The organism is Butyricimonas sp. BSD2780061689_150309_C8 (genome assembly GCF_015560935.1).
Taxonomy (GTDB): Bacteria; Bacteroidota; Bacteroidia; order Bacteroidales; family Marinifilaceae; genus Butyricimonas; species Butyricimonas paravirosa.
This window is the reverse complement of record NZ_JADMSV010000006.1, coordinates 57,672-115,342: the sequence shown is the minus strand read 5'-3', so window position 1 is coordinate 115,342 and position 57,671 is coordinate 57,672. Positions and strand designations below refer to the sequence as shown.

Below are 57,671 nucleotides of genomic sequence, written 5' to 3'. Positions count from 1 at the left end.
GGATATAAAGGCCTGCCTCGTGGTTGTCGTTTGCCGAATAGTACAAGTCGTAATCCCAGTAAAAAAGGGCTTGTCGGTTGTCCCGAAAATAGGAAAATATCCGTTTCTCGCATTGATTCAAGGCATTGAATCCGGCAAATATCAGTTGACGATCCGTGTGATGTTGGGAGAGTTGTTCGCAGAATAGACGTTGCCCCATACCTTCGTAGCACAAGTTTTCATCGAGTAGTTTTGCCTTAAAACGAGTGTAGGTCGGGTAGAGTTTATCCCATACGTTTAGAAATTCCTGTTGTTCCCGACTGTATTTTTCCGAGTTGAAACTCCGCCAGAAACTTTGAATAAACTCCACCTGTTCCGGGGTAAGGTAGGGGAAGGCGGATTCAATTTCCCTCAATGCCGTGATGTTGGAAAAGAGGTCTTTGGCGTCCACGAGATATTTGTCTATGTCATCGAAATCCCCAAGTAACATATTGCCCCAAAAATAGAAATCGTCAAAACGTTCGGTCGTTCCGGCATATTCTTGATAGGTCTTGTAAAGTTTGATGATAAGAGTCAGTTCTTCGGCTTTTTTCAGTCCGGTCTGGCGTTCAATGAATTCGCTTAACGTCAGTATTTCCGGCATCCACACGGGACGATCAATCAGTTGGGCCAGTTCTTGAGCTAAGAATAGTCCGGCTCGTTTGTTCGGGAACAGAATGGTTAGGTTGTCAAAATTGTGGCCATATTTCTGAATCAGATCTTTTGCCAGGAGATGAAGAAACGAATTCATATTTTATTACTATTTTTGTTTCGGAACAAATTTACAATTTAATCATTAGATTCAATATAGATTTATGCTGAAAGAACTGTTATTAAAAAATAGAAGTTACCGTCGTTTTGTTCAGAACGTTCGGATCACACGGGAGGAATTGGCGGAATTGGTCGGACTGACTCGGTATTGTGCTTCGGGAAGAAACGCACAGGCGTTGAAATACAAGGTGGTGGCGGATGCCGATTTGTGTGGTAAGGTGTTTCCTAATTTAGCATGGGCTGGCTATCTAAAAGATTGGGACGGTCCGGAAGAGGGAGAACGCCCGGCAGCTTATTTGATCCAATTGTTGGATACTTCTATCGTGGAGAACTGTTTGTGTGATGACGGGATTCAAGCACAGACTATATTGTTGGGAGCCGTGGAGAAAGGGTATGGCGGTTGTATTATCAAGGCTTTCAAGAACGAGTCGTTGCGAGAGGTGTTGCAATTGCCGGAGCATTTGAAGGTCATGTATGTTATCGCACTGGGTAAACCGAAAGAAACGGTGGTGTTGGAAGAGATGAAAGACGGTGATTACAAGTACTGGCGGGAAACGGATGGATCTCACCACGTGCCGAAACGGTCTTTGGATGAATTGGTGATTCTGTGATCATTGAAAGTTTGATTCTAAATTTTGGATTGTAGAGATGAAATTACTTTGTGCGGAGTATAATGAGGCGGGTGAGGTTGCCTATAATGTCATTGGCGATAATGCCCTCCTGCGAAACAATGATGATTTCTATATTCCGGCCTTTGCCACGGAGTTGAGTTGTGTACCGCAAATCGTGTTACGGGTTGGGAAGATCGGAAAACACGTGGCCGAGCGTTTTGCCGGACGGTATTACGAGGAGGTGGGGGTTGGAATCCGTTTCTATGCGGATAATCTGGAAAGAGAATTACAAGGTAAAGGACTTTCTTCCTCCATGGCTTTCTCTTTTGATGGTGCGGTGGCGATATCTGAATGGCAGAAGATGGAAAACGAGTTGAGTGAGGTGGAGTTTCGTTTTATGTTGAATGGGTTGGAAGTTAATCGGATGAAAATACGGGAATTGCTGTTATCTCCGGAAAAAATAATTTCTAAGGTATCGGAATTTTGCATGTTGAAGATTGGAGATTTAATTTATTGTGGAAATTCATTCCGTCAAAGAGGTTTAAAAATTGGGGATAGATTGAGTATGTGTTTGGGGGATCGGACATTATTAGATTTTTATCTAAAATAGAGATTTGCGTTTGTTTTGTTTGGTGTATATGTTTATGTCAGAAAGTCGAGGGAATACGTGCGAGTTTGAAAGATTATTTAAGGAGAATTACTCTCAGCTGTACCGATGTGCTTACTATTATCTTAATGATAGAGGGGCGAGTGAAGATGTTGTAAGTGACGCTTTTGAGTACGTTTGGAAAAGTTATGAACAATCGAAAAGCGTTGATTGGGTTGCGGTTCTTTTTCAACAGGTGCGACATAGGAGCATTAATCAGTTGAGACATCTCAAGATTGTGGAAAAGTATGTGCTGGAAATTATGGAAACAGATTCAGAAATTGAAAATTTTTCTGAACATGAGGATGAACGATTGGAACGAGTGCAGAAGGTTATTAATACTCTATCGCCTCAGACACGTAAGGTATTAGAAGGGTGTTATTTTCAAGGGAAAAAATATATAGAGGTGGGAGATGAGTTGGGAATTAGCGTGAACACGGTGAAAAAACATATAATGAAGGTATTGAGTTTGTTGAGAGAAGAATTTGCGTAAAAAAGGTAAAGGCTTATATTTTATAAAAATAGTGAAATGGACGATAAGAAACAAAATATAGATTCGAAGGAACATTTGCTTGATGCTTTAGATGCCTCTGAAAATACGGATGAAGATTTGAAAGAATTGTTATCGGATCCCGACAATATTCAAGATATTCGTTTATTACAGGATTGTCGTAAGTGTTTTATTCGAGAGGATTCTTCGTTAGGAGGAGAACCGGAGGTTGCTTGGGAAAAATTTTTACGTAAGCAAAAAAAGAATAGTAAAAGGGTGTCATATCGGTTATGGATGGCAGTTGCTGTTGCTGCAGCTTGTTTGGTATTGGTGTGGGGGGGATTGAGGTTTTATGTTTTTAGTGAGCCGAAGGGAGGACTGGAATTTGTTGCTTATTCCCCGGACTCGACTTCTGTTGAAGTTATGTTGTCTACGAGTAGTGGGCGACAAATAATACTTTCTGATTCCCGGATGGATAGCTTGCTGGAAAATTCAGGCAAGGTGTTGCGCCAAGAGAAAATGCTGACTTATGTGAATGAAGAACAGATGGCGGATCCTGAGATGCATACTTTGACAACGTGTGGGGGAAGTTTTTATCAATTTTGTTTGTCGGATGGTACTTGTGTGTGGTTAAATGCGGGGAGCCGTTTGATATACCCGAATTTTTTCAAAGGAGATCAACGGGAGGTTGAGTTGTATGGGGAAGGTTTTTTTCGGGTAGCTTGCGATACATTGCGACCTTTTAGAGTAAAATCGGGGGATATCGTGACCGAGGTATTGGGTACGGAATTCAATTTGAGAAATTATTTGCGAGAGGATACTCATGTTACGTTGCTTCAAGGAAGTGTCAAAGTGAAGAATGAGAGCTCGTTTGAGGAAGTGGTCATTCGGCCGGGAGAGGATGCTTTCTTATTGGAGAATGGTTCTTTTGAAGTGAAAAAAGTAGATACGGATAACTATTCTTTGTGGACGCAAGGGTATTTTTATTTCGATAATGAGTCGATGTTAAGTGTTATGCGGGAATTAGGTCGGTGGTATAATGTAAAGGTTGTTTTCAGGAATGATTCGATGATGGATGTGAAGTTGCATTTTTGGGCGCAACGGGATCAACCGATAGAAAAAGCATTGGAATTATTGAATTCGGTTAGCCATGCGAAAGTTTCCTACGAAGAACATATAATATTTGTAGATTGAGTATATAAATTATTGTGTCGAATTTGTGATTAGCAATTGTGTATGCAATTGCTAATTTTTTTTACATTTTTTTGAGGGAGGGGGTACCTAATTTATATTTTTAAACGGAATATATGAAAAATGTCGACATGAATAATTTTTTATTGAAATTCAAAAACAGATTTATGAAAAGAATCAGCCTATTTTTTCGTGAACGACACGGGTGTTTGCAGATGTCTCTTCGGGGTACATTGCTTGTATGTCTTTTGTTCACGATGTCTTTTGTTCATGCTCAGGTACAAAAGAATATCACAGTAGAATTTAAAAATGAGCCATTGATGGAAGTGTTGAAGAAGTTGGAAAAGATGTCTTCGTATAAAATTCTGTTCGTTTATGACCATGTCCAGAATTACAAGGTAACAGCTTCTTTGAAGGAGGTATCAATACTTGATGCATTAGATAAAGTATTGGAAGGTAAACCATTTTCTAGAACAGAGATCACGGATGGGAAGTATATTTCAGTGAAGTATAATTCCAATAAAACAAATACGGGAAATGGGTTAAGAACGATCAAGGGATCTGTGCTTGATAAAAATAAAGAACCTCTTCCTGGTGTAACAGTACTTATTAAGGGGACGACTACGGGAGTGGTCACGGATACGGATGGAAACTATGCGATTAGCATTCCCGGATCGTCAATTTCTACTTTAGTATTTTCATGTATTGGAATGAAAAACGTGGAAGTGGTTGTGAAAGACAATAACGTGATAAATGTTACGATGGAAGAAGATGTAACAGAGGTGGATGAGGTTGTCGTTACCGGATATTTCAACAAAGCAAAGGAAAGTTTTACAGGTACAGCAACTTCTTTCAGTGGAGAGGAATTGAGACAGGTAAATCCGGTGAATGCCCTGACGGCTTTATCGGTGTTGGATCCTTCTTTTAAGATGTTAGAGAATATTGCAGATGGCTCGAATCCCAACGTGGTTCCCAAATTTCAAATACGAGGTAGTTCAAGTATGCCTAACGTGAAGAATGAGTATGAAGGAGATCCTAATATGCCGACTTTTATTATGGATGGTTTTGAGGTGTCGGCAGAAAAAGTATTTGACTTAGATCCGAACCGGATAGAGTCAATGACTTTGTTGAAAGATGCTGCGGCAACTGCTATTTATGGTTCGCGTGCATCGAATGGAGTGGTTGTGATTGTAACTAAAATGCCGGAACTAGGATCTATTCGCTTGAGTTATAATATGGATTTATCGTTCAATATTCCGGATTTGCGGGACTACGATTTGCTGGATGCAGAGGAAAAATTGGAATTGGAACGGGCGGCCGGTTATTATAGTTCGACGGTTGCGAACTTGTTAGAAGAACGAGAAGCGCAATACAATTATAAAAAGAGATTGATAGAGCAAGGGAATAATACTTATTGGTTGAATAAACCATTACGTGTAGCGGTAGGACATAAACATTCCTTGTTCGTGGAGGGTGGAGAAAACGCCATGCGTTATTCTTTGGATTTATCCTACGAAGATGCTTTAGGGGTAATGAAAGAATCCGGACGTGAAAGAATTAGTGTCGGTATGTTATTACAATACCAGATGAAAAAGATTGTGTTCAGGAATCAGATAATGTACGATGTCGTGAATGCGGACAATTCTCCTTATGGTAGTTTTAGTGAATATGCTAAAGCTAACCCTTATTATGCATACAAAGATGAAAATGGGCATTATTTGTATTTGTTGGAAGATGATACGCGTGGAGCTTTTGACAAAGTGCCGAACCCATTATATAATACACAGTTGAATGTGCAAGATTGGACTTCTTATAGTAATTTTACCAATAATTTCAGTATTGATTGGTATATCACGGAAGCCTTACGATTGAAAGGGAACTTTGCCATTCATCATCAAAAAAGTGAAGGTGTTGTCTTCAAGCCAGCGAAACATACGGATTTTAGCAGCATGATGGGAGATAACTATTATCGTCGTGGTTCTTATCAGGCGACGGAAGGAAAGGAGTTTGGATATGATGCCAGTGTGATCCTTAGTTTTTTCAAAAAGATTCATGACCATGTGTTGAACGTGAATGCCGCTTTGAATATGCAGGATTTGTCGAAAGAAGAGTATACTGTAAAGGTGGAAGGATTCCCCGATGAAAATTTGGATTATATCGTGTTTGGTGCATCTTATCCTAAGTCTTCAACACCTACGGGAAAAGATGAAATTTCACGATTAATAGGTTGGGTTGGGAACATGAACTATTCTTTCAAAGAACGCTATTTGCTGGATTTATCTGTACGTACGGATGCATCGTCTAAATTCGGTGCGAATACGCGTTGGGCGCCTTTCGGTTCGGTAGGTATTGGTTGGAATCTGCATAATGAGGCGTTCATTAAGGATCGTGTAAAATTCATCAATCGTTTGAAGATTACTGCATCTTTGGGTTGGGTAGGATCTCAGTCCTTCAGCCCGTTTCAAGCGATTCCCAAATATGAATATGATGTGAACAATCGTTACCGTTATGGAATCGGGGCAATCATGAAAGGTATGGCAAACCGTAGTCTGGAGTGGCAAAAGACCACGCAGCGTAATGTAGGTATTGATTTCGATATATTAAACCGTCGTCTTGCAGTTTCGGCAAACTATTATGTGAATACTTCCAAGAGTTTGCTATCCGACGTTACCTTACCGCCCTCTTTAGGTTTCACCACTTATACGGAAAATATCGGACAATTGGAAAATAAAGGTTTTGATTTGAAGGTGAGAGGAACTGTATTCCGGAATAAGGACGGGTTTATGAATTTGAGTGTTGGTATCGTTAGAAATAAAAATAAGCTGAAAAAGATTTCCAACAGTCTGCGTGCATGGAATGAAGTACAGGATGACAGTGTTATGAATGCACCCCGTGTCCGTTTCATTGAAGGACAGTCGTTGAATACGATTTGGGGAGTTCCTTCTAAAGGTATCAATCCGGCAAATGGTAAAGAAATTTTTGTTTCCCGCAATGGTACACTGACAGATACTTGGAATTCTTCTGATCAGCAACCGATAGGATGTACGGACCCTACGATTGAGGGAAACGTGTCGTTGAATGGTGGTTATAAAGGATTGTCGTTGAGTATGTATTTTACCTATAGTTTGGGAGGAGACACTTACAACCAAACGTTGGTGGATCGGGTTGAGAATGCTGATAAACGCTATAATTGTGATCGGCGAGTACTGGAAGACCGTTGGCAGAAACCGGGAGACGTAACCTTTTTTAAAGACGTAGCTAACAATGAAGTAACGCAAGCGACTAGTCGATTTGTCGAAAAATACAATTGGTTGAAATTAAGCACTTTGAATGTGTCATATGATTTTAATGGCAATTGGTTGAAAAACATCCGAGTGGAAAGTCTGCGTCTATCGTTTAACATGACGGATGTGTTCCGTTGGTCATCTGTGAAGGAAGAGCGAGGGTTGGACTATCCGTTTGCACATGCGTTTAGAACTTCTTTGAGGATAACTTTTTAATGATAAAATATGAAAAAGATATATCGTTTACTATTATTGGTAACAATTATTTCTGTTTTTACTGGGTGTGATAGTTGGTTGGATGTATCGCCTAAAACAGAAGTGAAAGAAACAGATTTGTTTTCGAAAGAATCCGGGTTCAAAACCGCCTTGTTAGGGGTTTATATCGAGATGGTTTCTTCTAATCTTTATGGAGGTAATTTGACGATGAGCTTTATGGATGTGCTGGCTCAGTATTATAGCATAACGTCAGAGGAGAGTACCTATATGCCGATGACTATATATGATTACGGACATGCAGATGTTAAGCCTACTGTTTCACAGATTTGGTCTAATATGTACTCTATTATAGCTAATCTGAATAACCTATTGTGGAATATGGATCAACACAAAGAGTTGTTCACGGCGGATAACTATAATATCATCAAGGGTGAGGCCTTGGGGTTACGGGCATATTTACATTTTGACTTGTTGCGGATGTATGCTCCTTCTTATGTACTGGGAGGAGATGCTTTGGCTATTCCCTATGTGAATGAAGTGACAAATGTACCTTTTGCTCAGAAGACCGTGAAGCAGGTTGCGGAAACTTGTATTCAGGATCTGTTGGAAGCAGAAGCATTGCTGAAAGAGACAGACCCGATAGGGCCAGCCTTTAAGAGTTATTCGGAAAATTACACTAATAGCGGGCAAGATAATGCCGAATATGATGAAGATGGCGGTTTTCTGCGTTATCGTCGGGAAAGGATGAATTATTATGCGGTAACAACTTCGTTGGCACGTATTTATTTGTTTTTGGAGAATAAGGACGAGGCTTATAAATGGGCGGAATTAGCCGTAAATTCTGGTCGGTGTTCTTCAACGAGTTACATCTTCTCATTGTATTCAGATAAGCTTGCTGACTATTCTGACTATTATTTTAATCCCGGATTGGAAAAAGAGGAACAACTGATCATTCCAGAAGAGCGGAAGAACAGTATCTACGAAACAGATAAATACGGATCCATCGATAGTCGTTGGAAAGAGTGGTTTCACGAATACCCCAACAGTAGTACAGAATATATGGCCAAATATATGAAGGCTTCAGATGGTAAACGTCCTGTGAATGTTTCACTGATTGCTGGTTGTGAGGCTTATTACATAGCAGCAGAGGCTGCAACAGAGGAATCCGATGCGTTCTCGCACTTGAATCGGGTGCGGCAGAGTTTTGGTATCAGTGCTTCTTATAATCTAAAAGAAGGGGTAGATGATTTGGATGCTGAACTTTATGCTGAATACCGAAAATCGTTCGTGGGTGAGGGGCAATTATTTTATTATATGAAGCGGAAAAACTTCGCAAGTATAGAGGGTGTAGTGGATGGAAATTTTCCTAGTTTATACACATTCCCTCTGCCTGATACGGAAATTGAATTTGGAAATATTGTGAATAGAAACAAGTAAGATATGGTAAAGTTTTTCATAATAATTGGGTTACTACTTTTCTTGGGAAGTGGGTGTACAGACCAGGTAGAAGAAAGGTTTAATAACACGGCAACGACGATTTATTTCAATTTGTCGGGAGCCCAGGCAGATAGTATTGTTTATTCTTTCGCTAAGGTCGTGGAAAATTCTCATGTGATTGAAGTGCCGGTGGAGATAGCTGGATATCCTGCTGATTATGATCGGCATTTTCGGGTAGCGGTAGATGAAACGTTGTCAACAGCAAAGGTGGGTTTGCATTATGATGCATTGGAAGAGTCGTATGTGTTGCCCAAAGGTACATTTACTACTAAAGTTCCGGTTACAGTTTATAGTACGGATAAATTACTGGATTCTGTTGCTGTAAGTATCGCCTTGCAAATAGTTGCAAATGATGAGTTCCCTAATGATTTTTCAAAACGCCAGCTAGCTTTAATTAAAGTGTCGAATATGTTGGAAAAGCCTGAGATGTGGGATTTGATATACGGAAGGAAATATTTCGGTACTTGGAGTAAGACAAAATACAAATTGATATTGCAAGTATGTGAGATAGAGGAGTTGCCTGCATATAACGGGCCTAATCGTTATCTTTTAAAAGGCTATGGAATGAAGATGCAGAATTATTTCAAGGAAAATTATCCTGTTTATGATGAAAATGGTCAGGTGATTGAATCTGATTGGACTATAATTTTTTAAATATCCGACTATGAAAAAATATTTATTGTTGACGATAGCTGTGTTGACTGTATTGTTGTGTACGTCCTGCATGGAAGAGCTCGGAACTTATAATTACGTGGAGACGAACGAGATAAAAATTGATTCCATTAAAGGGCAAAGCATAACTCAATATGACACATTGCGTATTGTACCGACGATTACTCAATCCAAGAATGTTAGTGAGGAAAATCTTGAATACCTGTGGTATTGGTACAAGGCGGGAGCTGGTGAAAATGCAAAAATAGATACGTTGGGGTTTGATCGAAATTTAAAGTATTATGTCGCTGCAGGTCCCGGTCTGTATAATGCACGCTTGAAAATAACAGACAAGGAAACTGGTTTGTTTGCTAGGAAAGAATTCGATATTACGGTAGATGCTGAAAATAGTGGACTTTTGATTTTGAGTGACTTGGATGGAAATGCAAATTTGTCACTTTTGAATTCTTCTAAAATATTTTCTCAAAATATCTACTATGCTGCTAACGGAGAATATGCCGGAACTCATCCTATCGGGATTGCGGATATTGATAATGCTGCTACTGATCTACATATGATTGTCATTTTGTGTGCAGACGGTAAGGGAGGGGTTGTGACAGAGCCGACTAGTTTCGTGAAAATTAGTGACTATTCTAGTCTGTTTTACGTGATGCCTAGCCCTATAGCTCCTGAAGCATACTGTGCCGTGGCAACTTTATATAATACGGGTATGGGAATCACTTATGATTTTATTATTAATAATGGTAAACTTCATTATAGAGATTTCCAGTATGCATCGTATGAACCGTTGTTCAATCCTGAAGTATCGGGTGACTATAGTTTGGCTCCTTATGCAATTTTGAATAATAATACCCTTTTGTTCTATGATAATAAAAATTATCATTTTAATATCTTGAAATGTTCATATGGACAATTAAAAGAAACGAAACTGGATCCGGTTCCATTACCAGAAGGAACAGATACTGATGCACTTGCTTTTGATCCCCGGAATGTTGGTTTGGAATTGGTCTATGCGGCAAAAGGTTGGAAAAAAATGGATAACGATGCGGGGTATGCCTATGGGATTTTTAGAAAGCCAGGTACTACGGATTTGGCAAATATGTATTGTCTCCGGTTTAATATTGGCTATAGCATGAGTATGGGAGGAGACTATTTTACTCCATATTTCCAGCATACAGTTTCTGGTGCGACCGATTTGGATAAAGCCACGGCATTTGCCATGTCTCGGGAAGATCCTTATTTGTATTATGCTTATAAAAATAAGATATACAGTTATGACTTGGAGTTTGATAAAGGTAAGGTTATTTACGATACAGATACGGTTGTCGGTCCTGGTGCGAAGGTTGATTATTTATACTTCCGACCTGATAATGAGAGTTTCAATATGTGGGCGGCAACTTCAGTTGAGGGAAGCTCTGAAAGAACTGGAAGTATCCATGTGTTAGGATTGGGACGTAATGGAGATGTTATAAAGGTAGATACTGTTTATCGTAACGTTTGTGGTAAAGTGGTTGGGATGACTTTCAAAAACCGTTAATCCTAATGATGAGTCTGGAAAACTCTTATAGAAAAAAATCGGGTTCCTAAAAACCCGATTTTTTTGTATTATTTGCAATACAAGAAACGTTTGATCTTGTGAGTGGGTGTCTTTTCAAAAGGTTCATGTTGTACGAGTACAAGTTGTAGTTTTGAGAAGTTGTTCACCCGGGCATTCACGTAATCCCGTAGTTCTTGTTTTTGTTCTTCAATGTAGTCGTTGATTTTTTCCTTGTAGTTCCCGGCTTGGTCTTTCAATTTCTGGTACTGTTTTTCAAGTTCTTCCATGTTAAAATGAACCATGGCAACCAGTTTACCGCTATTTTCCACTACGAGGGATTCGTTCACGAAACGGAAATTATTAATGATAGATTCGATTTCTTCCGGGTAGATGTTTTCTCCGGATGCACCGAGAATCATGGTTTTGATCCTTCCGCGGATAGCTAATCTATTCTTCTTGTCGAAAGAACCCAAGTCTCCGGTTTTAAACCAACCATCTTCTGTGAAGGTTTCTGCGGTGAGTTCCGGACGTTTGTAGTATCCTTTCATCACGTTAGGACCTTTGATCCAGATTTCACCTTGTCCGCTCTTGTCGGGATCATTGATTTTAATTTGTACACCTTCCATGACGGGACCTACTCCTTGAAGGAAGGTCTGTGACGGGTTGGAACCCGCAGCCATGGGAGCTGTTTCGGTAAGTCCGTAACCGATAGCATAGGGGAATTTAGCTTCCCGAAGGAATTGCTCCACGGTACCATCTAGTTTAGAACCACCGATTCCGAAGAATTTTAGTTCCCCACCAAAGGTTTCCATTAGTTTCTTTCCTGCCAATCGGTTGAATAATTTACGAGCCGGAGCGAATTGGTAGAGCTTGCTCATCAATTTCGAACTGGTGAATTTAGGCAACACTTGCGACTTGTAAATTTTCTCTATAATCAAGGGTACGGATAAAACTACCGTAGGACGGATTTTCTGCATTGCCGGAACAAGTAATTTGGGGGTCGGTACTCGATCCAGATAATATACTTGTGCTCCGAACATCAAAGGTAACAAAAGTCCCAGTGTGTTTTCGTAAGTATGTGCCATGGGCAGAATACTTAGGAAACGGTAGGTTTCATCTACAGGTTGAATGGTACGACACTGACGTGCATCCCATACCAAGTTTTTGTGTGTTAAGACTACTCCTTTCGAGAATCCTGTTGTACCGGAGGTGTAAATGATTGATGCAATGTCCTCTTCTTCAATTGAAACTTCGGGAAGAGGGGTTGTATTATTCAAATTAATATCCGGGACCAATTTATCCAAGTCTTCCGGTTGGTAGCATCCTTCCGGCATGGTGGCAAAGTTATTGATCAGGATTTTATGCTCAAGGAATGGTGTTTTTACTCCTTCCAAACATTTTGCCAGTAGGCGGGAAACGAAGATCACTTTTACCTCTGCATGTTCCAGTATATTCTGGAGTTCTGTAGAACAGAATCCCGGTAAGATCGGTACGGCAATGGCTCCAATGTTTGCGATTGCAAATTGGGTGATTCCCCAGTTCGGCATATTCGCGCTTAAAATGGCAACCTTGTCTCCTTTCTTTACACCTAGATGAAGTAAGTGGTTAGCAATAGATACGACCTCGTTATATAAATCTTGGTAAGTTTTTTTTCCGCTTGCGACAAAATTTAAAGATAAATTTTTTGAAAACTTGGAACAACTATTTTTCAAGAGTTCCGGTAGTGTCAATTTCTTTAAAGTCATGTTTTAATAATATGAATTTTCCATACAAAGATAATACAGAAAACAATACGATGTGGTTAAAATATTTAAAAATAGAGTAAATGGCTTGAAAGTGAGGGGAAAATTGAAACAATCTCTAGCGTTTTACGTACCGGCAAGGCCTGATTTATTTGAAGGTCCCGGCTTTTTATTCTTTTCGGGAAAATGAGAAAAGGGGGTGTCCAAGAAGTCATTTTTCAAACTCCCTCCCCCCTTCGGGGTACTCCCTCTATAAACAGAGGGAGAGTTGAAATACCCCCTGTTTTCGGGAAGAGTCACCAGCTCCTCCTCTGTTTATAGAGGAGGTGGCACGAAGTGACGGAGGAGTTTTAGAAATAAAATGACTTTTTGGACAACCCCTTTTATTTAATTATTTCGTAGGAATTGCAGCTAATGTAGCTTTCAAGAATTCCCAGAATTTACTTACAGATTCGATGTTCACTTTCTCGTCCGGAGAGTGAGGAGAACTGATGGTCGGTCCGAAAGAAATCATGTCCCAATGTGGGTAGGCAGATCCTAGGATACCACATTCCAATCCGGCATGGATAGCCATGATCGCCGGTTTCTTACCGTATAATTTCATGTAAACTTCTTCCATTTCTTTGCGGATAGCTGAATCCGGATTGGGTTTCCATCCCGGGTATTCTCCGGTAAAGTTGATCTTGCTTGCTTCTGCCAGTTCAAAAACAGATGCTACTACTTGAGCTAACGATGTTTTTGCAGTTTCAACAGAAGAACGCATTAACATGTAGATTTCGATCTTTCCTTCTCCACCTTTCACGATAGCCAAGTTGTTGGATGTTTCAACCGTGTCTGGCATGGAATCGATCATTCTCATGGCACCATTCGGGCAAGCCTTGATGGCGTTAATCAGGTTATATTGTACTTTTACCGGCATTACATTCTGTGGAAGAGCGGTTTCTTCAGCAAAGAACGTGAGATTCGGTTCTTTAGCGCTTAATTCAGCTTTAAATATTCCCTCGTATTCTTTTACTTTAGCTAGGAATTTGTCTGCATTGGCAGCCGGAACAGTTACGATTCCGAAAGCTTCACGCGGGATCGCGTTTCTCATGTTTCCTCCGGATACGGAAGAAAGACGAAGGTCTAATTCTTTGCTGACTGCTTTCAAGAAACGGAAATATAATTTGTTGGCGTTTCCTCTACCCAAGTTGATGTCCATTCCGGAGTGACCTCCTTTTAATCCTTTCAATGATAATTGGAATGCTTTATGTCCTGCTGGAACAGCTTCAGGGGTGTAATCGAACGCGATCTCTCCATCAATACCTCCGGCGCAACCAACATACAATTCGCCTTCTGTTTCAGAGTCAAGATTTAACAAGATGTCTCCTTTTAACCAGTTGTGGCGGATTCCGTTTGCCCCGTCCATTCCGGTTTCTTCGGTAGCTGTGATTAACACTTCAACCGGGCCGTGAGGAATATCTTTTGATAATAGAATAGCCATTCCGGTGGCAACACCGATACCGTTGTCTGCTCCAAGAGTGGTTCCGTCTGCTGTTACCCATTCCCCGTCGATATATGCTTCAATAGGGTCTTTGGTGAAGTCGTGTTGTTTGTCTTCATTTTTTTGAGGAACCATGTCCAGGTGACCTTGCAGGATAACTCCCTTGCGGTTTTCCATCCCCGGGGTGGCCGGTTTGCTCAATAATATATTGTTAGCCTCGTCCATTTCAGCATGGATTCCGTTTTCTTTTGCCCAATTCATAACGAATTCTCTGGCTTTTTCTTCATGGTTTGACGGACGTGGAACTTGAGTTAGTTTATAAAAGTTTTCCCAGATGGCTTTGGGTTCTAACGTACAGATACATTTACTCATAACGTTTTTATTTTTAAATTTATGATTTAAGATTTCAGCTTGGTTATCCCGAAGATAATTGCGCTGAGATCATGTTTATTTCTATCGTTTGCAAGATATAAAAAAAACAGATAAGTTGTGATTCGATCACAACTTATCTGTTTTTTTTGTTTCAGGTTGGTAAGTTACAAGTTACAGGTTCTTGACGTGCAAGCGTTGACGCTAAACCTGTAACTTGTAACCTGCCAACCTGTAACTTGAATCAACATTTGAAATTTTATTTCAGATGTTGATTCAAATAGTTTACAAATTTGGTATACAGTTGTAACCGGGTGTAACCGCCGTATATGCTATGGTTACGGTTGGTGTAGATCTGCATATCGAATTGTTTGTTTGCTTGTACGAGAGCCTCGGATAATTCGTAGGTGTTTTGCACGTGTACGTTGTCATCCGCGGTTCCGTGGCATAACAATAAGTTTCCTTTTAAGTGTTTTACCCAGTTGATCGGGGAGTTGTCATTGTATCCGGAAGGATTATCCTGCGGGCGTCTCATGAAGCGTTCCGTGTAGATGGAATCGTAGAATCCCCAGTGAGTAACGGGCGCAACGGCGATAGCCGTGGAGAACACGTCATTTCCTTTCATGAGGCAAAGTGATGACATGAATCCGCCAAAGCTCCAACCCCAGATACCTACTTTTTGTGCATCGATGTAAGATTGTCCGGCAAGCCATTTTGCGGCGGCGATCATATCGTCACTTTCGATTTTTCCGAGTTGCATATAGGTACATTTGCGGAATTCTTCCCCTCTGGCAGCCGTTCCGCGAGGATCGATGCAAGCCACGATATAACCTTCTTGTGCGAGGTATTGTGTCCAGTCCATGCCCCAACTATTGTTTACTTGCTGAGAGTTCGGACCGCTGTACTGGATGATTAATAACGGGTAAGCTTTTGATGCGTCAAAATTCACGGGTTTCATGAGCCATGCGTTTAACATGGTCGTTCCGTCTGCTGCCGGGATTTGAATGAATTCTTTTTTGGCAACATCGTAATCTGCCAGTTTCGTTTTCAACGCGGCATTGTCTTCCAGCGTGCGAACAGCTTTACCGTTTGCTGCGTACAGGGTGTACACGTGAGGCATATCCGCGTTAGATACTATATTAATATAGTATTTGAATGATTTACTGAATTCTGCTTCATTCCATCCTTTTGTCGGGGTGAGTTTCTTTTTCTTACCTTTTAAGTCAATGGAGTAGATGTATTTTTCCAGAGGTGATTCTTCGTGAGAGGCATAGTAATAAAGTTTTTTTGCCGGATCGTACCCGTAGAAGTCAACCACGTCGTATTTACCGGAAGTGATCGGCTGAATTTCTTTACCGCTCATGGCATACAAGTAGAGGTGAGAATAACCACTTTTTTCACTACTCATGATGAAATGTTGCCCGTCTTCCATGAAGATCAAGTTGTCCAAGTTGCTTTCCGCGATATAATATTTATTTTCTTCCCGGTAAAGCACGGTTGTACTTCCCACGCGGGCATTGGCCAACAGAATTTCCAGTTGATTCTGGAAACGGTTCAGTTTCATGATAGCTAATCTTTTCGGATCTTTTGTCCATTTGATACGGGGTATGTAAATATCGGTTTCTTCACCAATATTCATTGGGGTGGTGACACGATCTTTAATGTCGTAAACGTGGACGCTCACGATGGAATTGGCTTCCCCGGCTTTCGGGTATTTATAGGAATAGTTCGAGGGATAAAGGGCATTTTGTTCGTATGCCGGATATTGTCCTCTGAACATATTCATGTGGTAAGTCTTCACGGCTGATTCGTCAAATTTGATGAACGCGAGGGCAGATCCGTCGGGGGCCCACTCGAAGGCTTTGTTGAATCCGAATTCCTCTTCATATACCCAGTCGGGGGCTCCGTTAATGATTTCGTTAAATTTCCCATCAAAGGTGATTTGAATTTCGGAACCGAAACGTAGGTCCGCGATAAAGATGTTGTTGTCTCTCACGAATGCCACTTTCGTTCCGGTAGGAGAGAAGGTTGCCAAACGTTGAGAACCACCTTCCGATAAAGGTTTTAATTCCTTATTTTTAAAATCGAACACGAAGTAGTCTGCCGTGAATGAACGACGGTAGATCGGATTTATATTCGTGCAAATCAGAATCCGGTCTTCTTCCGGGCTGAATTCGTAATCTTGGATAGTCTGAACAGCTTTGTACTTGGGATCGTTCAAGTCTAGTAAAGTGCTTACGGCTTTCCCGGTTTTGTAACTATACATGACCAGCTTTTTGCCTTTGTCTTCCAACACGGTATAGTGTTCCCCGTCATTTAGCGAACGGAGACCTGAAACACCTTGTGTCCTGAACGTGTAGGTCAAGTTAAAATCTTCCAGAGTGAATTTTTTGCCCTTGTTTTGAGCGTTTCCGGGTAGGGCAAACCCCACGATAAACATACATACAATTAACTTGTAAAACATCCTCATGACAATTATTTTTTGTTTTTTTAATTTGGACCAAAGATATAAATAATTTTAGATTTATGATTTTAGATTTAATTATTCCTATCTTTGTGCGCTCAAAATCATGATTAGATGAAATATACCCTTTTAGCGAAAGACAAAAACAGTGATGCACGATGTGGTGTGTTAACCACGGATCATGGGAATATTGAAACTCCGATCTTTATGCCTGTGGGTACGGTGGGAACCGTGAAAGCCGTGCATGCGAGAGAGTTGAAGGAAGATATTAAGGCCCAGATCATTTTGGGCAACACGTATCATTTGTATTTGCGGCCGGGTACAGAGGTGTTGGAAGAAGCAGGGGGACTACATAAATTTAATTCATGGGATCGTCCGATCCTCACGGATAGTGGCGGTTTTCAAGTTTTTTCTTTAGGTGATTGTCGGAAAATCACGGAAGAAGGGGTCGTGTTCCGTTCTCATATTGATGGTTCGAAACATCTGTTTACTCCTGAAAATGTCATGGATATTCAGCGTAAGATAGGGGCTGATATAATCATGGCATTTGATGAATGTCCCCCGGGGCAGAGTGAATACGGTTATGCGAAGAATTCTTTGGAGCTGACCCAGCGTTGGTTGGAACGATGCGTGAAACGACTTGACTCCACGGAGCCATTGTACGGTTATCACCAGTCGCTTTTTCCGATCGTGCAAGGATGTACTTTCCGGGATTTGCGGGAAAAGGCAGCGGAACACGCTGTTGCTCTTGATCGAGAGGGATATGCAATCGGGGGATTAGCTGTTGGGGAAGAGGCTGAGGTCATGTACGAGATGATTCAAGTCGTAAACCGGATTTTGCCGCAGGATAAGCCCCGTTACCTGATGGGGGTCGGGACCCCGGAGAATATTTTGGAGGCAATCTCTTTAGGTGTGGATATGTTTGATTGCGTGATGCCGACCCGAAACGGGAGAAATGGTATGCTGTTTACCACGGAGGGCGTGATCAATATAAAGAACAAGAAGTGGGAGAAGGATTGCAGTCGTATTGATCCGGCCGGGTTGAGTTTTGTAGATGATGATTACTCGAAAGCGTATTTGCGCCATTTAATCAAGGCGGATGAAATTTTAGGGCTACAAATTTGCTCGATCCATAATTTGTCGTTTTATTTGTGGTTAGTACGTGAAGCTCGTAAACATATACTGGAAGGAGATTTCGTGACGTGGAAAGAGAGTACGATAAAGAAAGTTACAAGAAGATTATAGTGCTGAGAAGCAACTAGCGTAAAATGAAAAAATTAGACTTATATATTATCCGGAAGTTCCTAGGTACCTTTTTCTTTTCGATGGTACTGATCTTGAGTATTGTCGTGGTTTTCGACCTTTCGGAGAGATTGGAGAAATTTATCGAGAACGAGGCTCCCGTGAAGGCGATCATATTTGATTATTACCTGAATTTCGTGCCTTATTTCGCGAACGTGTTTTCCTCTTTGTTTACTTTTATTTCTGTTATTTTCTTCACGTCAAAGATGGCTTATAATAGTGAGATTATTGCTATTTTAAGTACGGGTATCAGTTTCCGGAGAATGGTCCGGCCATACATGATATCGGCCGGGGTGATTGCCTGTTTATCACTTCTTTTGAGTGCTTTTATTATTCCGAATGCCAACAAGAAGCGGATCGAGTTCTCCGAGCAATATATTTGGAAAAAGTATAGCAACAAGGAAGAGAATATTCACCGGCAGATTGCACCGGGTGTTTTTATCTATATGTCGAGTTTTAACGTGTATTCCAGCCGGGGTAATGATTTTACCTACGAGGTATTTCGGGAGGATACGCTGGTTAGTAAGTTGACGGCAAAATCTATTTCATGGAATAAAGAACTTGAGAAGTGGCGGATTAACAACTGGACGCTACGGGAATTTGACGGGATCAAGGAGACTTACACGACAGGACAAACTATTGACACGCTATTAAATTTTAGTGCGGCGGAATTCTCCGAGGACCCCAAGAAAATTAAGGAGCGCTTGACATTACCGGAACTGGATGAATACATCGCTCGGCAAAAATTGCGGGGAAGTAGTAACGTGGTTGAGTTCCAGATTGAGAAGTACAAGATGTTTTCGGGCGCTTTCGCTACATTTATATTGACGTTAATCGGGGTATGTATCGCTTCCCGTAAGATTCGGGGAGGAATGGGGTTCCATTTGGGATTGGGATTGTTAATCAGTTTCTCGTACATATTATTTATGCAATTTTCCACGGTTTTTGCAACCAATGGAGGCATGAGTCCGTTATTAGCGGTATGGATACCGAATATGTTATTTGCTGTGGTGGCGTTATTTGTATACCGGGCGGCACCGAAATAATTGAAAGTTGAAAATGTAGAATTGAGAATGAATAATTAAGAAGGTATGAAAAATGAGTGCATATCTTCAATCAATAGAATAGGCCGATGAGGGCTATAAGCAAGAATCATAAATTTAAAATCAAAAATTTATACGTAAGTATATGAATAGGGAGACTAAAAGACCTAGAATTACAAGGCCGATCGAGAATCGTGATGAGAATCGTCGGAGCAGAACACCGCGTTTCGAAAACCGTGAAGGTGGAGAAAGCGAAACAAGAAGACCTAACCGTTTCAACACGGACAGACCGAGACGGGAACAAGGACACGGGTATATCCGTGATTTGAACAAAGAACGGGAGAGAGAGCGTAACGAGGGTACGGGAGATCGAGATAACGGGAATCGTTATTACCGGGATTCAGATCGAAACCGTGAAAGAGGGGATCGGGAGAATAATCGTTACGAGAATCGGGATAATAGAAGATCATACGAGAGAGGTAACAGGGATAACAATCGTTTTTCCGATCGTGGAGAGCGTCGTGAAAGGCGGCCTCAAGATCGGGATGAAAATGCAGAAAGAAGAGATAATCGTTATCAAAACAGGGATCGTAATGATCGACGTGAGGAAGGACGTCGGGAAAGAGGTTCCCGTGAGGAAGGAGGACGTGGAGAAGGGTATCGTGGCGATCGTCGGGATCGCAGAGAGGGGGATGATCGTCGGGATCGTTATTCTGATCGTCCGGCGAGAAAAGTGTTTACCCGTCGGGCAGATGGGGATGGCGCTCCCAAAAGTGTGTATAGTAAGAAAAAACAAATTGAATATCGCAAGAAGAACGAGGGGCAGGAGACAGAATTACGCTTGAACCGTTATATCGCTAAAGGCGGGGTGTGTTCACGTCGTGATGCTGATGTGTTGATTGCAGCCGGTCGGGTGAAAGTAAACGGGGAAGTCGTGCAACAAGTCGGGGTAAAAGTAAAACGTACGGATCGAGTGGAGGTTGATGATCAAGTGATTACTCCCGAGCGTAAAGTGTACTTGGTGTTGAATAAGCCGAAAGATTACGTGACGACAGTGGAAGATCCTTTGGAACGTAGAACCGTGATGACCTTGATCGAGGGAGCTTGTAAAGAGCGCGTGTACCCGATTGGACGACTTGACCGTCAGACCACGGGAGTGTTGCTTTTCACGAATGATGGCGATTTAGCCAAGAAATTGACACACCCGAAGTATAACCAGAAAAAGATATACCACGTGTTCTTGGACAAGGTGGTTCAAACGGGCGACTTGGAGGCTATTCGTAAGGGAATCGACTTGGAGGATGGCTTTATCCAGGCGGATGACGTGAGAGTGGCGGAAGATGATCGTACACAGGTGGGGATTGAAATTCATTCCGGTAGAAATCGTATCGTCCGGAGGATTTTCGAGCATTTGGGGTACCAGATTCTTCGTTTGGACCGTGTCTTTTTTGCTGGGATCACGAAGAAAAATCTGCCCAGGGGTCACTGGCGTTTCCTAACTGAAGATGAGGTTAATATTTTAAAGGCCTACTAAAAAATTTTTTTTTTAATATTATTACTATTACCTTTGCGGGTGTCCACCTTTTAGGAGGTTTATCCCGTGAAGGTTTTATTTTTATATTAAAAAATTATGGTTGCACTTATCACAAATGGTCTGAATAGAATGAGGACATTGCGTTCATTCTCATACACTCCTCGATGGATTGTATTTTTGATCGACGTGGCTCTTGCTATTATGGCAGTTAGCGTTGCCTATCTGATTTGGGTCAATTTCCAGATTGACCGGATGAGATTGGATTTTGTCTTGACCGGGGCCCTTGTTATTGTGGGTATCCGGGTGATCAGTTTCTTGTTGGGACATACTTATTCCGGAATAGTACGTTTCACGGGAACGGAGGATGCTTTGCGCATCTACTACGTGTTGACGGCAGGGGAGATTGCCCTTCTTTTGGGTAGTGGCGTGTTTTTCCTGTTGTATGATTATCTTTTTATACCGGTTTCCGTTTTACTCACGGAGTACGTTCTTCTGACCAGTTTGATGGTTATGAGCCGGGTGATCGTGAAGAAAGTCTTCGCACAGTATATTGGTGCAGAGCGTACTAAAAAGAATGTAATTATATGTGGTAGCGATGAATACGGTATCATGGCGAAACATGCCATGGATAACGTGGAGGATGCCACGTATAATATTCTTGCTTTTGTTGATGTGAATGATCGGAAAGCGGGAAAGATTATCGAGGGGGTCAAGATCTATAAGATGTCGTCTTTACCCGGTTTGTTGAAACGTAACCGGGTGGACAAGGTGGTTATCGCCAAAAAGATGATTTCTCCGGATAAAAAACGGGAAATTGTCGAGATCTGCTTGGCCGCTGATGTGAACGTACTCGAAGTACCTCGTTTTGAAAGTTGGATTAACGGGGAGTTAAGTATGCGGCATATCCGGAATATCAAGATCGAAGATTTGTTGGAGAGGGACGTGATTCACATGGAGGAGACCAATCTTCGGAAACAATTATTGAATAAAGTGGTTTTGGTGACCGGGGCGGCTGGTTCTATCGGGAGTGAAATCGTGCGGCAGTTGACGCATTTTAATCCTTCTTTGATCGTTTTGTTTGATCAGGCCGAATCTCCGCTTTATGATATTGAGCTGGAACTGAAGGAAGAGTGTGGTTTCACGGATTATAAAATTGAGATCGGGGATGTACGTGATGCGAGCCGGGTGGAAGGAATCTTTAAAACATATCATCCCAATATCGTGTATCATGCGGCTGCTTATAAGCACGTTCCCATGATGGAAAAACACCCGATTGAAGGTGTGAAAACTAATATTTTCGGAACGAAAAATGTTGCCGATTGTGCTGTGAAGTATGATTGCCAGCGTTTCGTGATGATCTCTACCGATAAAGCGGTGAACCCGACGAATGTTATGGGTGCAAGTAAGCGTATAGCGGAAATTTACACGCAATCATTGAATCGCATCGCGAATACTCGTTTTATTACTACTCGTTTTGGGAACGTTTTGGGATCGAATGGTTCGGTGATCCCTCGTTTCAAGAAACAGATAGAGGCGGGTGGTCCGATAACAGTTACTCACCCGGAAATAACTCGTTTTTTCATGACTATTCCCGAGGCATGTCAGCTCGTTTTGCAAGCGGGGGCGTTGGGAAATGGCGGTGAAATATTTGTTTTTGATATGGGTAAGAGCGTTAAGATTGTCGATCTGGCTCGTAAGATGATTAAACTTTCCGGTTATGAAGTTGGGAAAGATATTCATATCGTTTTTACCGGTTTGAGACCGGGAGAGAAATTGTACGAGGAGGTGCTTAACGTGAAGGAGACGACTTTGCCGACCGTGCATGAGCGAATAAAGATTGCCAAAGTACGTGAATATAATTATAGTGAAGTTACGGATGCGATAAAGGCTCTTGATATAGCTTTGCAGACAAAAGATAATTTTGCCGTGGTGAAACAAATGAAATGTATCGTACCTGAGTTTAAATCGAAAAATTCAACCTATGAATCTATTGATTTCCAGATGGAAGAGGAAGGTGTAGAACATCATATGGAAGAGGTTTTAAATAAAATTCAGGTAGCCGAAAATTTAGAAGTCAGAGAGTAATGGAGAAGACGAATTGGTATGCAGTTTTCACTGCTGCTCGGGCGGAAAAACGAGTGAAGGAGCGTTTGGAACAAGCAGGAATCGAGAATTATTTACCTGTGCGGGGGGACGAGTTTGTGAGGGATGGACTGGTGAAAAGGTTAGAAGTCCCTGTGATTACGGGGTGTATTTTTGTCCGTGTTTCTGAAATGAATTTACCTTCCGTGTTATCAATTGGGGGCGTGATGGCGTTGTTAAAAGAGAAACAGGGCCCGGTTGTGATTTCGGACGAACAGTTGGATAGTTTGCGGATTTTGAATGAATGGGCGGAGATGATTGAAGTTGTGAATGGGAAAATTCCGGTAGGATCTGGTGTACGTGTGATTCAAGGTGAATTAACCGGGGTACAGGGAGAGTTGGTCGAGGTAGCTGGTGGCCATCGGATTATGGTTCATGTTCCTTGTTTGATAGGTGTTTGTGCAAATGTTTCATTAGATTGCGTAAAGGCGTTGTAATTATTCGGATTTATTATTTTTCTCGGAAAAGTGTAATTATTTGGCTTGTAAAATATACGAAAAGTGTGTTTTTGATGTAGCACTCTGTTACGTGGGATGCTGAAAAGCACGTTTCCAATTTCTTGGGATTGTGTCGAAATCAAGTATAATAAGTATTTGAAGAGAAGTTATATCGTCAGAAACTTTTTATAGGGGCGAAATGTATACCTCTGCGTAGAACTAGGTTTATAATGAGAACCTGTCGAGAAGCTGGGGAAATCCTAAGGAAATAATCCCCCTTTTTCAGAGATTACTCGAAGTTTATTCGAAGCTCATTCATTCCGTAATATTTGAGCTACGAGGGATCTTCGAGTAATCTCTGAATGAGAGGGATTATTTGGGTAGGATTACTTCTTCATTTGGGTTGAATTTGTGTTACATGATATTTTCTCAGCTGTAATTTTATTTGTTATGCTTGTTCCTAGAGTAATAATACCTTAATTCTATGGTTTAACTATTTCTTGGGTCTTACTGGTCGCTTTCTCTTATGTTATGTTCCCGTCATGTGGCGGTGGGATAACGATTTTGGATGTGGGAAGATTTAGAAAATCTGCATGAGCCTCATGGTCACTTGTGATGACGATGATTGAATTATCGTATAAATAGTTTCGTGATTAATTGTTTGCTTTAAACTACTTATTGTTGTAACTTCGCAAACAAAATATTTGTTTTTATCTATTAATCTATATGGTTGTTTAATAGTAGTTTATTCCGTGAAAAATGTAAATAAAAGAATATTTAATTGAATTCTGATGAATAGAGAACAAAAATTAAAAGGGATAGATCCCTTGATAATGTTTGAACAGGTTTGGACAAATAAGAAAAAGTTATTGTTAATTATTTGTATAGGGGTTGTTGTTGGATTAATTGTGTCTTGGAGTATTCCAACTGCGTATACTACAACGATAAAGATAGTTCCAGATCAGTCTACTATTGATAATAGTAATTTTATTTCGGATATTGTTAAAAGTAAACCGTTCCTATTAAACTTTTGGAGTTTAGAAGTTTCTAAGCTAGATAAAAGTAAAATTTTATTGCGAAATTATATATTGAATGAATATAAGTTCCCTTGGTGGCGAGATATTATAGAGCTACCTGCTACGATACAAAAATGGAGGTATGGAAAGCCTATTTTTCTTGATACTGTAAATTTATTTCAACTAGCACCAGAACAAGCTACATTTGTAGGGAGAATGAATAAGGACATAAAAGTCCAAATGGATAAACGCAATGGTGTGATGAATTTGATTGTGAGGATGCAAGATCCTATGGTTTCTGCGTTAGTAGCAAATGAAATCCTGAAAAAAATGCAAACATTGGTGGCAGAGAAAAAAACATATAAAGCTAATGTTGATGTGAAATTTTATGAGAATCTATTGAATAACGCTCGGCTTAATTATGAAAAAAAGCAGGAAGATTTAAGTAAATATATAGCTTCTCATAGAGAAAGTGTTTCTAGTGTTTCAACGATGGAGCAATTTCGATTGAAACAAGACGTAGAATTGGTTTATAAGCCATACGCATCGATGATTGAGGAATTGGATAAAGCAAAAATGAAAGTTCAAGAAGAAACGCCTACGTTTGCTATAATAGAACCAGCTTCTGTTCCTTCATATCCAAGCGAACCTAGAACATTATTAATTATTTTAGGAAGTGTTTTTTTATTCGGATTTTTTGGAATAATAGGACTTTTGGTTAGGGGAATGTTTAAATGAGAAACTTGATTTCTTTTAATGGACTTTATAATATATTTTTTGTGCTAGGTTTTTTCTCATTAACCTATGCGATGAATTTATATATCGTTTTTGCTTGTGCTATATTATTTTGTCTTTTTCTAGGATCAGATGTGAGGCATCGAAAAGGGTTTTATGTGTATTTAGTAAGTGTTGGTGTCCTAACTACTTTTTATTTGCTTATTCATGATGGAGGGGCAGCTTATAGGATATTTAAAACATTAACATTGATCTGGTTAACGCTTTATATACCTTTGGTAAATGACTTACGGATAACGAAATTACTTCATTGTTTCCTTCTTTTTAATGCAGCATTAATTTATATTGATGTGGTATTATATAATACCTTGGGATTGTCATTGACAACAGGCGTTGAAACGCATGGTTTCATGCGTTTTTCTGGAGTAATAGAAGATTCTAATTTTTTTTCTTATCTGTTATTTGTTTATATTTATTATTTGAAAGTAAAAACTGGGCATTTCAATTATTTTTTGATAGGGGCAGTTTTACTTTCTTTTTCTCTTTCTTTAATAATAACGATGTTTGGTGTCATTATACTTTTTCATGTAAAAAAATTGTGGGTATTGCCAAATAGGAATGTGAAGGTTTTAGGTGGAATGGTTTTAGTTGGAGTGTTTGTTATATATTATGGGATGTTATTTGTCTTGACAACTTTACGTGATGTTGATACTTCTAATGATTATATAGCAGAAAAACTTGTTTCTTTGTCCTTACGATTTGAAAGTCAATTGGAGGCTTTCGATGCTTTAGAATTGAATGATGATTATTGTTGGGGATTGGGAGCAGGAAAGACTCGTGAAATAACGACAGAAGGAATGAATTTGCATAATTCTTATCTCCAAATCTTATTAGAGATGGGGATCGTTTGTTTGTTAATCGTTTTCGCTTGTGCATTTTATTGTTATTATTTTCTAGATAAAAATTTTGTACTACTATTTGTTGCAATATTTTTATTGGGAAATGTTTTAGAAATATTCTATTTCCCATTATTATCTTTTATTTTATTTTTGTCCTATGTTTATAGGCAAGAGAAAGTAGCAAGCAAGTTAGATGTAAGTGATAATATTGTAAGTTGTTGAAATGAATGTTAGTTTGATACTTTGCACAAGAAATCGTCGAGATATACTTATTCATAATCTGGAACTTTTTATAGACCAGTTTAATATAGGAGATGAAATTATAATTGTTGATAGTAGTGATAGACCTAGAGCAATAGGACGAGAGGATTTTGGAGAGGTGAAACCTAATATTCGTTATTTTCATACTTTACCAGGGTTGCCTTTACAACGAAATTATGGAATTGCTAAAGCTACATGTGATTTGGTAATGTTTTTAGATGATGATATATATCTTTTTCCTGCCTCTTTAGAAAAAATGAGACTTTTTTTTATGAAACGTCCTGAAATTGATGCAATTACAGGGGCTTTGTCTGAAAGAGTACTGCCTTCCACTTTTACAAGAAGATTGCAATATGTTTTTGGAAAGTTGTTTTTTACCTCCTATTTTGGAAAAATGTCTTTGACTTTGGGTGGGTTACCTATTTTAGCTTTAGATTCATATAAGGAACATCCTGCATCTTTTTTGAGAGGAGGTTTTTCTGTGTATAGAAGATATGTTTTTGCAGATATCTGTTATGATGAATATTTTAAGGATTATGCTTATCTTGAAGATACAGACTTCTCTCATCAATTTAATAAAAAATTTAAAGCGTGCTTTTTTGATGGTTTTAAGGGGTTTCATGCTCATGTATCAACGATACAAAAAGATCAAAGTAATTATCGTAGACAATATGTAGTTAATTACGTTCATATATATCGAAAACATAGATTGGGATCATCTTTGAAAATGAATTGGGTTTTATTAGGATTACTTTTATTGAACCTTATCAAGAGTTGTTTGGAGAAAAATTTCTCTTTTTTTAAAGGGACATTGGCAGGAATTGAGCAGGTTTATAAAAATAAATAACACAATGGATAAAATATCTGTAATTATTCCAGTTTATAATATAGCTTCGTATTTGCAGCGTTGTCTAAATTCTGTTATATCACAGACTTATAAAAATTTGGAAATTATTGTTGTAAATGATGGAAGTCTTGATAATTCATTAGAGATATTAGAAGAATATGCGATAAGAGATGAAAGAGTTGTTGTTCTTAATAAGGAGAATGGTGGCGTAACCTCTTGTCGTAGAGAAGGACTTGCGAATGCCCAGGGAAAATATATATTTTTTTTAGATGGAGATGATTGGTTGGAGAGTGAGAGTTTAGAACGGTTATATTTGCTTGGAAAACAGCAAGATGCAGATATTATTGTGGGAAACGCTTATTATAGTACTGATAACGAGGACATAGAAATGTTTTCAACTAATTTTGATGTTCTTTCTTCAAAGGAGTTTATTCATAGTTTGGCAATAGGAAAGCAACCATGGTGCTTGTGGATGAAGTTAATAAAAAAATCAATATGTCATAAGATGGTCATTCCTGATGGTTTGAGTATGGCAGAGGATATGTTGGGTGTGCTACAATTATCATTTTATGCTCGAGTAATAGCGAAAAGTAGTTATTATGGATATCACTACTATCAACGTCAGGGTGCTGCAACAAAAACTCCAACGAAAAAGCATGCGATGGATGCGTTATTGGCCGCAAAGTATGTATCAGATTTTTTTAAAGCAAGGAATGTTTATAGTGATTATTTTGATGATATTGCAATTATTAATTTGAGATGTTTATTGACTTGTTGCAACCAAGGGGGAGTAGATAGAGAAGAAAGCTTGGTAAAACAAATATATAGTGATTTTTACCGGACAAAATATTTGAAATTTCTTATTTGGCAGCATAGGTTGATTTTAGCAGGTTTTAAGAGGGGGATAAATTTTTATAGGATATTATTTTTTATTCGTCGCTTGCATATTGGTTTTTGAGAAAAATCAAAAATGTGATTTGCTTTATGTTTGATTTAATACGATGAGAAATATTTATGAATGATTTATTAGTAACGGCCACGATTGTAACATATAAGGAAAGAGAAGACGTATTAAAGAAAGCTATTGATAGTTTTTTAAATACAACTTTGAATGTTAAACTCTATATTGTAGATAACTCTCCAACAGATGATTTAAGAGTATTATGTGAAAATATTCCTCGACTTGAATACATTTTTAATAATGCTAATATAGGTTTTGGAGCCGCTCATAATATTATTATGAGGGAAGAGATAAGATTAGGTAGATATCATTTAGTATTGAATCCAGATATTAGTTTTGAGGCTGGCACCATAGAACGGTTGGTGCAATTTATGGATCAGAATAAAGATGTAGGTATTTGTATGCCTAAAGTTCTTTATCCGGATGGTAGTTTGCAATATTTGTGTAAATTGTTACCGACACCAATTAATTGGATTGCACGTAGCCTTATTCCTATTGATAGGGTGAAAAAAAAGTTAGATTATGATTTTGAAATGCGTTTTACTGATTATAATTCTATAATGGAAGTCCCTTATCTTTCTGGATGTTTCCTTTTTATTCCTCGGCATGTAATAACTGAAATTGGGGTATTTGATGAAGGAATCTTTATGTATGGTGAGGATACTGATTTGTGTCGTCGTATAGGGCGAAAGTATAAAACTATGTTTTATCCCAAGGCGTTTGTATATCATCATTTCAGAAAAGGATCCCATAAGAATTTGCGTTTATTTAAAATCCATGTAAAAGCTGCTATTTATTATTTTAATAAGTGGGGATGGTTTTATGATACAGAGCGAAGAAAGATAAATAATCGTATAAAGAGTTTGTACATAACAAAGTAGTGATATGAGAATTTTTTATATCGTAGGGAAAATGGATCAAGATTTTGGTGGAGGTGTGATTAATCATCGAAATTTAGAGTTATTAAGAGCTACTTGTTGTGATGTTGAAGTTTTTCAGTTTGAACAGTATAAAGTACCTTTTTGGCAGCGTTTAAAAGAACGAGTTCATGGAGTTAATGGGGGGGTGTCGAGGCTGAATATAGAAGAAATTATTATTCATTTGAGGGAACATCCAGTGGATTTGGTATTTATAGCACATTCGTTGTATGGATGTATTGTGAAACGGGTGAAAGATGAGTTCCCGCAATTACCTATTGTAACTTTTTTGCACAATGTTGAGGTAAGGTATGCTTGGGAGATGTTTAAAAATAATGTAAAGAGTATGGGAAATTTATTAAACATCTTTTTTGTTTATAGAGCAGAAAAACTAGCAGTAAAGTATAGTGATTATTTAATAGCATTGAATAATAGAGATGCTAAACAAATATTAGATATATATAAAAAGGATGTAACAGCTTTATTACCAACTTCATTTAGTGATTCGGGAGAGGCGAAGAAGGAAGAGGGTTTAGATGAGCTTAAGTATCTTTTTGTAGGGAGTGATTTTTTTGCAAATATTCAAGGGATCACGTGGTTTGTACAAGAAGTAATGCCGTATGTAGATGGGAAATTGTTCATTGTAGGGAAAGGTATGGAAAAGGCTGTATCTCATTTGATTTCGGATCGAGTACAAGTGATTGGCTATGTTCAAAGTTTGAAAGAATGGTATGCTAAAGTGGATATAGTAGTTTGCCCTTTATTTTTAGGTAGTGGAATGAAGACAAAAACAGCAGAGGCTATGATGTATGGGAAAGCTATTGTTGGAACACCTGAGGCTTTTGAGGGGTATGATATTGACACCCGTCAAGTTGGAGGATGTAGTGTATCGGCTCAAGATATGATTACAATTCTTAATGATTTAGGACATAATAAAGAACGCTTATTAGAATGTCAGAGATATGCTCGTGAAATGTTTCTAAAAAATTATTCAATGACTGCTTCTATGGTGGAAATGAGGCTATTTTTAGAAAAAGTAATATGTTGTCATTCAAATAATGGTCGATAATATAATTCATATTTCAGTTGGTTGTTGCGTTGGCCAATTATTTTTGCTGGAATTCCTCCGGCTATTACACGTGGGGGAATATCTTTTGTAACGACAGAACCACATGCAATGACGGCTCCTTGTCCGATTGTTACTCCAGGAAGAATTGTTACACGTGAAGCGATCCATACATGATCTTCTATTGTGACCTCACCACATTTAAGTCCATGTAGATCATCGTGTACATCGTGTTCCATTGTCCAAATGTTTACTTCTCTAGCAATATCGACGTTGTTACCAATCGTTAAGTTACCGCCCCGACCATCCATGAATACATTTTTATTAATAACACAATGTTCTCCGATAGAGATGTGTGATCCTGCTATACATTCAAAACCTCTAAATATTGAAGTTTTTTTCCCGATCTTTTTTAATAATAATCTTAAAATTGCATGTCTAATGGCAAAAGATGGGATTTGCATTATTAATGGTAATATATTGTATGTAAGTTGGTATAGAATATATTTTAAATATTTAATCATGATGGTTTTATGATTTCTTTTAAATTGTGTAATATCCGAAGTGTTTTTAGACTGGTTTTGGCAAGTCGAGGGTACTTATAAAGATGACGGATTATATTGTCTTCTTTACTTAAATTTAGATGTCGGGTATTTTTTATTAGTTCTGTTATGTAAGTATCTTTAGTATCTAATTTTTTATTTGTTAAATATAATGTTTTTATTACTGCATAGCGATGATAAAATAGGGCTTCCTTTATTTCTTTTGAGTTGAGTATGGAGTCTAAGGTTGCAACTAAATATTTTTCAAATTGTTTTTCATATTGTAATGTTGGAATGAACGTGTTCATGCAAGACCCTGGACGGTCGAAATAATTATAAACAATAGATGTGGTTACTGCTATTTGTTTTGCTTTATTACCTAATCTGACATTCATTATATAATCTTCTCCTCGAACGATATCTCGAGGAAGATCAAAAATACTATTGTCGAATAATTTCCTCTTATACAAGCTTCCCCAAGGACCTCGAAGTTTCCAATTTTTTAGACATTCACAAATGAAATCTGTTGATTGAAGTTGTATCAGATCCTGTTGAATGGAACATTGTGAAGAACTTGCATCTATATTATGAATTTTCCGATGGTCTCCCTTTAACATATCACAATTACCGACCATGTGTAGCATTTGAGAGAGAGCATCTAAAGGCATCGTATCATCTGAGTCTACGAAACAAATCCATTCTCCCTGTGCATTTTCTGTACCAGTTTTACGGGCAAAGGTTACTCCATTATTCGAGGTGTGAAATACTCGAATTCTTGAGTCTTCTGAAGCGTATTTGTCACAAATGTTACCTGATCCATCTAAACTTCCATCGTCAACGAGAAGAATTTCAATATCGGAGAATGTTTGATTTATTAAACTATTAATACAAGTCGCTAGGTAAAGTTCTACATTATAAACTGGTACAATAATCGATATATGTGGGGTCTTTATCATTTCTTTAATTTGAGTTTCATTATGATCGTGTATATTTTTTGTTTGATAAATATTCTTTCATGTTTTTGGCATCCAATATAATATGTTACTATTAATACTGAAAATGCCGATGTGAAACACACCATAATGAAAGAATACCAATTATTGGGCATACAAATATATATAATGAATGGAATAATAGGAGATAGGATAAGCACTTTTGTGATAGGAAATAGAACATTTTTAATGTAATCGTGAATTTTCATGTTAATCATGGGAAGAACAATTTTCATTCTTGCAAATTGTGTACAAATCTCAATGCCAATGTGAACAATAAAAACAGCTTCTGGGGGAACATTGCAAAATTTTAGTAATAAATACGATATTGGTACGATTGTTAGAAGCATGCTACCTTCAACTAACTGGAATGTTTTTAATTTACCTGTGGCATGAACGGATATGATGAGTGGGTTGGCTAAAGCCGTGAGCATACTTGAACACAAAATTAATCTTAGAAAAATGACTGTGTATTCTGGAACAATATTCAACCATAATTTTAATATGGTTTGTGCTTCGAAGATTATTGGCATTGAAAGCAATAGAAGTAGGAGAAATGAAAATTTAGAACTAATAATTAATAGTTTATGCATGTACTCAAAATCTGACTGTGCATACGATTTTGTTAATTGAGGGTTTAGGGCTACTTGAAAATTATTACAAAAATTTTGAATAACTGTTTGTACTTGTACAGCAATTCCCCTTGCAGCGTTGATTGCGGGGCCAAAAAATAAATTTAATAAAATATTTAATCCCTGAGTGTAACCGATTACGGCCAAATTACCGTTTATTGTCCAGCCTACGAAAATAAAAATATCTTTAAATAAGGATTGATCCCAGGTAAATTTGAATTTGCATGCTTTAAAGCGAGTGGATGTATACCAACGGTATACGAAAACATCAAAAATTTGTATCGCAAGTATAAGTAATGCGTAAATTTTAAGTTTGTCAAAAGGAAGAATCACTAATAAATAGACAATACCTAATTTGAGCATTACATCCATGATCGAGATATATGCATATACATTCATTTTTTCATGAGCTATAATTGTAGCGTTGTAAGGAACGCTAATTATAGATAGCATTGTGCTTAAAATAGAACATTGGAATACCCATATGGCAGAATTCAATCTGTTTTCAGGAATTTTGAGTTCATGAAGTAAAAACCATGAGCCAACAGTTTCTCCTAAGATCGCAATAAGTAAGGCAATAAATATGTGAATCGTCATAACACAACTAAAAGTCTTTCTTAGACTTTCTGGGGTTCCTATCGCTAATTCATAAGTAATATATCGTGATGAAGCTGCACTTAATGAGCCGTTTATGAAACTGAGCATTGCAACCACGCCTCCTACGACATTGTAAATGCCAAAATCTTCCACTCCTAATGTATTCAAGACAACACGCGATGTATATAAACTTACGAGCATTGTAAAAATCATTCGAAAGTAAAGTATTAGCGTGTTTCTTGTAATACGTTGACTATGTTCTTGTATCATTGATAGTTTTTCGATATAGATTAACTCGACAAAAATACATATAAGTTTATACATATAGAAAAAGGAGGTAATCTTTATTTAATTGCGTTCCAATTTTGTTAAGAGTTTGTTAAAAACAAAAAAACATCATTTTGTGACGCAACCATTGATGTACTTTTGCATCTTGATTAAAAACAACACACACAACACTATTATTAATTATATGAGAACGAATAAAACATCTGAGGTCTATACGACGTAAAAGGGGGAGCAAGATAAGAGGGAGAGAGCGTATCCTGTTTATAAACACGCTAATATGAGATAGATAATGATGCTCATGTATGTGGGCAAGTTGGAGGTTTATGCCGTTTTAAATGGATCAAGGAATGAAAAGAATATTGATTATTGGAGGAGATAGTTTTATTGCCGGGCAATTTATAAAGAAATATGTATCAACGGATTCTATCACGTGTTACAGTCGCAGGCCGACCGGGTACGAGAAAGAGATTGTTGTGAAAGCATTTCGAGATATGCCTGTTGAAGCATTTTCAGGGTTTGATGCGGTAATAAATTTTGCAGCTATCGTACATCGTCCGGAAGTGAAAGACCAAGAGCTTTATGATGATGTGAATTATCGGATGGCTTGTTTATTAGCTCAAAAAGCAAAACAGGCAGGGGTACGTCAGTTCGTGCAGATGAGTACGATTGCCGTGTTCGGTAGTGCCAGTCGAATTTCTGAGACAACACCGGAAAGACCACAGACTTATTACGGGAGTTCTAAGCTTAAAGCAGATAAAGAGTTAGTGGCAATGAGTGACCGGGAATTTAAGGCCGCAATTATTCGTCCGCCAATGGCATACGGGGGTGGAATGGCTCCGGGTAATATGTTGCGTTTGATTCGTTTGGTAAATAAACATATTCCGCTGCCTTTCGGTTCAGCCCGGAATAGTCGTGATTTTATTAATGTAAAAAATTTGGTTGAGTTTATTCATTTAGCCGTGGAGAAAGAGGTTGAGGGTGTATTCTATCCGACGGATAAAGTTCCTTATTCTACGCGTAACGTGGTCGAGGAAATTTCTCGTCAATTGGGAGTACACACGATAAATCTACCTTCTCCGTCCATATTCTTGAAACTGATAGAGAAGGTTCGTCCTGATCTTTATCAGAAACTCTGGGGAGATGTGGTTATTGATCGTCAGTTAGCATTAAGCGCTATCGGTTACGAGCCTCGTTACACGTTGGAGGATGGAATTCGAGAAATGGTTGAATCGTTTAAGCAACAAAAATGATAAATTGGATCTATGGATTTGTTCTCCTGCTCCTTTTCGTGCTGGAGAACATTTATTTTAAGATTGCCAAGAGATATAATATTTTGGATGTTCCTAATGCAAGGAGTTCTCATCATGCAATTACCCTACGAGGAGGTGGGGTGATTTTTTATTTAGGGGTACTTGTACATGGATTGGTCTTTGATTTTTTTGCACCTTGGTTTTTATGCGGGTTGACGTTGGTGGCTTTGGTGAGTTTTATTGATGATATGCACCCGCTTTCTGCAAAGGTTCGTCTTTTGGTCCAGACCTTTTCTTTGTTATTGCTGCTGTTACAGCTAGGGGTTCATGAGGTTTCGTGGGGATTCGTGGTTGTGGCTTTATTTGTCGGGTTAGCCATACTCAATATATATAATTTCATGGATGGTATTAACGGTATTACCGGAGGATATAGTCTGGTTGCCATGTTGGCGTTATGGGGAATCAATGCGTTTGTTTTCCCGATAGCGCCGGCGGGGTTTATTCCCGTGGTGATACTATCATTGCTGGTATTTAATTTTTATAATTTCCGTTCTCATGCCAAATGTTTTTCGGGAGATGTAGGAGCTATATCAATGGCTTTTATTATACTCTTTTTGTTGGGTAGCTTTATAATACACACCGGACACGTATCGGCATTGGTGTTTTTAGCTGTTTACGGGGTAGATGGCGTGCTGACGATTATACATCGTATTTTGTTGAAAGAGAATATCGGTCAACCACACCGGAAACATTTATACCAGTTGTTGGCTAATGAGGGAAAGCTTGCTCATTTGCCTGTTTCTTTGATCTACATGGGAATACAGGCTGTTGTTAATTTGGGGTATTTGTTGGTGTTGATGTATACTCCAGAGTATACATTGATTTATTTTATTATTTCTATGGTGGTGCTGGTGGTTGTTTATTTACCTTTGAGACGTAAATTTTATGCGTTACGAGAGCAAGTATGAGATTTGAAGAAATATTATAGACTGAAAACTATAATAAAATTCGATTTTCGATTTTTGATTTTCAATTAATGCAGTATCTTTGTGGCCGATCCGGCATATAGGTTTATCAGGATTGATTTGTGAATCAAGAAAGATGAACCTGTGGGATGGTTGCATAAAAAACATTCAAAAAAAGTAATATGAGATTTTTAATTTTTATTGTACTTATGCTTGGCGTCACGGGAATTGCTTGTGCGCAGATGACCGATGCACAAGTTATTGAAGCCGTGAAGTCCGCACAGGCTCAAGGAAAAAGTCAAGATGAGATTATTTTGATGTTATCGCAAAAAGGCGTCACGAAAGAGCAGGTGTTGAGAATCAAGGAGAATTACGAGAGAGAGAATTCAGGAAAGCAGGGAGGTTTGGCTCAAGAAAATAGAGAGCGTATAGAGACTATCTCGTTAGAGAATCGGGATGTGGTGTTGGTTACAGAAGGGGATAAGAATAGTATTTTCGGGCGAAATTTGTTTAGTAATAAAAATTTAACTTTTGAACCGAGTTTGAATATTCCTACACCGGAGAATTATGTGTTGGGGCCAGGAGACGAGGTTATCATTGATATATGGGGAAATTCGGAAGCGACTGTTCGGCAGGTGATATCCCCGGAGGGGAGTATAAACGTATCGAATATAGGACCGATTTATTTGAATGGGAAACGGATTCAAGAGGCATCTTCTTATTTAAAAACGATGTTTAGTCGTATCTATTCAGATTTAGCGTCGGAAAATCCATCAACATTTTTGAAAGTATCGTTGGGACAAATTCGAAGTATTCAGGTGAACGTGATGGGGGAGATTGTCATGCCTGGGACTTATATGTTGCCCTCTTTGGCAACGGTGTTTCACGCATTGTATGCGGCAGGAGGTGTAAATAACGTGGGAACTTTGCGTGATGTCGTGTTGTATAGGAATGGAAAAGCCTTTAAGCACGTGGATGTTTATGATTATATCATGAATGGTAATAATAGTTTTGATATTACTTTGCAGGATGGTGATTTGATTAACGTGGGTACTTACGAGAAAATTGTCACTGTAGCTGGTAAAGTGAAACGTCCGATGCGTTACGAGATGAAGGGAGAGGAGAGCCTGAGTAAATTATTGGAGTATGCTGGGGGGTTTACTAGTGATGCTTACAAGAAGAATGTAAATGTGAGCCGTAAGGGAGACTCCGAGTTTCAAATATATACTGTAAATAACGAGGATTTTGTTGACTTTACGTTAGCTGATGGTGATTCTGTTATGATTGATCCTATCATAAGTCGGTACGAAAATCGAGTATCCGTGACTGGGGCGGTATATCGGCCGGGAAATTACGCGATAAATAATTCGATAAAGACCGTGAAGGATTTGGTAAACGTGGTGGAAGGACCGCGGGAAGATGCCTTTTTAAATAGAACTATTTTATATCGTGAGAAAGAGGATTTAAGTCAAGAAATGCTTGCTGTTGATTTGGGAAAATTGCTAAGAGGTGAGATTGACGATATTCCATTGAAAAAGAATGATCGTTTGTATGTACCTTCTGCAACTCAATTGCGGGGAGATTATGTGATTGATATTCGGGGAGAAGTAAAGGATCCTCGAAAATATCCTTTCGTGGATAATATGACGTTGGAAGATGCCGTGTTGCAAGCGGGTGGTTTGTTGGAGTCGGCCTCCATGGTACGTGTGGATGTTTCCCGAAGAATAAAGTCTCCTAATAGTACGGAGGAAGCTCCGGCTGAGGCTGAATTATTTACATTTGGTTTGAAGAATGGTTTGGTTGTGGAAGGAGATCCTGAATTTACACTTGAACCTTTTGATGAGATATATGTTCGTCGTTCCCCGGGATACCGTGAACAGCAGAACGTGACGGTGAATGGCGAGGTACTTTACCCTGGTGTATACGCAAAGCGTTCATCCAATGATCGTCTTTCTGATATTGTAAAACGGGCTGGCGGGGTTACTTCTAAAGCCTACGTGAATGGGGCTCGTTTGTTGCGTCGGATGAATGCTGATGAATTGGCAAGAGTTAGTTCTGCTTTGCAGTTAGCTAAACATTCCAGTCGTGATTCTTTAGTGATAGATAGTATGTCTTTGGAAAAGGTTTATTACGTGGGAATCGATTTGAAAAAGGCATTGGAAAATCCGGGAGGAGAGGCAGACTTGGTACTTCGTGAAGGTGATGTGTTGCACGTTTCTAATTACGTGAATACAGTTAAGATTAGTGGTGCGGTGATGCATCCTAATGCTGTAACTTATCACAAGAAAATGAAATATAAGGATTACGTGGAAAATGCCGGAGGGTATAGTGTGGATGCGAAAAAACGGAGAGCATATGTGCTTTATCCAAACGGGACGCTTGCTGTATGCAAGGGAAATCGTACAAAGATAGAGCCGGGATGCGAGATTATTGTTCCGTTGAAATCCATGAACAAAAATCGGATGGGCTTACCGGAAATTTTGAGTTTGGCGTCATCAACGACTTCGATAGCGGCAATGGTTACTGCAATTCTTAACAACACGAAATAGTATGGAACAGGAAGTAAAGCAGGCAAATCAGATGCCACAGGAGGAAGAAATTGATTTGGTAGAGGTGGTCCGGAAGTTGTGGAAAAACCGGAAACTGATACTGAAGATTACAGTCGTGTTTATGGTACTAGGGGTATTAGTGGCCCTGTTTAGTCCGAAAGAATATACTGCCGGATGTACGATGGTGCCTCAATCCGGGGATAAGAAAGTTGGTGGAAATTTGAGTGGACTGGCATCCATGGTCGGAATTAATTTAGGTGGGGCTTCTGGTGGTGAAGTTTTATCTCCGACAATTTATCCTAAAATTGTGGCAAGTATTCCTTTTAAGAAGGACTTGATGGCAACTCCATTGAAGTTTGAAGAGTATGATCAACCGATCACGTTATTGGATTATTATACAAAGGATGAGTACCAGAAATTTAGTTTGGGAGGTACAATTGCGAAATATACGATTGGTTTACCGGGAGTGATCATAAATGCAATTCGGGGAGAAGATACAACGATGATTTCTGCGGGGCAGGGAAGTGCGATTCAGTCTCTTTCAAAGGATGAGAAGAAGATGTCGGAGATGTTGAATGATATGATTTCTTTGAACGTGAATGATAAAGACGGTTACGTGCAATTGTCTGCGTCCTTGGGAGAACCTTTGGCTGTAGCTCAGTTGGCTGAACGGGCTCAAGAGTTGTTACAGACGTATATTACGGATTTTAAAATCGAGAAGGTGAAGTCAAATTTGACTTTCGTGGAGCAACAATATGATGCTGCAAAAAAACGTTATGAGAAGATGCAGGATAGTTTGGCTCGTTTCAGAGATGCGAACAAAAGTTTTTCTTCTGCCGTGGCAAAGACTCAGGAGGAGGCTTTAACGAATGAATATAATCTTGCTTATAGCGTGTATTCCGAGTTGGCAAAACAGATGGAACAGGCTAAGATTGCCGTGAATGAAACCACACCGATTTTGACGATCGTGGAACCGGTTGTAGTTCCGATTGAACGTTCTAAACCTAAAAGGGGATTGATTTGCGTGTTGTTTACGTTCTTGGGAGGCTTTGCTGGAGTGGGTATGGTTTTGGCATTACCTTTCGTGGCTAATATTTTTGGAAATGATAAATTGAAACGGTTTATAAAAGAATAAGTTTGTAATCGGGGATCCGGTTTTCATATTACAGGAGGTGTGTCAAAATGTATTGGCATACCTCTTTTTGTGAGAAGTTTTTTACCTTTGCGGTACGTGGGGACCGGGACGTGTGATAAAATATTTGATAGTCTTTGAAAATGATTGATTTTGAACAGTTAGCACGAAATATGAAGGGAGACGTGATGACGGATTCTCTTCATCAAATGATTTATGCGACAGACGCATCGGCTTATCGGGAGATGCCATTGGCTGTTGTATATCCTCGGGATGCCTCGGACGTGAAGGAATGTATCAAGTTTGCCAGAAAAAATGGGATTACATTGATTCCTCGTGCCGCAGGAACTTCTTTAGCGGGACAGGTGGTAGGGAATGGGGTGGTCGTTGATGTGTCCCGGTATATGAATCACGTGCTAGAGATAAATGAAAAAGAACATTGGGTTCGGGTTGAACCGGGGGTAGTGCTGGATGAATTGAATATGCGGGTAAAGTCGTTGGGATTGTTCTTTGGGCCGGAGACTTCTACTTCTAATCGTTGTTGTTTGGGAGGAATGGTGGGAAATAATTCGTGCGGTTCTCATTCTTTAGTGTATGGGAGCACCCGGGATCATCTTTTGGAGGCAAAAGTTATTTTGAGTGACGGGGAGGAGGCTTGGTTGAAGGGAATGAATAAAGATGAGGTGAGGGATAAGATGACGGAAGACACGTTGGAGGGAAAGATATACAGGTGTTCTGTGGAGATGTTGGAAAATAATAGAGAGGAGATTATTCAACATTTTCCGGACCCGGCTTTGCAGAGAAGAAATTCTGGGTATGCCATTGATCAATTGTTGTACTCGGATTACTTTGATGTTGCTTATGAGGAAAAGTTTAATTTGTGCAAGTTATTAGCCGGATCGGAAGGAACTCTGGCATTTGTGACCGAGTTGAAATTGAATCTTGTCCCGTTACCACCCAAAGAAAAGGCGGTAATTTGTGTACATTGTAGGACATTAGAGGAGGCGTTTGAGGGAAATCTGGTCGCATTGAAACACCACCCGGTGGCTATCGAGTTAATGGATCAGAATATATTAGAACTAAGTAAAGGAAATATAGAACAAAATAAGAACCGTTTTTTCGTTCAAGGTGATCCTGCTGCAATACTGATTGTTGAGTTGGCACAGGAAAGCAGAGAAGAGGTGGATTGGGTGGCAGACCAGATCGAAACGGATATGAAGATGCACGGGTATGGGTATCATTTCCCGAGAGTGTACGGGAGTGATATTAACCGGGTGTGGAGTTTACGGAAGGCGGGACTAGGGTTGTTGTCCGGAATGCCGGGGAATGCGAAACCCGTGTCTGTGATCGAGGATACAGCCGTGGCTCCGGAACGGTTACCTGCTTACATGAAGGATTTCGGGGAGATGCTGGAACGACTGGGATTGAAGTGCGTGTATCATGCACATATCAGTACGGGTGAGTTACATTTACGTCCCGTGTTGAATTTGAAGGAGGAGAATGACCGGGTGTTATTCCGGCGTGTGGCGGAAGAGACGGCTAAGTTGGTGAAAAAGCATCGCGGCTCTTTAAGTGGAGAACATGGTGACGGACGTTTACGAGGGGAGTTTATTCCATTGTTGTTCGGGGAGAAGGTGTATGACTTGATGCAGGAGACTAAAGCTTGTTGGGACCCGAAGGGCATTTTTAATGCGAGGAAGATTGTGAACACGCCGCCCATGGATACCTCTCTTCGATATGAGATAGGGGATTCGAACGTGACGAGTCGTACTTATTTTGATTTTTCGAAGGAAAAAGGTTGGTTGTGCGCCATTGAGCAATGTAACGGTTCGGGAGATTGTCGGAAATCATATGCTTTTGGTGGTACGATGTGTCCGAGTTTTCATGCCACAAGGGAAGAGAGTCATACGACACGGGCTAGGGCGAATACGTTACGGGAGTTGATGACTCGTCCGAGAACGAAAAAGATATATGATCAGCGGGAGATTTTAGAAGTGTTAGATACCTGTGTTTCATGTAAAGCGTGTAAATCAGAATGTCCTTCTAACGTGGATATTGCTCGTTTTAAGGCAGAGTTCCTGCAACAGCATTATGATGTGTGCGGGGTGCCGATGAAGGCTTTTTTGATTGCCCGTTTGACAGAAATTCAGCGTTTGGGTACGATCTTTCCGTGGTTTTATAATGCCGTCGTTCGAAACCGGATGACAGGCGGGATGTTGAAACGAATGTTGCATTTTGCCCCGGAGCGGGCGATTCCTACTCTTTATAAGACCACGTTGAAACATTGGCTTGGTCGTTATCGGCGAAAGAATAGGGGTGAGATCGTGGGAAGAGTGTTTCTTTTTGCCGATGAGTTTACCAATTACATGGACGTGGAGATCGGGATAAAGATGATTGAATTACTGGATCGGTTAGGGTATGAGGTTATTATACCGAAACACGTGGAAAGTGGACGGACAGCGATTTCGAAAGGTATGTTGAAGGTGGCGAAAGGAGTGGCCCGGAAGAATGTACTATTGTTGAAAAGCTTGGTTACAGAAAATATTCCATTGATAGGTATTGAGCCTTCGTGTATATTATCGTTCCGGGATGAATACCCGGATTTGGTAGGAGATGATTTGAAGGAAGAGGCCGTGAGGTTAGGGAAAAATTGCTTGTTGTATGACGAGTTTTTTACCCGGGAGATTCGTGCCGGAAGAATCCGGGCAGAACAATTTACTGATCAACCGTTGAAGATTATGTTGCATGGGCATTGTCACCAAAAGTCGTTGGTTTCTGTCGAGCCTTCTAGAGAAATGTTATCTTTGCCAGTGAATTATAGCGTGGAGGTTATTCCTTCCGGATGTTGTGGGATGGCGGGAGCTTTCGGGTACGAGAAAAAACATTACGAGTTGTCCATGAAAATCGGGGAACAAGTGTTATTTCCTGCCGTGAGGGGTGCTGGAGAGGATGTTTGTATTTCAGCTCCGGGAACGAGTTGCCGACAACAAATAAAGGATGGTACGGGGAAACAGGCGTTGCATCCGATAGAAGTTTTGTACGAGGCATTGAAATGTACGAAGGAAAAATAACTTCGAATTTCGTCCTTCTTTCGTTTGATGTAAAGTATTAATGTTATATTTTTGAAGTTCAAATTTTTAATTTGACCCAAAGGTAGACGTGAGTAAAGAATTAATAAAATGGATATGAAGAATTTTGCAATTATTGGCGTGGCAGGATATATAGCTCCAAGGCATTTGCGAGCTATAAAAGACACAGGGAATCAGTTGGTAGCTGCTTATGACAAGTTTGACAGCGTGGGCATCATGGATAGTTATTTCCCGAATTGTTCTTTTTTCACGGAGATGGAGTTGTTCGATCGTCATTGTTCAAAATTGAAGAAGACAGACGAACGGGTGGATATGGTATCAATCTGTACGCCGAATTATTTGCACGACGCTCATATCCGTTATGGTTTGCGTTTGGGGGCTGATGTGATTTGCGAGAAACCGTTGGTATTGAATCCTTGGAATATAGATGCATTGGAGGACGTGGAGAAAGAGACAGGGCATAAAGGGTACACAATCCTGCAATTGCGTTTACACGAGTCAATAAAAGCTTTGAAAAAGAAGATCGAGGAAGGACCGAAAGACAAGGTGTATGACGTGGATTTGACTTATATTACTTCTCGCGGAAATTGGTATTACACGAGTTGGAAAGGAGACGAGCGGAAGAGTGGAGGTGTCGCCACGAATATCGGGGTCCATTTTTATGATATGTTGTCATGGATTTTTGGTCCGGTAAAGGAGAATATCGTGCATGTGATGAGTCACGACCGAGTTGCCGGTTTTTTGGGATTGGAAAAGGCTCGTGTACGTTATTTTTTGAGTATAAATGCTGATAATTTACCGGAAAATGCCGTACAAGGGGAGAAAAGAACTTATCGTTCTATCCGTATTGAGGGGGAGGAATTTGAATTTAGTCAAGGATTCACGGAATTGCATACCGAGAGTTATCGGAAAATTCTGGCAGGAGAAGGGTTCCGTATAGAAGAAGCCCGTAATTGTATTGGGATAGTTCATGATATTCGACACGCAACCCCAATTGGTTTAAAAGGGGATTATCATCCCTTGGCTAAATTACCATTGGTAAAACATCCTTTCGGTTGGGGAAGGTGATAAAAACTAAAAGATAAAAGTTAAAAACTGAAAGATAAAAAATTAAAAACTGAAAGATAAAAAATTAAAAACTAAGGGTAAAAACTAAAAATAAAGGGAAAATGAAGATTATTGATAATGGGTTGTTAGATGAGGTTTCTCGGCAGGCTGCGGAGAGTCCGCGTCTGAGGATGAATTATAATTTTCACGATACGTTGGAGGCTAATGCCCAACGCTTGTTGAATGCTCTGGAGCCGGGGACGGAATTACCTGTGCATAGACATTGTTTTACCGCGGAGACTTATATCGTGCTGCGTGGTGAAATTAACGTGTTTTTTTATGATGATGACAAGCGGGTAACCGAGTCCGTGACCTTGAATCCGTTGAAAGGTGAATATGGTATTCATATACCTGCCGGGCAATGGCACACGTTGGAAGTCGTGGAAAAAGGAACCGTGATTTTTGAAGTGAAAGATGGGCCGTACCGTCCGTTGGGGCCGGAAGATAGACTTGATTAATTTTAGATTTATGATTTTAGATTTTAGTCGCACGAGCGTTCGCTTTGGACGAGTTACAGATTCTTTCTCCTCTAAATTCTAAACTCTACATTTTAAATTATTGTGTATGTATAATAAGTTACTAAATAAAAAGGCAAAGTTGGCATTAGTCGGGTTGGGGTATGTCGGGTTACCGATAGCACTGGAGTTTGCCAAGAGGATTTCCGTGATCGGTTTTGATATTAACGAGGAACGGTTGGCAAAGATGAGAAAGAAAATCGACCCGTGTAATGAGTTGGGGACGGATGCGTTTGAGAATAGCGATATTTATTTTACTTCTTCCGTGGATGAGTTACGGGAAGCGTCGTTTTTTATCGTGGCGGTTCCGACCCCGATAGATAGGTTTAATCAACCGGATTTGAAACCCCTGCTGGCGGCATCCCGCACGGTAGGAATGGCTTTAAAGAAGGGAGATTACGTGGTTTATGAATCTACGGTTTATCCGGGTTGTACGGAAGAAGATTGTGTCCCGGTGTTGGAAGAGGTTTCCGGACTGAAAGTTGGAATTGATTTTAAGATCGGTTATTCTCCGGAACGTATTAATCCGGGCGACAAGGTTCATACGTTGGCTAACACGGTAAAGATTGTTTCTGGATGTGATGCAGAGACTTTGGAAACGGTGGCTAAGGTTTACGAGTTAGTAGTGAAACCGGGAGTACATCGGGCTCCGAATATTAAGGTGGCTGAGGCCGGGAAGATTATTGAAAATACACAACGGGATGTGAATATAGCTCTGATGAACGAGTTATCCATTATTTTCAGCCGTATTGGTATCAACACGTATGACGTGCTGGAGGCCGCGGGGACGAAATGGAATTTCTTGAAGTTTTATCCCGGTTTAGTGGGAGGACATTGCATCGGGGTCGATCCCTATTACTTGGTGCATAAGGCAAAAGAGTTGAAGTATCATCCGCAAATGATTAATGCCGGGCGGTTTGTAAATGATTCGATGGGAGGATATATAGCCAAGAAGATTGTGAAGAAGATGATCGGGATGGGAAAGAATATCTTGGGCGCTCGAGTGTTGGTTATGGGGGTTACGTTTAAAGAGGATGTATCGGATATTCGGAATTCGAAAGTCGTGGATATAGTGAACGAGTTGAAAGATTTTGGCGTGGATGTAGATGTCACGGACCCGAATGCAGATTCCGAAGAAGTGATGCATGAATACGGTTTTAAGTTGATCGAGAAGCCCCGGGCAAATTATGATGCTGTCATCGTGGCAGTAGCGCATAAGGAGTACATGGATCTGGACGAGGAGTATTTCCGTGGATTGACATACGAACACGCTGTATTAGGAGATATAAAAGGAATTTACAGGGGAAAAATTCACCTGATGAAATACTGGAGCCTATAAATAAAATGATAACTTCGCGTCAGAATTTAATGATATGAAAGGAATTGTATTAGCCGGTGGATCCGGGACCAGGTTATATCCAATTACGAAAGGCGTATCAAAGCAGTTATTGCCGATATATGATAAGCCAATGGTATATTATCCCATTTCAGTATTAATGCTGGCGGGAATCAAGGATATTTTAATTATTTCAACCCCGCAGGATTTACCGGGGTTCGAGCGTTTACTCGGTGATGGCTCCGATTACGGGGTTCATTTCACGTATGCAGAACAGCCAAGCCCGGATGGGTTAGCACAAGCATTTATTATCGGGGAGGAGTTTATCGGAAATGATTCGGTTTGCTTGGTGTTGGGAGATAATATTTTTTATGGACAGCATTTTACAGGAATGTTGTTAGATGCCGTGAAAGCCGCGGAAGGGGAGGATAAAGCAACTGTTTTCGGTTATTGGGTAAATGATCCGGAACGTTACGGGGTGGCCGAATTCGATCAAGACGGAAATGTGCTGAGTATTGAAGAAAAACCGAAGAATCCGAAATCGAATTATGCCGTGGTCGGGTTGTATTTTTATCCGAACGAAGTGGTTCGTGTTGCTAAAGAGATAAAACCGTCCGCTCGCGGAGAGTTGGAAATTACTTCTGTGAATCAGACCTTTTTAGAAGCGGGTGACTTAAAAGTTCAGTTGTTGGGACGTGGATTTGCTTGGTTGGATACGGGAACTCATGATTCATTGGCTGAAGCTTCTAATTTTGTAGAAGTTATCGAGAAACGTCAAGGGCTGAAGATTGCTTGTTTGGAAGAGATTGCCTATATGAAGGGATGGATAGATGCGGAGCGTTTGAGGGCTGTGGCTCAACCGATGATCAAAAACCAGTATGGACAGTATTTATTGAAATTATTGCAGTAATTTCAATAAGTTGCAGGTTGGCAGGTTACAGGTTACAAGTTATTTACAGGTTATAAATTGTTTATGGGGACGGTTAGGTGTTTTGAGGATTTTAAGATTTGGCAGGATGCCCGTTTGTTGGTAAATCAGGTTTACTTGTACACTGCAGGAGTGAAGGATTATGGGTTTAATGATCAGGTTAGAAGGGCGGCGGTTTCGGTGATGAATAATATTGCGGAGGGGTATGAGGCTGGTGGTAATGTGATGTTTAAGAAGTTTTTGCAAATATCGAGGGGAAGTTGTGGTGAAGTCAGGAGTATGCTGTATTTAGCTAAAGACTTGAAGTATATAAACGAAATAAAAGTAAACGGGTTATTGTCTGATTGTATGGTTCTATCCAAAGGTATCAGTAAATTAATTACTTATTTGGATTCCACAACCAGCAACTTGTAACCTGTAAACTTGTAACTAAAATATAGATGAAATAAAGGTAAACGGGTTATTGTCCGATTGTATGGTTTATCTAAAGATGTTGTAAGTTAATTACTTATCTGGATTCTACAACCTGCAACTTGTAACCTGCAAACTTGAAACTAAATTTTGAAGAATGAAAAATTTATTAATCACTGGCGGGGCCGGATTTATCGGTTCGCATCTGGTTCGGCTAATGGTAAACAAGTATCCGGAATATCGTATTGTCAATTTGGATAAGTTGACTTATGCGGGTAACCTTGCTAATTTGAAGGATATTGAGAACATACCGAATTACAAGTTCGTGAAAGCGGATATTTGTGACTTTGAGAAAATGCGTGAGGTTTTTGCTGAATATGAAATAGATGGGGTAATCCATTTGGCAGCAGAGAGTCACGTGGATCGATCTATCAAAGATCCGTTTTCTTTTGCCCAGACAAATGTAATGGGAACGTTAAGCTTGTTGCAAGCAGCGAAGTTGGCTTGGGAGGGTGATTTTGACGGAAAACTATTTTATCATGTTTCAACGGATGAAGTGTATGGTTCTTTGCAACCGAATGGAGGTTTCTTTTTGGAGACTACAAAATACGATCCTCATTCTCCCTATTCGGCATCGAAAGCCTCTTCGGATCATTTCGTGAGAGCTTATCATGACACTTACGGTTTGCCCGTGAAAATTTCTAATTGTTCTAACAATTACGGAACTTACCAGTTCCCGGAGAAGTTGATCCCGTTGTTTATAAACAATATTCGTCATAATAAACCACTTCCTGTGTATGGAACAGGAGAGAACGTGAGGGATTGGTTGTTCGTGGAGGATCATGCACGGGCAATTGATTTGATATTCCATAAAGGTAAAGTGGGGGACACTTACAATATAGGCGGGTTTAACGAATGGAAAAATATTGATCTGATCAAGGTCATGATAAAGGTTACTGATCGTTTATTAGGCCGTCCGGAAGGAACTTCCGAGAAGCTGATCACGTATGTAACAGACCGGGCCGGGCACGATTTGCGTTACGCTATTGATTCCACTAAATTACATGAAGAGTTGGGTTGGGAGCCTTCCTTGCAGTTCGAGGAGGGGATTGAAAAAACGGTAAAATGGTATTTGGAGAATCAGGATTGGTTGGATAACGTGACGAGTGGGGAATACATGAAGTATTACGAATCAATGTATAATCTGTAAATTGAAATATGAAATTGTACCATTAGGTACATTTTCAATTTTCAATTTTCAATTTTCAATTATAATGAAGGTTATTGGGACTGAAATAGAAGGTGTTTTTATACTTGAACCGCGGGTGTTCGGTGATGATCGGGGATATTTCTTCGAAAGTTTTTCTTTAAAACATTTTGAAGAGAAGGTAAGTAAAACGGTGTTTGTGCAGGATAATGAATCTAAATCTAAATATGGTGTTTTACGGGGTTTGCATTATCAATTACCTCCATATACACAGGCGAAACTGGTGAGAGTGGTGAAAGGTCGTGTTTTGGATGTTGCCGTGGATATTCGTAAAGGTTCACCGACTTTCGGGAAGTATGTTGCCGTGGAGCTGAGTGAAGAGAATAAATTGCAATTTTTCTTACCTAAGGGGTTTGCGCATGGATTTGCGGTTTTGAGTGAGGAGGCTATATTTCAGTACAAGTGTGACGAATATTACGCTCCGGATTATGAAGGGGCGATTTGTTACGATGACCCGGATTTAGGGATAGATTGGAGATTGCCGTTAGAGGATATTATATTGTCGGAGAAGGATAAAAAGCATCCGAGGTTGCGGGATGCGATATTGTTGTAAAAAGGAATTAAATGAAAAATTATTTATTTGGACCGAATGGATTAGCTACCAAGATTGTACACACGAGATACCTGAGTCGCTGGATCGTGATGGGGATTGACGTTGTGCTTTCAACTTTGGTAACGGTTTTTGCTTACTGGCTTATCCGGTTTGTCAGGGAAGAACCTGTTGTTTGGTCGTGGGTTGCATATTTGGCATTATTGGCGGCGGTCATTAGTGCTTTGGCATTTGCCATATTACATGCTCATCGTGTCGTGATGCGTTTCACCACGTTACGGGAAACTTGGCGTTTGGGGATAGCGATGGCTTTGAAAGTGATCATTCTTTACCCTTTGATTCATGTATTCTACCCACAGGTATCTAATGAAAGATTGATTTTAGGGGCTTTGTTGGACATGATGACGACTACCGTGGTGTTGGTTTCCGTGCGAGTGGTGTTAGTGAGCCTGTATGACTTTTTGAAAGTTCGTTTGCATGGAGAACAAAAGCGGGTGTTGATCTTCGGGATGGATGATTGTTCTGCCTCGCTCAGTACGGCAGTTTCTAACAGTTTCTTGCCATCTTACAAGGTAACGGGGTATTTGACTATCGGAAAAAGATATAAGCATTACCGGTTATCCGGTGAATCAGTATACTTTATCACGGGAGAAGAAGGATTTAATCGGTTGGTAAAGCGTTTACAGGTGGATGGAATCGTGTTCCCGAATTATCGGACCGCTCAAGAGGAACAACAACGATTGGTGCGTTATTGTCAGAAATTGGGGTTGGAAATGTTAGTACTGCCTTCCGTGGAGGAGATGAGTGACGGGCAGTTGCCGCGTCCGCAAATGAAGGAAATCCGTTTGGAGGAATTGCTTGGGCGTGACGAGATAAAGATTAACATGAAGGAGATTGCGGAAGGATTGGAAGGGAAAGTCGTTATGGTAACGGGAGCTGCCGGTTCTATCGGAAGCGAGTTATGTCGTCAATTGACACGTTTTAATATCAAGCAATTGATATTTTTGGATTCGGCTGAAACTCCAATGCATAATATCCAGTTGGAATTTACGGATAAGTTCCCGAAGACTCCTTTTGTGCCTGTGATTGGGGATGTGAGATCTCTTGATCGAATGGATTTTGTGTTCCGTAATTATCATCCTCAAGTGGTATTCCATGCGGCAGCTTACAAGCACGTGCCCTTGATGGAATCGAATCCCTGTGAAGCCGTGCGGGTAAACGTGTTTGGGACTATGAATGTTGCGGATCATGCCGTGAAGTATGGGGTGGAGCGCTTTGTTATGGTTTCCACGGATAAGGCGGTTAACCCGACGAATATCATGGGAGCCTCTAAACGTTTGGCCGAGATATATGTACAAAGTTTAAGTGTGGCCATTCGGGATGGTTTGCAAGTAGGAACTACTCGTTTTATCACGACTCGTTTTGGGAACGTGTTGGGATCTAACGGTTCGGTAATTCCGAGGTTCCGTGAACAGATTCGCAACGGGGGACCTGTTACGGTGACTCATCCGGATATTATTCGTTATTTCATGACGATCCCGGAAGCTTGTCGTTTGGTGATGGAAGCCGGAACGATGGGTATGGGAGGTGAGATTTATATTTTCGAGATGGGACGTCCCGTGAAGATTGCCGATATGGCAAGACGGATGATTGAATTATCGGGATTTGATCCGGATAAGGAGATTTCCATTATCTACACGGGGTTAAGGCCGGGGGAGAAGCTATACGAAGAGTTGTTAAGTAACAAGGAGAACACCTTGCCGACAGCTCACAACAAAATTCGGGTAGCGAAAGTCCGGGAGTATAATTATTTTGATGTCGTAAATGAATTGAATAAATTGAATGAATTGGCTGCTAGGGTAAATATCCCGGAGATGGTGAAGATGATGAAGGATATTGTACCTGAGTTTGTCAGTCGAAATTCTGAATTCGAAAAATATGATAAAGAATCCATAAGTTGATAAGGGGGCTAAAGTGAGTGGGTTTTAAGGGTAGAAATCATAAATTTAAAATTATATATGGCTAATATATTGATCACGGGTGCGAATGGACAATTGGGTACAGAGCTGAGAAATCGTAGCTTTTCTTTGCTGGATGACGTGTTTTACACGGATGTTGAAGAATTGGATATAACGAATTTTAAGGCGATATGTGCCTTTATTGAGACACATGATATTGACACGATCATTAATTGTGCTGCATACACGGCTGTCGACCAAGCAGAAGACGATGAGGAAAAAGCGATGAAATTGAATCGTGATGCCGTGGCTAACTTGGCCAATGCTGCCGTGAAACTGGATTGTCTGCTGGTCCATATCTCGACAGATTACGTGTTTGACGGGACATCGGATCATCCTTACACGGAAAAAGATGCTACAAATCCGCAGAGCGTGTATGGAAGAACAAAATTGGAAGGAGAACAGGCAATCAAAAAATCGGGATGTCTGTATGTTATTATCCGTACGGCTTGGCTGTATTCCGGATATGGACATAATTTCGTGAAAACAATATCCCGTTTGGCTTCTGAGCGGGACGAGTTGAACGTGGTGAGCGATCAGTGGGGAACGCCGACTTATGCGGGGGATCTGGCCGAGGCTATTATTAGCATTATGGAACGGGATGATCTCCCGGAATTGGAGGGTGTGTATCACTTTACGAATGAAGGTGCTTGTACGTGGTATGATTTTGCCAAAGAAATCGTGGCGATTACAGGGGCAAATTGTAAAGTGAACCCGGTGACAACAGAGGAATATCCTTCTAAAGTAAAAAGACCTGCTTATTCAATTTTGGATAAGACAAAAATTAAGGAGACTTTCAATTTGGAGATCCGGGATTGGAGAGAAGCATTAAAAAGTTGCATGGCAACTTTTTAACGTGTATCTTCGCGGGCGTTTTTAGAAAAAGATAAATAATGATTACAGTTTCGGATTTAGAGATTCAGTTTGGGAAGAGAACTTTGTTCCGGGATGTGAATTTGAAGTTTACACCGGGGAATTGTTATGGAGTAATAGGTGCCAATGGTGCCGGGAAATCTACGTTCTTGAGAATATTGAGTGGCGATTTGGAGCCAACGCGGGGAACCGTGATGTTCGGACCGGGAGAACGGTTGTCGGTATTGAAACAGGACCACTTTGCTTATGACGAGTGTACGGTTTTGGATACCGTGTTACAGGGACACTCCTCTTTGTGGAAGGTGATGCAGGAGAAGAATGCGATATACATGAAGGAGGATTTCTCGGATGAGGACGGGATTCGGGCTGCCGAACTGGAAGAGCAGTTTGCCGGGATGGACGGATGGAATGCCGAGAGTGATGCGGCGAACTTGTTGAGTGGATTAGGTATCAAGGAAGATTTGCATTATTCCTTGATGAAAGATATAAGTGGAAAGCAGAAAGTACGGGTTTTGTTAGCTCAGGCCCTATTCGGGAAACCGGATAACTTGTTATTGGACGAGCCCACGAATGATTTGGACTTGGAGACGGTTATGTGGTTGGAAAATTATCTGGCCAATTACGAGAACACGGTCTTAGTGGTATCGCATGACCGACATTTTCTGGATTCCGTGTGTACACATTCGGTAGATATTGATTTTGGTAAGATTCAGTTATTTGCCGGTAACTATAGTTTCTGGTATGAGTCTAGCCAGTTAGCTTTGCGTCAGGCTCAAGCTAAGAATAAGAAGGCGGAGGAGAAGAAGAAAGAGTTACAGGAGTTTATTTCCCGCTTTAGTGCTAACGTGGCAAAGTCAAAGCAAACCACGAGCCGTAAGAAAATGTTGGAGAAATTGAATGTAGAGGAGATTTTACCTTCTACCCGGAAATACCCCGGGATTATCTTTACCCCGGAACGGGAAGTGGGTGACCGGATTTTGGATGTTCGTAATTTGAGTAAATCTATCGAAGGACAGACCTTATTCCGTGATGTGGAGTTTACCGTGGAGAAAGGGGATAAAATTGCCTTCCTGTCACGTGATCCGAGAGCGATGACAGCCTTGTTGGAGATCCTTGCAGGAAATGAAAAACCGGATACGGGTAGTTTCACGTGGGGAGTGACGATCACGAATGCCTATCTTCCGTTGGATAATTCAGCTTATTTCCAGACGGATATGACTCTGGTAGAGTGGTTGGGACAGTACTCTGCAGATACAAGTGAAACGTTTTTAAGAGGATTCCTCGGGAAAATGTTATTTTCCGGGGAGGATATTTACAAGCGGGTGAAAGTTTTATCCGGGGGTGAGAAGATGCGTTGTATGATAGCCAAGATGATGTTGACAAATGCGAATGTCTTGTTATTGGATTCTCCGGCCAATCACTTGGATTTGGAATCCATTCAGGCTTTTAATAATACATTGGTGGCGTTTAAAGGAATTGTTTTAATGAATTCTCATGACCATGAGATCATCCAAACCGTTTGTAACCGGATCATAGAATTGACACCTAACGGGATGATAGACAAGCGAATGGATTTCGATGATTATATCACGAGTGACAAGATTAAAGAGCAATTGAATCAGATGTACTGATATTCGTTCTAATTGTCTCTGTAAATATAAATATTCGGAAATCACACTAATTAGTGTGATTTCCGAATATTTTTTTATATGTTTGTATAAATAATAGAGGTGAATTATGAAGTGTGTATTAGTGACTGGCGGAGCAGGTTTTTTGGGATCACATTTGTGTGATCGATTGATAAAATCAGGTAATTATGTGATTTGTTTAGACAATTTTTTTACCGGTTCGAAGGAAAATATTCAGCATTTGGTAGGTAATCCTAATTTTGAATTGGAGGAACGGGATATTATCTGGCCTTATATGAAGGGAGTGGATGAGATTTATAATCTGGCTTGTCCGGCATCTCCGGTACACTATCAATATGACCCGATAAAAACTATAAATACCTCTGTTTTTGGTGCGGTAAATATGTTGGAATTGGCGAAAGGGGTTAAAGCAAAGTTGTTACAGGGGTCTACGAGTGAGGTTTACGGTGATCCAGTGAAACATCCGCAAAATGAAGAATACTGGGGAAACGTGAATCCTATCGGGCTGCGTTCTTGTTATGATGAAGGAAAGAGATGTGCGGAGACATTGTGCATGGATTATCACCGTCAGGCCGGGGTTGTGGTGAAAATTATTCGCATATTTAATACTTACGGACCTCGTATGGCTCAGAATGATGGGCGCGTGGTATCGAATTTTATCGTGAATGCTTTACAAGGAAAAGATATTGAGATTTATGGTGATGGAACCCAGACACGAAGTTTTCAATACGTGGATGATTTAATCGATGGTATGATTAGAATGATGGCCACGGAGGATAATTTTACCGGTCCAGTGAATCTTGGTAATCCCGGGGAATTCACGATGTTGGAACTGGCAAATTTGGTATTGGAATTGACAGGGTCAAAGTCCCGAATCGTGTTTGGAACACTCCCGGAAGATGATCCTAGAAAGCGCAGACCGGATATAACGTTAGCTAGAATGAAGTTAAGCTGGCAGCCGATGATCCCTTTGCGGGATGGGTTGTTGAAAACGATAGATTATTTTAAGTCTCAATTGTAATTGTTATCCTCTTTTCGCTTTTTCCCAAGTTCCTTTACCCTTGTGTTTTTTCAGATAGAAAAGTGCTTTCAACACGTTTAAATTCATGAACATGAAGTAGTAAGGAATAAATAGAATCTTTATTTTTATCTGTTTTTTGGCCATAATAGCCCCGAGCCAAGCTAGAACGTAAAAGATAATTTGTAGGATGAATATGAGCTTGTAGAGGGATGCTCCCTGTATAATGACGAGAATCAAATTCAACGGGAATAGTAGGAATAATAGAGCGGGCGTAACCGACCAGCGTAGTACCCGGTGTGATATATATTGAAAGGAGAGGGTGCCATATTTGAATAGGTTGAGTAATTCTTTTAGCCGAGCGATAGATTGTACCCCCCCTGCTGCAATGCGTACTTTGCGTTTTTGTTCTTCGTGCATATCCATGGAGCCGGATTCAATAGCGTAGGCCTTGTCGCAATAAGCAATTTTATAACCTTGCATGGCAATTCGTAGCGAGAGAATAAAATCATCCAGTAAAGTGTCTTCGGGCATGGGGGTGAATAATTCCGTACGGATGGCGAATAATTCCCCTGCAGCTCCTACTGCCGAGTACAACTTGGAATCCCACGCTTTTAATTTTGATTCGTAGCGCCAGTAAAAACCTTCTCCACCTGAAACAGCGTTGTCTTTGTCCTTGTTTTCGATACGTTTTTCTCCGGCCACGCATCCCGTTTTGGGATTGGTGAAACAAGTCATAATTTCTTTTATCGACTCCGTGTTGAGCATCGTGTTGGCATCCGTGAAAATCGTGTATGATGTTTTAATAAATGACATTGCCCGGTTCAGGGCAGCAGTCTTTCCTTTGCGCTCGGGGGAAAAGAGAACCGTTACGTTCGGGTATGTGGTCAATAACATATTTGTAGAATCGGTGGAACCGTCGGTAACCCAGATCACGTGTAACTTGTCTTTCGGGTAATCGAGAGTCGCACAGTTATCCATTTTTGATTTGATGATCTTTTCTTCGTTGTAAGCTGCTATAAGTAACGTAACATCGGGAAGAGTTTCCGGAAGTGTTAACGGCTGTTCCGGGTGGAGTTTTTCTTTGATCTTGACAAGGAGGTATAATAGGATTCCGTACCCGATGTATGTGTAGAATACGATAATAATGGAAATCCAGAATAGGTATTGAAGAAATTGTGTCATAATTGTTATTTTAGATAGAATTCACTGATAACCGGGTTATGATCGCTCCATCCTTTTTCCGGCGAGTAATAGTCTGTACATTTAAACTCTTTAGAATAAAGGATAAAGTCAATGCGTAACAGGTGGTGTATTCCCCGGAAAGTATAGGCGTACCCGTTACCTCGTGTTTTGAAACTATCTTTTAAGTTTCCCTTGATATGTTGATAAGTGTAGGATGAAGGGGTGTCATTAAAATCTCCACAGACGATTGTGGGAATTCGTGTCGTGTCAATAACTTGTCTTACAATTTGAGCCTGCGTGGCTCTGATCTTGAAATTTAGGGCTAATTCTTGTGATATATCCGTTACGACGTCTTCTACTTGTTGTATGTCTGCATTTTGTAGTGCGGGATCATCTAGTAATTTCCGTTTCCTGCTGAAATTTGTTGTTTGTAAGTGACAACTGATTATTCTTGTCGTTGTTTCCCCGGTTTGAATATCAACCCACATGGCATCATTTGTTTGGGAATCAAGAGGTATCTTCCCGAATCGCAAAATAGGGTATTTACTAAAAATTCCCGTTCCCAAGGTTGTGGAACCGGGTAAGTAAGTTATTGCATGATGGGGGCAGTTTAACAAATGGGAAAGAGTGTCTGCGTTGATCTTGGTGTTTTCCCGGTATTCTTGGAAACAGATAATGTTAGTCTCGTTATTTTTTAGAAATTCCGAAATATAGTATTGGGTTTCCAAATGTTCCCATGATTTGAATTTTCCCACGTTATAGCTGGCTATACGTAGGGGAAGTTTTCCATCTGATAATTCGGAAGATGATAGTGTCATTTGAAAGATTGACGTGATATAACCGCTATTTAGTAAAATGGCGACGATGGGTATGATTATCCACCATTTTTTTCTAATGATCCAGTAAACGAGAATTAGTAAATTTATAATCAGAACAACAGGAGTGGCTAACCCGATGAACGTGATAAATATTGATTCATTGGGGTTTGTTTGCCCGGCCATGTATGCGATGAGGCTAAATCCAGCCGTAACGAAACTAATCGGGACCATTAAGAGTGAGAAGAAATATCTGAGAGCTGCCATAGAAGTCTTATCTTGATGTTGTTTTTAATTTTACTTTCATTATAATCGGGTTGTGGTCACTCCATGGAAGATGGGGGGAATCGTATACTAATCCAGTGAAAGATTTGTCGTAACTGATAAAATCTATTCGTAACAATCCTTTAATCCCGTTGAATGAATGTCCATATCCTTTCCCTCGATCTCGAAAACCGTCTGTTAAGTTATTTCCTGCAATATGGTTATAGGCAAAGGACACGGGCGTGTCGTTAAAATCTCCGCATACAATGACAGGGTAATGGGTCGTGTCAATGAGGTTTCGAACCTGTATAGCTTGGCTGGCACGAATGACAAAGTTGGCTTTTAGTTGTTCCACGATGTTCACAAGTGTCCGGGCTTGACCTTTCCAGTCTTTAACGCTTCTGTATTCTTCATATTTTTTGCCATTCATGCTGACATCTGTTGTTTGTAAGTGGTTATTGAATACGCGGATGGTATCTTTTCCGATTAAGATGTCTGCCCACATACTATTGTTCTTTTCGGAATTAAAATTGATTTCACCGTATCGAATTATGGGATAATGACTATATATACTGATTCCAAAATTGGCCCATGCCGTTTGTCTGTTAAAAAACACACATCGATTGGGAAGTCCGAATTTTTGTTGAATGGTGATGCTATCCAGATGTGATTCTTCACAATGTTCTTGGATACATAAAATATCAATGTGATTGTCTTCTACTAATTTTTTTATATTATATTTTATATTTCGTGCGATCCAGTAAAAACCTTCAACATTATAGCTAGCAATGGTGATTTCATCTTTTGGAACATAGGGAATATCTTGTTTCCAAGGTGATTGGAACATTCCTGAAAAGAATTGATGATTACTGATGATTGTGATAAATGGTAATATAATCCACCATTTTTTATGGATCCCCCAAAATACTAGGAGATATAAATTGACTAATATAATTCCCGGCATGAATAGACCAGATAACGCAGGAATCCACCATTTATCAGGATTGATACATGGTGCGAAAATTCCACATGCGCCCAAGAATGTCATTCCCAGGGTTGCTGGTTTCATTAACAGGTAAAAGAAAAACCTTAGTGCGGCCATTTCTCTTTATTAGGAATAAATTTATTAGTATATTATGTGGCAAAGTTAGCCAATATTGTTGTTGTTTGGATTTATTTTGTCTTTTTTCTGCATCTCATCAAGTACCTTTTTCATTTGGTTATTCCATGAAAGATGTCGAATCGAATTTCTTATTTCTAAAGGCGTGATATGTAATTGATTGTAAAAATTGAGTATTTGCTTTATGTCCACAGCTTCCTCGTTTGCGGGAATTTTCATGATATAAGGCATATTTTCAAAATCTTCGTCTATTTCTGAATAGATGAACGGAATGCCTCTAGCTGCATATTCTCTGTTTTTAAGCGTTTTAATATTTGTGATTCCACTACGATGGCGTCCCAAACTACCGATTCCGAAATCGCATAGTTCAAAAAGAAGGTCAAGCATTTGTCCAGCTTGCCGTCCATGCAGGATAACATAGGGAGCTA

The 57,671-nt window shown here is 39.9% G+C and carries 46 protein-coding genes (2 of these 46 cut by a window edge); 35 read left to right on the top strand and 11 right to left on the bottom strand.

Annotation, left to right across the window (positions count from 1 at the left end; all coding sequences use genetic code 11):
* Positions 1-769, bottom strand: the start of a protein-coding gene (locus tag I2I33_RS07720) for a PD-(D/E)XK nuclease family protein (RefSeq protein WP_087422429.1). The gene continues 2,063 nt to the left of window position 1, outside the view; only the first 769 of its 2,832 coding nucleotides appear in the window; the start codon lies at positions 767-769; its stop codon lies beyond the left edge, outside the window.
* 64 nt (positions 770-833) lie between these two features.
* Here I2I33_RS07720 and I2I33_RS07715 point away from each other — a divergent pair, with 64 nt between their 5' ends.
* The 8 genes from I2I33_RS07715 (at position 834) to I2I33_RS07680 (ending at position 10,933) form a co-directional block, all read left to right on the top strand.
* Positions 834-1,400, top strand: coding sequence for a nitroreductase family protein (locus I2I33_RS07715; RefSeq protein WP_087422428.1), 567 nt, complete (start codon positions 834-836; stop codon positions 1,398-1,400).
* A gap of 37 nt (positions 1,401-1,437) precedes the next feature.
* Positions 1,438-2,010, top strand: a complete 573-nt coding sequence (locus I2I33_RS07710; protein WP_087422427.1) for a fumarylacetoacetate hydrolase family protein — start codon at positions 1,438-1,440, stop codon at positions 2,008-2,010.
* A 34-nt stretch (positions 2,011-2,044) separates the two neighbouring features.
* Positions 2,045-2,539 (top strand): sigma-70 family RNA polymerase sigma factor, encoded by a 495-nt coding sequence (locus tag I2I33_RS07705; RefSeq protein ID WP_162613864.1) that lies wholly within the window; start codon positions 2,045-2,047, stop codon positions 2,537-2,539.
* Positions 2,540-2,575: 36 nt separating this feature from the next.
* Positions 2,576-3,730 carry a FecR family protein gene (locus I2I33_RS07700; protein ID WP_087422425.1) on the top strand — a complete coding sequence of 385 codons (1,155 nt, stop codon included), beginning with the start codon at positions 2,576-2,578 and terminating at the stop codon, positions 3,728-3,730.
* Between the two features lie 164 nt (positions 3,731-3,894).
* The gene (locus I2I33_RS07695; protein ID WP_162613863.1) at positions 3,895-7,227 is read left to right on the top strand and encodes a SusC/RagA family TonB-linked outer membrane protein; all 3,333 of its coding nucleotides are present in this window, start codon (positions 3,895-3,897) and stop codon (positions 7,225-7,227) included.
* Between the two features lie 9 nt (positions 7,228-7,236).
* Positions 7,237-8,664, top strand: coding sequence for a RagB/SusD family nutrient uptake outer membrane protein (locus I2I33_RS07690; RefSeq protein WP_087422423.1), 1,428 nt, complete (start codon positions 7,237-7,239; stop codon positions 8,662-8,664).
* A gap of 3 nt (positions 8,665-8,667) precedes the next feature.
* The gene (locus I2I33_RS07685; RefSeq protein ID WP_087422422.1) at positions 8,668-9,378 is read left to right on the top strand and encodes a DUF4843 domain-containing protein; all 711 of its coding nucleotides are present in this window, start codon (positions 8,668-8,670) and stop codon (positions 9,376-9,378) included.
* 10 nt (positions 9,379-9,388) lie between these two features.
* Entirely contained in the window at positions 9,389-10,933 is a 1,545-nt protein-coding gene (locus I2I33_RS07680; protein ID WP_087422421.1) for a PKD-like family lipoprotein, read from the top strand.
* A gap of 68 nt (positions 10,934-11,001) precedes the next feature.
* On the opposite strand, the gene I2I33_RS07675 is transcribed toward I2I33_RS07680, so the two are convergent.
* The 3 genes from I2I33_RS07675 to I2I33_RS07665 form a co-directional block, all read right to left on the bottom strand.
* On the bottom strand, positions 11,002-12,678 hold the full coding sequence (locus tag I2I33_RS07675) for an AMP-binding protein (protein ID WP_087422420.1): 1,677 nt from the start codon (positions 12,676-12,678) through the stop codon (positions 11,002-11,004).
* 388 nt (positions 12,679-13,066) lie between these two features.
* Positions 13,067-14,530, bottom strand: a complete 1,464-nt coding sequence (locus tag I2I33_RS07670; RefSeq protein ID WP_087422419.1) for an aminoacyl-histidine dipeptidase — start codon at positions 14,528-14,530, stop codon at positions 13,067-13,069.
* A gap of 256 nt (positions 14,531-14,786) precedes the next feature.
* A complete protein-coding gene (locus I2I33_RS07665; RefSeq protein WP_087422418.1) occupies positions 14,787-16,991 on the bottom strand; it encodes a S9 family peptidase in 2,205 nt (734 codons plus the stop codon).
* A gap of 114 nt (positions 16,992-17,105) precedes the next feature.
* Here I2I33_RS07665 and tgt point away from each other — a divergent pair, with 114 nt between their 5' ends.
* From tgt to I2I33_RS07610, 11 genes are all read left to right on the top strand, one after another.
* A complete protein-coding gene (gene tgt, locus I2I33_RS07660) occupies positions 17,106-18,236 on the top strand; it encodes a tRNA guanosine(34) transglycosylase Tgt (protein ID WP_087422417.1) in 1,131 nt (376 codons plus the stop codon).
* Between the two features lie 23 nt (positions 18,237-18,259).
* Complete coding sequence (locus I2I33_RS07655; RefSeq protein ID WP_027199888.1) at positions 18,260-19,339, top strand: LptF/LptG family permease; 1,080 nt, start codon at positions 18,260-18,262, stop codon at positions 19,337-19,339.
* Between the two features lie 142 nt (positions 19,340-19,481).
* A complete protein-coding gene (locus I2I33_RS07650) occupies positions 19,482-20,870 on the top strand; it encodes a pseudouridine synthase (RefSeq protein ID WP_087422416.1) in 1,389 nt (462 codons plus the stop codon).
* 96 nt (positions 20,871-20,966) lie between these two features.
* Positions 20,967-22,955, top strand: a complete 1,989-nt coding sequence (locus I2I33_RS07645) for a polysaccharide biosynthesis protein (RefSeq protein ID WP_229128231.1) — start codon at positions 20,967-20,969, stop codon at positions 22,953-22,955.
* Entirely contained in the window at positions 22,955-23,449 is a 495-nt protein-coding gene (locus I2I33_RS07640; RefSeq protein WP_087422415.1) for a UpxY family transcription antiterminator, read from the top strand. The genes I2I33_RS07645 and I2I33_RS07640 overlap by 1 nt, the downstream gene beginning before the upstream one ends.
* Positions 23,450-24,240: 791 nt before the next feature.
* On the top strand, positions 24,241-25,203 hold the full coding sequence (locus I2I33_RS07635) for a hypothetical protein (RefSeq protein ID WP_087422414.1): 963 nt from the start codon (positions 24,241-24,243) through the stop codon (positions 25,201-25,203).
* Complete coding sequence (locus I2I33_RS07630) at positions 25,200-26,321, top strand: O-antigen ligase family protein (RefSeq protein ID WP_087422413.1); 1,122 nt, start codon at positions 25,200-25,202, stop codon at positions 26,319-26,321. Before I2I33_RS07635 ends, I2I33_RS07630 begins: the two co-directional genes overlap by 4 nt.
* A 1-nt stretch (position 26,322) precedes the next feature.
* Positions 26,323-27,207 (top strand): glycosyltransferase family 2 protein, encoded by an 885-nt coding sequence (locus I2I33_RS07625; RefSeq protein WP_087422412.1) that lies wholly within the window; start codon positions 26,323-26,325, stop codon positions 27,205-27,207.
* A 4-nt stretch (positions 27,208-27,211) separates the two neighbouring features.
* Positions 27,212-28,165 (top strand): glycosyltransferase family 2 protein, encoded by a 954-nt coding sequence (locus tag I2I33_RS07620; protein WP_087422411.1) that lies wholly within the window; start codon positions 27,212-27,214, stop codon positions 28,163-28,165.
* 56 nt (positions 28,166-28,221) lie between these two features.
* Entirely contained in the window at positions 28,222-29,049 is an 828-nt protein-coding gene (locus I2I33_RS07615) for a glycosyltransferase family 2 protein (protein WP_087422410.1), read from the top strand.
* A 4-nt stretch (positions 29,050-29,053) separates the two neighbouring features.
* Entirely contained in the window at positions 29,054-30,154 is a 1,101-nt protein-coding gene (locus tag I2I33_RS07610; protein WP_087422409.1) for a glycosyltransferase, read from the top strand.
* Here I2I33_RS07610 and I2I33_RS07605 read toward each other — a convergent pair.
* The 3 genes from I2I33_RS07605 to I2I33_RS07595 are packed head-to-tail and all read right to left on the bottom strand — an operon-like array spanning position 30,133 to position 33,115.
* Positions 30,133-30,675, bottom strand: a complete 543-nt coding sequence (locus tag I2I33_RS07605; protein ID WP_087422408.1) for an acyltransferase — start codon at positions 30,673-30,675, stop codon at positions 30,133-30,135. The genes I2I33_RS07610 and I2I33_RS07605 overlap by 22 nt on opposite strands.
* Positions 30,672-31,649, bottom strand: a complete 978-nt coding sequence (locus I2I33_RS07600; protein ID WP_087422407.1) for a glycosyltransferase family 2 protein — start codon at positions 31,647-31,649, stop codon at positions 30,672-30,674. The genes I2I33_RS07605 and I2I33_RS07600 overlap by 4 nt, the downstream gene beginning before the upstream one ends.
* Positions 31,646-33,115, bottom strand: coding sequence for a lipopolysaccharide biosynthesis protein (locus tag I2I33_RS07595; RefSeq protein WP_229128230.1), 1,470 nt, complete (start codon positions 33,113-33,115; stop codon positions 31,646-31,648). Before I2I33_RS07595 ends, I2I33_RS07600 begins: the two co-directional genes overlap by 4 nt.
* 434 nt (positions 33,116-33,549) lie before the next feature.
* Between I2I33_RS07595 and I2I33_RS07590 the strand changes: the two genes are divergently transcribed.
* The 16 genes from I2I33_RS07590 to I2I33_RS07515 all read left to right on the top strand — a co-directional run bounded on the left by I2I33_RS07590 (position 33,550) and on the right by I2I33_RS07515 (position 53,862).
* Positions 33,550-34,452 carry an NAD-dependent epimerase/dehydratase family protein gene (locus I2I33_RS07590; RefSeq protein ID WP_162613862.1) on the top strand — a complete coding sequence of 301 codons (903 nt, stop codon included), beginning with the start codon at positions 33,550-33,552 and terminating at the stop codon, positions 34,450-34,452.
* Complete coding sequence (locus I2I33_RS07585) at positions 34,449-35,420, top strand: MraY family glycosyltransferase (protein ID WP_087422405.1); 972 nt, start codon at positions 34,449-34,451, stop codon at positions 35,418-35,420. Before I2I33_RS07590 ends, I2I33_RS07585 begins: the two co-directional genes overlap by 4 nt.
* Before the next feature lie 179 nt (positions 35,421-35,599).
* Complete coding sequence (locus tag I2I33_RS07580) at positions 35,600-37,966, top strand: SLBB domain-containing protein (protein ID WP_087422404.1); 2,367 nt, start codon at positions 35,600-35,602, stop codon at positions 37,964-37,966.
* 1 nt (position 37,967) lies between these two features.
* A complete protein-coding gene (locus tag I2I33_RS07575) occupies positions 37,968-39,101 on the top strand; it encodes a Wzz/FepE/Etk N-terminal domain-containing protein (RefSeq protein WP_087422403.1) in 1,134 nt (377 codons plus the stop codon).
* A gap of 140 nt (positions 39,102-39,241) precedes the next feature.
* Entirely contained in the window at positions 39,242-42,169 is a 2,928-nt protein-coding gene (locus I2I33_RS07570) for an FAD-binding and (Fe-S)-binding domain-containing protein (RefSeq protein ID WP_195666785.1), read from the top strand.
* 114 nt (positions 42,170-42,283) lie between these two features.
* Positions 42,284-43,255 (top strand): Gfo/Idh/MocA family protein, encoded by a 972-nt coding sequence (locus tag I2I33_RS07565; RefSeq protein ID WP_087422508.1) that lies wholly within the window; start codon positions 42,284-42,286, stop codon positions 43,253-43,255.
* Positions 43,256-43,356: 101 nt separating this feature from the next.
* Positions 43,357-43,752 carry a WbuC family cupin fold metalloprotein gene (locus tag I2I33_RS07560; protein ID WP_087422402.1) on the top strand — a complete coding sequence of 132 codons (396 nt, stop codon included), beginning with the start codon at positions 43,357-43,359 and terminating at the stop codon, positions 43,750-43,752.
* A 106-nt stretch (positions 43,753-43,858) separates the two neighbouring features.
* A complete protein-coding gene (locus I2I33_RS07555) occupies positions 43,859-45,148 on the top strand; it encodes a nucleotide sugar dehydrogenase (RefSeq protein WP_087422401.1) in 1,290 nt (429 codons plus the stop codon).
* Between the two features lie 34 nt (positions 45,149-45,182).
* Entirely contained in the window at positions 45,183-46,055 is an 873-nt protein-coding gene (gene rfbA, locus I2I33_RS07550) for a glucose-1-phosphate thymidylyltransferase RfbA (protein WP_087422400.1), read from the top strand.
* Positions 46,056-46,118: 63 nt separating this feature from the next.
* Positions 46,119-46,487, top strand: coding sequence for a four helix bundle protein (locus I2I33_RS07545; protein WP_087422399.1), 369 nt, complete (start codon positions 46,119-46,121; stop codon positions 46,485-46,487).
* 154 nt (positions 46,488-46,641) lie between these two features.
* Positions 46,642-47,694, top strand: coding sequence for a dTDP-glucose 4,6-dehydratase (gene rfbB, locus I2I33_RS07540; RefSeq protein ID WP_087422398.1), 1,053 nt, complete (start codon positions 46,642-46,644; stop codon positions 47,692-47,694).
* A 64-nt stretch (positions 47,695-47,758) separates the two neighbouring features.
* Positions 47,759-48,304 carry a dTDP-4-dehydrorhamnose 3,5-epimerase gene (gene rfbC, locus I2I33_RS07535; protein WP_087422397.1) on the top strand — a complete coding sequence of 182 codons (546 nt, stop codon included), beginning with the start codon at positions 47,759-47,761 and terminating at the stop codon, positions 48,302-48,304.
* An 11-nt stretch (positions 48,305-48,315) separates the two neighbouring features.
* Positions 48,316-50,262 carry a polysaccharide biosynthesis protein gene (locus I2I33_RS07530; protein WP_087422396.1) on the top strand — a complete coding sequence of 649 codons (1,947 nt, stop codon included), beginning with the start codon at positions 48,316-48,318 and terminating at the stop codon, positions 50,260-50,262.
* Positions 50,263-50,319: 57 nt separating this feature from the next.
* Positions 50,320-51,174, top strand: a complete 855-nt coding sequence (gene rfbD, locus I2I33_RS07525) for a dTDP-4-dehydrorhamnose reductase (protein ID WP_087422395.1) — start codon at positions 50,320-50,322, stop codon at positions 51,172-51,174.
* A gap of 38 nt (positions 51,175-51,212) precedes the next feature.
* The gene (locus I2I33_RS07520; protein WP_087422394.1) at positions 51,213-52,823 is read left to right on the top strand and encodes an ABC-F family ATP-binding cassette domain-containing protein; all 1,611 of its coding nucleotides are present in this window, start codon (positions 51,213-51,215) and stop codon (positions 52,821-52,823) included.
* 106 nt (positions 52,824-52,929) lie between these two features.
* Positions 52,930-53,862 (top strand): UDP-glucuronic acid decarboxylase family protein, encoded by a 933-nt coding sequence (locus I2I33_RS07515; RefSeq protein ID WP_087422393.1) that lies wholly within the window; start codon positions 52,930-52,932, stop codon positions 53,860-53,862.
* A 3-nt stretch (positions 53,863-53,865) separates the two neighbouring features.
* Here the strand turns inward: I2I33_RS07515 and I2I33_RS07510 are convergent, their stop codons facing one another.
* From I2I33_RS07510 to I2I33_RS07495, 4 genes are all read right to left on the bottom strand, one after another.
* Positions 53,866-55,044, bottom strand: coding sequence for a glycosyltransferase family 2 protein (locus tag I2I33_RS07510; RefSeq protein WP_087422392.1), 1,179 nt, complete (start codon positions 55,042-55,044; stop codon positions 53,866-53,868).
* Between the two features lie 5 nt (positions 55,045-55,049).
* The gene (locus I2I33_RS07505) at positions 55,050-56,126 is read right to left on the bottom strand and encodes an endonuclease/exonuclease/phosphatase family protein (RefSeq protein WP_195666780.1); all 1,077 of its coding nucleotides are present in this window, start codon (positions 56,124-56,126) and stop codon (positions 55,050-55,052) included.
* A gap of 7 nt (positions 56,127-56,133) precedes the next feature.
* Complete coding sequence (locus I2I33_RS07500; protein WP_162613861.1) at positions 56,134-57,192, bottom strand: endonuclease/exonuclease/phosphatase family protein; 1,059 nt, start codon at positions 57,190-57,192, stop codon at positions 56,134-56,136.
* 78 nt (positions 57,193-57,270) lie between these two features.
* A protein-coding gene (locus tag I2I33_RS07495; RefSeq protein ID WP_087422389.1) for a glycosyltransferase crosses the window boundary here: on the bottom strand, positions 57,271-57,671 show its final stretch. 751 nt of this gene lie beyond the right edge of the window; the window shows 401 of its 1,152 coding nt (coding positions 752-1,152); its start codon lies beyond the right edge, outside the window; its stop codon occupies positions 57,271-57,273.

Bases quoted from the DNA above. Each gene is read 5' to 3' on its own strand.
- I2I33_RS07715 (WP_087422428.1), top strand. From the start codon at position 834: ATGCTGAAAGAACTGTTATTAAAAAATAGAAGTTACCGTCGTTTTGTT.
- I2I33_RS07710 (WP_087422427.1), top strand. From the start codon at position 1,438: ATGAAATTACTTTGTGCGGAGTATAATGAGGCGGGTGAGGTTGCCTAT.
- I2I33_RS07705 (WP_162613864.1), top strand. From the start codon at position 2,045: ATGTCAGAAAGTCGAGGGAATACGTGCGAGTTTGAAAGATTATTTAAG.
- I2I33_RS07700 (WP_087422425.1), top strand. From the start codon at position 2,576: ATGGACGATAAGAAACAAAATATAGATTCGAAGGAACATTTGCTTGAT.
- I2I33_RS07695 (WP_162613863.1), top strand. From the start codon at position 3,895: ATGAAAAGAATCAGCCTATTTTTTCGTGAACGACACGGGTGTTTGCAG.
- I2I33_RS07690 (WP_087422423.1), top strand. From the start codon at position 7,237: ATGAAAAAGATATATCGTTTACTATTATTGGTAACAATTATTTCTGTT.
- I2I33_RS07685 (WP_087422422.1), top strand. From the start codon at position 8,668: ATGGTAAAGTTTTTCATAATAATTGGGTTACTACTTTTCTTGGGAAGT.
- I2I33_RS07680 (WP_087422421.1), top strand. From the start codon at position 9,389: ATGAAAAAATATTTATTGTTGACGATAGCTGTGTTGACTGTATTGTTG.
- I2I33_RS07675 (WP_087422420.1), bottom strand. From the start codon at position 12,678: ATGACTTTAAAGAAATTGACACTACCGGAACTCTTGAAAAATAGTTGT.
- I2I33_RS07670 (WP_087422419.1), bottom strand. From the start codon at position 14,530: ATGAGTAAATGTATCTGTACGTTAGAACCCAAAGCCATCTGGGAAAAC.
- I2I33_RS07665 (WP_087422418.1), bottom strand. From the start codon at position 16,991: ATGTTTTACAAGTTAATTGTATGTATGTTTATCGTGGGGTTTGCCCTA.
- tgt (WP_087422417.1), top strand. From the start codon at position 17,106: ATGAAATATACCCTTTTAGCGAAAGACAAAAACAGTGATGCACGATGT.
- I2I33_RS07655 (WP_027199888.1), top strand. From the start codon at position 18,260: ATGAAAAAATTAGACTTATATATTATCCGGAAGTTCCTAGGTACCTTT.
- I2I33_RS07650 (WP_087422416.1), top strand. From the start codon at position 19,482: ATGAATAGGGAGACTAAAAGACCTAGAATTACAAGGCCGATCGAGAAT.
- I2I33_RS07645 (WP_229128231.1), top strand. From the start codon at position 20,967: ATGGTTGCACTTATCACAAATGGTCTGAATAGAATGAGGACATTGCGT.
- I2I33_RS07640 (WP_087422415.1), top strand. From the start codon at position 22,955: ATGGAGAAGACGAATTGGTATGCAGTTTTCACTGCTGCTCGGGCGGAA.
- I2I33_RS07635 (WP_087422414.1), top strand. From the start codon at position 24,241: ATGAATAGAGAACAAAAATTAAAAGGGATAGATCCCTTGATAATGTTT.
- I2I33_RS07630 (WP_087422413.1), top strand. From the start codon at position 25,200: ATGAGAAACTTGATTTCTTTTAATGGACTTTATAATATATTTTTTGTG.
- I2I33_RS07625 (WP_087422412.1), top strand. From the start codon at position 26,323: ATGAATGTTAGTTTGATACTTTGCACAAGAAATCGTCGAGATATACTT.
- I2I33_RS07620 (WP_087422411.1), top strand. From the start codon at position 27,212: ATGGATAAAATATCTGTAATTATTCCAGTTTATAATATAGCTTCGTAT.
- I2I33_RS07615 (WP_087422410.1), top strand. From the start codon at position 28,222: ATGAATGATTTATTAGTAACGGCCACGATTGTAACATATAAGGAAAGA.
- I2I33_RS07610 (WP_087422409.1), top strand. From the start codon at position 29,054: ATGAGAATTTTTTATATCGTAGGGAAAATGGATCAAGATTTTGGTGGA.
- I2I33_RS07605 (WP_087422408.1), bottom strand. From the start codon at position 30,675: ATGATTAAATATTTAAAATATATTCTATACCAACTTACATACAATATA.
- I2I33_RS07600 (WP_087422407.1), bottom strand. From the start codon at position 31,649: ATGATAAAGACCCCACATATATCGATTATTGTACCAGTTTATAATGTA.
- I2I33_RS07595 (WP_229128230.1), bottom strand. From the start codon at position 33,115: ATGCTCGTAAGTTTATATACATCGCGTGTTGTCTTGAATACATTAGGA.
- I2I33_RS07590 (WP_162613862.1), top strand. From the start codon at position 33,550: ATGAAAAGAATATTGATTATTGGAGGAGATAGTTTTATTGCCGGGCAA.
- I2I33_RS07585 (WP_087422405.1), top strand. From the start codon at position 34,449: ATGATAAATTGGATCTATGGATTTGTTCTCCTGCTCCTTTTCGTGCTG.
- I2I33_RS07580 (WP_087422404.1), top strand. From the start codon at position 35,600: ATGAGATTTTTAATTTTTATTGTACTTATGCTTGGCGTCACGGGAATT.
- I2I33_RS07575 (WP_087422403.1), top strand. From the start codon at position 37,968: ATGGAACAGGAAGTAAAGCAGGCAAATCAGATGCCACAGGAGGAAGAA.
- I2I33_RS07570 (WP_195666785.1), top strand. From the start codon at position 39,242: ATGATTGATTTTGAACAGTTAGCACGAAATATGAAGGGAGACGTGATG.
- I2I33_RS07565 (WP_087422508.1), top strand. From the start codon at position 42,284: ATGAAGAATTTTGCAATTATTGGCGTGGCAGGATATATAGCTCCAAGG.
- I2I33_RS07560 (WP_087422402.1), top strand. From the start codon at position 43,357: ATGAAGATTATTGATAATGGGTTGTTAGATGAGGTTTCTCGGCAGGCT.
- I2I33_RS07555 (WP_087422401.1), top strand. From the start codon at position 43,859: ATGTATAATAAGTTACTAAATAAAAAGGCAAAGTTGGCATTAGTCGGG.
- rfbA (WP_087422400.1), top strand. From the start codon at position 45,183: ATGAAAGGAATTGTATTAGCCGGTGGATCCGGGACCAGGTTATATCCA.
- I2I33_RS07545 (WP_087422399.1), top strand. From the start codon at position 46,119: ATGGGGACGGTTAGGTGTTTTGAGGATTTTAAGATTTGGCAGGATGCC.
- rfbB (WP_087422398.1), top strand. From the start codon at position 46,642: ATGAAAAATTTATTAATCACTGGCGGGGCCGGATTTATCGGTTCGCAT.
- rfbC (WP_087422397.1), top strand. From the start codon at position 47,759: ATGAAGGTTATTGGGACTGAAATAGAAGGTGTTTTTATACTTGAACCG.
- I2I33_RS07530 (WP_087422396.1), top strand. From the start codon at position 48,316: ATGAAAAATTATTTATTTGGACCGAATGGATTAGCTACCAAGATTGTA.
- rfbD (WP_087422395.1), top strand. From the start codon at position 50,320: ATGGCTAATATATTGATCACGGGTGCGAATGGACAATTGGGTACAGAG.
- I2I33_RS07520 (WP_087422394.1), top strand. From the start codon at position 51,213: ATGATTACAGTTTCGGATTTAGAGATTCAGTTTGGGAAGAGAACTTTG.
- I2I33_RS07515 (WP_087422393.1), top strand. From the start codon at position 52,930: ATGAAGTGTGTATTAGTGACTGGCGGAGCAGGTTTTTTGGGATCACAT.
- I2I33_RS07510 (WP_087422392.1), bottom strand. From the start codon at position 55,044: ATGACACAATTTCTTCAATACCTATTCTGGATTTCCATTATTATCGTA.
- I2I33_RS07505 (WP_195666780.1), bottom strand. From the start codon at position 56,126: ATGGCAGCTCTCAGATATTTCTTCTCACTCTTAATGGTCCCGATTAGT.
- I2I33_RS07500 (WP_162613861.1), bottom strand. From the start codon at position 57,192: ATGAAACCAGCAACCCTGGGAATGACATTCTTGGGCGCATGTGGAATT.